The following is a 56,543-nucleotide window of genomic DNA, read 5'->3' on the forward strand; positions in this document are numbered from 1 at the left end:
ACGCGCTGTTCGTCACGAGCCGCGCCGAGGGCATGACGCGCCAGCAGTTCTGGAACATCATCAAGCGGCATGCGGCGGCGGCCACCGTACATGCGCCGTTGTCGCCACACACGTTGCGGCATGCGTTCGCGACGCATCTGCTGAATCACGGCGCCGATTTGCGCGTGGTGCAACTGCTGCTCGGCCACACTGATATTTCGACCACTCAAATCTACACGCACGTGGCGCGCGAGCGGTTGAAGTCGCTGCATGCGCAGCATCATCCCCGAGGGTAATCGCGAGTCACGGGTTGGCCCTTGTCGTTGTTCGTTGTCGTTGTTATTCGCGCAGCTTCATCGGCTTCATAATAATTCGCGTAGCCGCTGCTTGAGAATCTTGCCCGTCGATGCCGCCGGCAGTGCGGCGAGCACCTTTACTTCGGCGGGCCGCTTGTACGGCGCGAGACGCTCGGCGCACCAGCCGATCAGTTCGGCCGGCGTCACCGTCGCGCTTGCCGCCAATTCGACGAACGCGATCACTTCTTCATTGCCCTCGACCGGGCGACCGATCACCGCCGACTGCACGACTTGCGGATGCGCGTTCAGCACATGCTCGACCTCGGCCGGATAGACATTGAAGCCCGAGCGGATGATCAGGTCCTTGCTGCGCCCGACGATATGCAGCGCACCGTCGGCGTCCTGCCGCGCGAGGTCGCCGGTTTTGAGCCAGCCGTCTTCCGTCACGACGGCGCGCGTTTGCTCCGGGCTGCGGTAGTAGCCGAGCATGACGTTCGGACCGCGCACCCATAGCTCGCCGATTTCGCCGGGCGCGGCCTCCACGCCGTCAAGGCCGACGAAGCGCACTTCGACACCTGGAATTGCCTCGCCGACCGAACAGTCGCTGCGCGGCGCATCGAGCATGGTCTGCGAAACCGTGGGACTGCTCTCCGTCATGCCGTAGCCGTTATGCAGCGGCAGACCGTAGACGCTTTCGACATGCGCTTTCAGCGCGGCGTCGAGCGGCGAGCCGCCCGAATAGACGAAGCGCAGATGCGGCGCGGACCACGGATGGCCGTGCGTCTGCACATGTTCGAGCAGTTTGGCGTGCATGGCCGGCACGCCCTGGAAGATCGACACGCGTTCGTCGGCGAGCGCGCGGCGCACGGCTTCTGGCGCGAAGCGCGGGGCGAGGCGCAAAGTCGCGCCGGCGTGCAGGCTGCCTAGACACACGGACGCAAAGCCGTACACATGCGAGATGGGCAGAACGGCATACACGACATCGCCCGGACCAACCTTGCGTAGACGGCTCGACACAGCGGCGATGAACAGCAAATTGCGATGCGACAACATCACGCCTTTGGGCGCGCCGGTTGTACCGGTCGTATAGATTAGCGCCGCGCACTGACGGTCGTTCGCGGCTTCGACCGGTTCGGCTTGCGCGGAAGGGTCTACCGTGTACGACCATGCGCCGATGCCCGGCGCGACGCCTGGCGCTTTGCTCGCTCGATGACGCTGCGCGTGCTGGCCGGCGTCGACCGAGCTTTCGATCACATAGGCTGTCACGCGCGGCTGCGCGTGCGCACGGACCGCGTCGAGTTCCGCAGCCGACAGGCGCGCGTTCGACACGAGCGCCCACGCGTCGAGCCGTGCGGCCGCGAAGAGCAGCACGATCTGAGCGATGCTGTTCTCCGCGACGATCATCACGCGGTCGCCGCCGCGCACACCCCATTCGCTTAGCAAGGCGGCGGCGGCGTCGACGGCCTGTACCAGTTGCGCGTTCGTCAGGTGGCGCGCATCTTCGATCAACGCGATGTGCTGCGGATCGCGCGCGGCGGCCAGCGCGGGAATGTCGGCGATACGCGCGGGCAGGGCAGCCAGCAGCGCGGGAACGTCTATGGTGGAACGGGTGGCTGAAGTGTGGCTCAACGCTGTCTCCTCTGGTCCCATGCAAGCTGCCTGTTAAGGGCGGTTCGGTGCCCGGCGTCCATCGCGCCGGATGATTTTCGAACGATCGTGCCACAGTGCGTCGTGCCGCACAATTGGCCGTTCGGCAAATAGCCGTTGTGCAAACTGGCCATTACAATGCGCCGATGAGTAAATCCAGACATGTCTCCGAAACGCCTGCCACGCAGTTTCTGCGCCGTCACGGCGTCGCGTTCGGTGAGCATCCGTACGATTATGTCGAACACGGCGGCACCGGCGAATCGGCGCGCCAGCTCGGCGTGGACGAACATCATGTGGTGAAGACGCTGGTCATGGAGGACGAGCACGCGAAGCCGCTGATCGTCCTCATGCACGGCGACCGCACTGTCAGCACGAAGAATCTCGCGCGGCAGATCGGCGCGAAGCGCGTCGAGCCGTGCAAGCCCGAGGTGGCGAACCGTCATTCACGTTATCTGATCGGCGGCACGTCGCCGTTTGGCACGCGCAAGCCGATGCCGGTGTACGTGGAGTCCACCATTCTGGAGATGGACAGGATCTGGCTGAACGGCGGCCGGCGCGGCTTTCTCGTCAGTATCGAGCCGAAGGTACTCACGGACTTGCTGGCAGCGAAGGCGGTACAGTGCGCGAGCGTCGATTGACGTTTGTCTGAATGTTGTTGGGGCGCGCGCGTTCGGTAGAATGTGCGCCGCTTTGGTTCGCCACGTTGCGTTGCGTTCCGCTCCGTTCCGATTCCTGTTCCCTGTTGCGGTTGAGGTATGAGTTGCAGACCGCCGATCCTTATAAGAGTCACAGATGCAAAACCTGATCGTTGCCGTCGTTGCCTACCTGATCGGTTCGGTGTCGTTCGCCGTGATCGTGAGCGCCGCGATGGGCCTTGACGACCCGCGCTCATACGGCTCGGGCAATCCCGGCGCGACCAACGTGCTGCGCAGCGGCAGCAAGAAGGCGGCGATTCTTACGCTGATTGGCGACGCCTTCAAGGGCTGGCTGCCGGTGTGGTTCGTCGTGCATTTCGGCGCGCGTTATGGGCTCGACGATACGTCGGTGGCGCTTGCGTGTGTCGCTGTGTTTCTCGGGCACCTGTATCCGGTGTTTTTCCGCTTCAAGGGCGGCAAGGGCGTGGCGACGGCGGCCGGCGTGCTGCTCGCGATCAACCCGATTCTCGGCGTGGCGACCTTGCTGACGTGGCTGATCGTGGCGTTTTTCACGCGCTATTCGTCGCTCGCCGCGTTGGCTGCGGCAGTGTTCGCGCCGATCTTCGACGGCTTCCTGTTCGGGCCGCACATCATCGCGCTGGCCATTGTCGTGATGAGCTCGCTGCTGGTGTGGCGCCATCGCGGCAACATCGCCAAGCTGATGCACGGTGAGGAAAGCCGAATCGGCGATAAGAAGAAGGCGGCCGCGGCTGCGAGTGCGGCGGCCGGCAAGGATCGTTGAGCGGCTGTGGCTGTGGCTGTGGCTGTGGCTGTCGTTGCGTGTTGCGGCTGCTTTAGCGTGCCACGGCTGCGTATTGCGGCTGCGGCCTCGCATTGCCTTTGCAGCTGTTCTATGCGCGCTTGCCGTTGCAGCGCGCCCCAAGGCTTACGCGCTGCGTCGCTGAAATAATGGCTCAGTCGCGGAAGTTGTTGAAGTCGAGCGGCGTGTCGGTCACATCCTTGCGCAGCATCGCAATCACGCTTTGCAGGTCGTCGCGCTTGGTACCGGTGATGCGAACCGCGTCGCCCTGGATGCTCGCCTGGACCTTGATCTTGCTGTCCTTCACGAGGCGCACGATTTTCTTCGACAGATCGCCGGACACGCCTTTCTTGATCTTGATGACCTGCTTGACCTTATCGCCGCCGATCTTCTCGATCTTGCCGTAATCGAGGAAGCGCACGTCCACATTGCGCTTGGCCATTTTTGACAGCAGCACGTCTTTCACCTGACCAAGCTTGAAGTCATCGTCCGCGTAGGCACTGATTTCGTTTTCCTTGTGTTCGACGCGCGCGTCCGACCCCTTGAAGTCGAAACGGGTTGAAATTTCCTTGTTGGACTGCTCGATCGCGTTCTTGACTTCGATCATGTTCGCTTCGCAGACGACGTCAAACGATGGCATTGCTTTCTCCCAATAGTGCTGCGGTGCGCGACGCGGCCGGGCGGCTCGTCACGAGGCACTCGCTATAATCACGGACCGACGTCATTTTACCGACGCGGCTCCGATTTGCCCAAGGCCGGCGCGCAGTCCCGCGCGCGCCAGAGCCCAAAGCCGTTCCTGTCGTCGTCTCATAGTCCTCATTCCGATGTCTCAAACCGATTCCGCCGAGTTCATTGCTGGCTATCCGCTGAAGGCGCACAACACCTTTGGCTTCGATGTCCGCGCGCAGTGGGCATGCCGCATCGAGCGCGAAGCCCAATTGATGACCGCGGTGCGCGATCCGCGCGCGGCCGGCTTGCCGCGCCTTGTGCTCGGCGGCGGCAGCAATGTCGTGCTGACCGGCGACTTCGCGGGACTCGTGCTGCTGGTGGCGCTGCGGGGACGGCGCATCGTGAGCGAGGATGCCGACGCCGTGTATGTCGAAGCCGCCGCTGGCGAGCCTTGGCATGAGTTCGTTGCATGGACTCTGTCGCAAGGGCTCCCGGGCCTCGAGAACCTCGCGCTGATTCCCGGCACGGTGGGCGCGGCGCCGATTCAGAACATCGGCGCGTACGGGCTGGAGATGGGCGAGCGCTTTGCGTCGTTGCGCGCGGTCGAGCTCGCCACGGGCGAGGCAGTCGAATTCGATGCGCGTGCGTGCGCCTTCGGCTACCGCGACAGTTTTTTCAAGCGGGAAGGGCGCGATCGTTTCGTGATCACGTCGGTCACTTTCCGTTTGCCGAAGGCGTGGGAGCCGCGCGCGGGCTATGCAGACCTCGCACGGGAACTTGCCGCGAACGGTTTTGAGGCGAACGGCAAGCAGCCCGACGCGCAGGCGATCTTCGATGCAGTGGTCGCGGTGCGGCGCAAGAAGCTGCCTGATCCGCTCGAACTCGGTAACGCGGGGAGCTTCTTCAAGAATCCGGTGATCGACGCCGGGCAGTTCGAGGCGCTGAAAAGCAGGGAGCCAGACGTAGCGTCCTACGCGCAGCCGGACGGACGGGTGAAACTCGCGGCGGGCTGGCTCATCGATCGATGCGGCTGGAAGGGCCGTGCGATGGGCGCCGCCGCCGTTCACGAGCGCCAGGCGCTGGTGCTGGTGAATCGAGGCGGCGCGAGCGGGGCTGAAGTGCTGGCACTTGCGCAAGCGATTCAGCGCGACGTGCTGGCGAGATTTGGCGTCGAGCTGGAAGCCGAGCCGGTGTGCTTGTGATGGTGTGCCGCGCTTGGCATGGTTGATCGGTCGCGGATGATTGTTTGCCTGATCGCCGAGCCATGAAGCGGCTACCCCGTTGAAGGGAACAAAACAAAGGCGCCGGGCGTTGCCGCCCGGCGCCTTTTCCACGTCCACACTGTGGCTTTGGCCGCGCCTTTGGCGCTTCACGCCACTGTCGTGACATTAGCCTTCGCCGAAATGCTTACTTCAGCCGCGCTGACGGCGCGCATTTTCTGCGATCCGCATACGCAACGCATTCAGCTTGATGAAGCCGCCGGCGTCCGCCTGGTTGTACGCGCCGCCGTCGTCGTCGAACGTTGCGATGGTCTTGTCGAACAGCGTTTCCTTGGAATCGCGAGCGACAACCGACACGCTGCCCTTGTACAGCTTCACCCGCACCCAGCCGTTCACCTTCTCTTGTGTATGGTCGATCAGCACCTGGATCGCGCGACGCTCCGGGCTCCACCAGTAGCCGTTATAAATCAGCGACGCGTAGCGGGCCATCAAGTCGTCTTTCAGGTGCGCGACTTCACGATCGAGCGTGATCGACTCGATGCCGCGGTGTGCCTTCAGCATGATCGTGCCGCCCGGCGTTTCATAGCAGCCGCGCGACTTCATACCGACGTAGCGGTTTTCCACCAGATCGAGACGGCCGATGCCGTGCTTGCCGCCCAGACTGTTCAGCTCGGTCAGCATTTCCGCGGCCGATAGACGCTTGCCGTTGATCGCGACCGGATCGCCGTGCTCGTATTCGATATCGACGTATTCGGCCTGGTCCGGCGCCTGTTCCGGCGACACCGTCCAACGCCACATGTCGGCTTCAGCTTCCGCTTTCGGGTCTTCCAGGTGACGGCCTTCGAACGAAATGTGCAGCAGGTTCGCGTCCATCGAGTACGGCGCGCCGCCTTGCTTGTGCTTCATTTCGATCGGAATGCCAGCTTTTTCCGCGTAAGCGAGCAGCTTTTCGCGCGAGAGCAGATCCCATTCACGCCACGGCGCGATCACCTTGATGCCCGGCTCGAGCGCGTAGTAACCGAGCTCAAAACGAACCTGGTCGTTGCCCTTGCCGGTCGCGCCGTGCGACACCGCTTCCGCGCCCGTGGCGCGGGCGATTTCGATCTGACGCTTGGCGATCAGCGGACGCGCGATCGACGTACCCAGCAGGTACTCGCCTTCATAAATCGTATTGGCGCGGAACATCGGGAACACGAAGTCGCGCACGAATTCCTCGCGCAAGTCTTCGATAAAGATGTTTTCCTGCTTGATGCCAAGTTGCAGGGCCTTCTTGCGCGCAGGTTCCAGCTCTTCGCCCTGGCCGATGTCGGCCGTGAACGTGACGACTTCGGCGTCGTAGTTGTCCTGCAACCACTTCAGGATGACGGAGGTGTCGAGGCCGCCCGAATAGGCGAGCACGACTTTCTTGATATCGCTCATGGTGAACTCGTAGCTGGAGAAAGCGGGAAAACAAGGCGCGCCGGCGGTTCCGGAGCGCGGAAAACAACTATTTTGACACTAAATCGCCGCTCGCCTGCGTTTTTGGGTTTGTGCGACGAAGTTTGCCGGGCTCACTTGCGACGGTGTGCGCCGGCTGGATGCGTGGCGCCGGCGTGGATGCCTCGCCTCGTAATCGAGGCCCCATTGCGCTTCACGCAAGTGCCACGCAATGGCCTGCTTCAGTGATTGAGCTTGCCGAGTAGCAGATATTCCATCAACGCCTTTTGCACATGCAGGCGATTTTCCGCCTCGTCCCACACGACGCTTTGCGGGCCGTCGATCACTTCCGCGCTGACTTCCTCGCCGCGATGGGCCGGCAGGCAGTGCATGAAGAGCACGTCCGGGCGAGCGCGCGCCATCATTTCCGCGTCGACGCACCAGTCGGCGAAGGCTTTCTTGCGGGCTTCGTTTTCGGCTTCGAAACCCATGCTGGTCCAGACGTCGGTGGTGACCAGATCGGCGCCGGCGCAGGCTTCGTTCGGGTCGTCGAATTCTTCGTAGAACGGCGCGCTTTCGGCGGCGACCAGCGCGCGGTCGAGCTTGTAGCCCGGCGGCGTGGACAGGCGCAGCTTGAAGCCGAGAATCTGCGCCGCTTCGATCCATGTGTACAGCATGTTGTTCGCGTCGCCGACCCATGCAACCGTCTTGCCGCGGATCGGACCGCGATGCTCGAAGTACGTGAAGATGTCCGCCAGCACCTGGCACGGGTGATATTCGTTGGTCAGGCCGTTGATCACCGGCACGCGCGAATTTTCGGCGAAGCGCTGAATAATGTCCTGACCGAACGTGCGGATCATGATGATGTCCACCATGCGCGAGATGACCTGCGCCGCGTCTTCAATCGGTTCGCCGCGTCCGAGTTGCGTGTCGCGCGTGCTCATGAAAACGGCGTGGCCGCCCAACTGGAAAATGCCGGCTTCGAACGACAGGCGCGTGCGCGTCGAATTCTTTTCGAAGATCATGGCCAGCGTGCGGTCGTGCAGCGGGTGGTAAGTCTCGTAGTTCTTGAACTTGCGCTTCAGAATTCGCGCGCGTTCCAGCACGTACTCGTAGTCGTCTAGCGAGAAATCCTTGAACTGCAGATAGTGGCGAATTTTCTTGGCGGTCATGAAACAAATACGGCGGACTCACCCGGCAGGATTGCCGGACGGCGCCGCCGTCGTTTTGTGGTAACTCAATGCAGCATAAAGGATTTCGCCTCATTTGACGAGTCGGCGAAAAGGCCGGGAAAGCGCTTTGAAAGCCTTGCACGCAGGTCTCAGGAGGCTTGTGTGCGGTGCGGAAAAAGGTCCGCTGCGCTATAATCTGCGGGTTATTCCAAGGCCCAGCAGACCGGTAGTTCGCTTGGCGACGACACGGCTCGCACGGCTCGCGCCGTTCACAAGGCGAGTTCGCGGTGCGCCGTCATGACGTGCGCGACAGCGGCTCAGCCGGCCTTCACGGTTGCCGGCGGCGCGGCTCTCAGAGTGGCGCACGCGCCGGGCGCAGCGTTTCGAAATCTGTTTTATCGCATGCTGTCGCCGTCATCCGCTGGGCCGTCACACAGGTATTCCTACATGGCCGAAGCAGCTCCAACCGAATATTTCATTCAGGGCATCACGTCGACGGGAAAAAGGTTCCGGCCGAGCGACTGGTCGGAGCGGCTCGCGGGTGTCATGTCATGTTTCGGCCCGGGTGCGAGGAAGGGGCCGAATGCGTATATGCAGTACTCGTTGTATGTCCGGCCAACCATGATTGGCGACCTCAAGTGCGTGATTCTCGATTCGCGCTTGCGCGACATCGAACCCATGGCTTTCGACTTCGTCCTTAATTTCGCGAAAGACAATGACCTCGTCGTGACGGAAGCGTGCGAGTTGCAACTCGAGCACGCCCCCGCGCTGCAAACCAAGCGACACATCATATAAGGCGAGCCGCGCTCGGTCGGCAAAGCAGAAAACCCGCGATCAGCGGGTTTTTTAGCTTGGCGTTGCGTCAATTGGCGAATCTGTTCGCTGCAAACAAAAAAGCCCGCCAAAGCGGGCTTTCATGCGCAGCGGAAACAGGAGGTAGCCCGCCGAAGCGGGCTGACCGGAATTACTGTGCTGCGGACGCCTGCAGACCCTTGATGGCTGCGGCGAGGCGGCTCTTATGGCGAGCTGCCTTGTTCTTGTGAACGATTCTCTTGTCGGCGATGATGTCGATGGTCTTCGACGATGCCTGGAAGATTTCAGCGGCCTTAGCTTTGTCGCCGGCGTCGATCGCCTTGCGCACTGCCTTGATAGCCGTGCGGAACTTCGAGCGCAGTGCCGAGTTGTGCGAGTTTGCCTTGGCGGCCTGGCGGGCGCGCTTGCGTGCTTGTGCGGAGTTAGCCATGACGGTTCCTTATCCTGTTCCTGTTTCCAGTACCTGACCTTCAAGTGGTGAGGCGCTGCTTTTAGATCCGAACTCTTGGAAGCGATTGCCCAAGAGCGCAAAAGTGTCGAAAAAACGATCGAACTACGCGAAGGCGGGCCCGTGTTTCCGGCGTCTGAAGGGCGGTGGCGGGCAATCTGATGCCGACCGCAACCACGTCCGGAAGCCGTCCGAGAACTGAGCGAGCTTCGAAACCGGCGATTATAGCAACAAAATCAGGGACGTGGCAACGGGAATGCGCCGCCACGCTGTCAAGCCTTGGCTCGATGGTCGCGCTCGTAGCCGCAAGCATGAGCGCCGTCCGGCGGAACTCAGACGCTCAGCGGATCCGCGGTCTCCCGCCACGCCGCGCAATAAAAAACGGTCGAATTCACCGCTTTGACCGAACGTCTGCCGAGTAAATCGGTCCGAATCGCTTCCTGGCTCGTCGTCCGCATTTGCGGCACCCGTATAATAAGCGCCCCATGAATCTATTCCGAGCCCTGCTGACGGTCAGCGGCTTCACGCTGCTGTCGCGCGTGACCGGACTGGCCCGCGAAACGCTGATCGCTCGCGCGTTCGGCGCCAGTCAATACACTGACGCGTTCTACGTCGCCTTCCGCATTCCGAATCTGCTGCGCCGCATTTCCGCCGAAGGCGCGTTCTCGCAGGCCTTCGTGCCGATCCTGGCGGAGTTCAAGAATCAGCAAGGTCACGACGCCACCAAAGCGCTCGTCGACGCCACTTCGACCGTGTTGGCCTGGGCGCTGGCGGTGCTGTCGCTGATCGGCGTGATAGGTGCATCGGGCGTGGTGTTCGTGGTCGCGTCGGGCCTGGCTCATGAAGGCCAGGCGTACGCGCTCGCCGTCACTATGACGCGCATCATGTTCCCGTACATCATCTTCATTTCGCTGACGTCTCTCGCGTCGGGCGTGCTGAACACGTACAAGAATTTTTCGCTGCCCGCCTTCGCGCCGGTGCTGCTGAACGTCGCGTTCATCGTCGCGGCCGTGTTCGTCGCACCGCGGCTGCATACGCCGGTTTATGCGCTCGCGTGGGCGGTAATCGCCGGCGGCCTGTTGCAGTTTCTCGTCCAGTTGCCTGGTTTGAAGAAGATCGACATGGTGCCGCGCATCGGCCTGAACCCGGTCCGCGCGCTCGCGCATCGCGGCGTGAAGCGCGTGCTTTCGAAGATGGTGCCGGCCATGTTCGCCGTGTCCGTCGCGCAGATCAGCCTCATCATCAATACGAATATTGCGTCGCGCATTGGGCCGGGCGCGGTGTCGTGGATCAATTACGCCGACCGGTTGATGGAGTTCCCGACCGCGTTGCTGGGCGTCGCGCTCGGCACGATCCTGCTGCCGAGCCTCTCGAAGGCGCATGTCGACGCCGACCCTCACGAATATTCGTCGCTGCTCGACTGGGGGCTGCGCGTCACCTTCCTGCTGGCCGCGCCGAGCGCGGTCGCGCTGTTCTTCTTCGCGCAGCCGTTGACCGCCACGCTGTTTCACTACGGCAAGTTCGACGGCAACGCGGTCGTCATGGTGGCCCGCGCGCTTGCCGCTTACGGCGTCGGCCTGATCGGCCTGATTCTGATCAAGATTCTCGCGCCCGGCTTTTACGCGAAGCAGGACATCAAGACGCCGGTCAAGATCGGTATCGGCGTGCTGGTTCTCACGCAGTTGAGCAATTATGTATTCGTGCCTATCTTTGCTCATGCAGGGTTGACGCTCAGCGTCGGGCTCGGCGCGTGCGGTAACGCGCTGCTGTTGTTTCTCGGATTGCGCAAGCGCGGCATCTATATGCCGTCGAGCGGCTGGCTCAAGTTTTTCGTGCAATTGCTCGGCGCGTGCCTTGTGCTTGCCGGCCTGATGCACTGGCTGGCTCAAAGCTTCGACTGGATTGGCATGCATGACCGGCCGATCGACCGCATCGCGTTGCTGGCCGCCTGCCTCGTACTGTTCGCCGCGCTATATTTCGGTATGCTTTGGCTGATGGGCTTCAAGTACGCGTATTTCAAAAGGCGAGTGAAGTGATTACGATGACGCGGGTTCTCGACTATTTCAGCACGCTCGTCGCCGAAGACGACAGTTTGCCGCTGACAGAGGCGGCACTCTCGCTCGCGCAGGATGCTTACCCCGACCTCGATCTGCAAGGCACGCTGGCCGAGATCGACGAGCTGGTGGTCCGCCTGCAGCGCCGCATGCCGGAAGATGCCGACATTCGTCAGAAGGTCGGCATTCTGAACCGGTTCTTCTTCCGCGAACTCGGTTTCGCGAGCAATCTGAATGACTATTACGACCCGGACAATAGTCACTTGAACGCCGTGCTCAAGCGTCGCCGCGGCATTCCGATTTCGCTCGCGGTCCTGTATCTGGAAATGGCGGAGCAGATCGGCATTCCGGCGCGCGGCGTGTCGTTTCCGGGACATTTCCTGTTGCGCGTGACTACACCCGACGGCGACGTAATGCTCGATCCGACCAGCGGTCATTCGCTGTCCGAGTCGGAGATGGTCGATATGCTGGAGCCGTACGTGGCGTCGGCCGGTGAGTCGGTGAGCAGGGCGTTGCGCGTGCTGCTGCAACCGGCCACGCGACGCGAGATTATCGCGCGGATGTTGCGCAATCTGAAGTCCACGTATCTTCAGACCGAGCGCTGGCAGCGCCTGCTTGCCGTGCAGCAGCGCCTCGTGATTCTGCTGCCGGAAAGTATCGAAGAGGTTCGCGATCGCGGTTTCGCCTACGCCCGACTCGACTATCTGCGTCCCGCGCTCGAAGACCTGGAGCGCTATCTCGGCGAATGTCCGGACGCCGAAGATGCGACGGTGGTGGAGTCGCAGTTGCAGGAATTGCGTCAGCGCACCCAGCACGATGATCGCGATTAGAGAAAACTGCGCTTCCGATTTCGAGCGCTTCAAAACAGAACGCCTGCACATAATTTATGCGCAGGCGTTTCCAGTTATGGTGGCCGAAAAATCACAAGACTGCGGACAAAGCGGCGCGTCCGACGCGTACGCTATTTCGGCTGCATACGAATCCCACCGTCCAGCCGGATTACTTCGCCATTGAGCATCGGGTTGTCGAAAATCTGCTTGGCCAGCATCGCGTATTCCGCTGGCTTTCCGAGGCGCGGCGGGAACGGCACCATCGCGCCGAGTGCGTCCTGCACCTCTTGCGGCATGCCGAGCAGCATCGGCGTTTCGAAGATGCCCGGCGCGATGGTCATCACGCGGATTGCATTGCGCGACAGGTCGCGTGCGATGGGCAGCGTCATGCCGACCACGCCGCCCTTGGACGCCGCGTACGCCGCCTGACCGATCTGGCCGTCATAAGCGGCGACCGACGCCGTGTTGATGATCACGCCGCGCTCGCCGTTCGCATTCGGCTCGTTCTTCGACATGGCCGTGGCCGCGAGGCGAATCATGTTGAACGTGCCGATCAGATTGATGGAAATGGTGCGCGTGAACGAGTCGAGTGGATGCGGGCCGTCTTTGCCGACTGTTTTGGCGGCGGGTGCAACGCCCGCGCAATTGACGAGGCCGCGCAACGTGCCGAGCTTCGTTGCGGCTTCGACTGCTTGCATCGCGTTGTCTTCGCGGCTCACGTCGCATTTCACGAAGACGCCGCCGAGTTCTTTCGCGAGCGCCTCGCCGGCATCCTGACTCAGATCGGCCAGCACCACTTTGCCGCCATTCTCGGCGAGAAGGCGCGCGGTGGCGGCTCCCAGGCCCGATGCACCGCCGGTGATCAGGAATACGTTGTCACGAATCTCCATGTCTTCTCCTTGCTACGGTTTTGATAATGTCCGGATCGAATATGTTTTCGATCATTGATTGTAGCGGCTATGCTGCAGCGCGGAAAGCGCTTGGTCCGCCAGATGGTACGGATGGCTAATTAATCCGGCGCCGCGGCGCGAGAAGATTCCGACAAAAACCTGCGCGCAAGATGCAATAAAAAACCCGCCAGAACAGGCGGGTTTTCATTGAGAGGGAGTGCGCCGGAAGCGGACTACTTCAACGCCTCGAACACGCGGTCGCGGATTTCCTCGACTGTGCCCAAGCCCGAAATGCGGCGGTATTGCGGCGCTTGCAGCGAAGTCGTCGCGTCGCCGTTCTTCGCCCAGCCGTTGTAGTACTCGATCAACGGCTTGGTTTGCGCCTCGTACACTTGCAGACGCTTCTTGACCGTTTCTTCCTTGTCGTCGTCGCGCTGGATCAGCGGTTCACCGGTCACGTCGTCCAGACCTTCGACCTTCGGCGGATTGAATTTGACGTGATACGTGCGGCCCGACGCGGCATGCGAGCGGCGGCCGCTCATGCGCACGATGATCTCGTCGAACGGCACGTCGATCTCCAGCACGTAGTCGATCGGCACGCCAGCCTGCTTCATCGCCTCAGCTTGCGGAATGGTGCGGGGAAAGCCGTCGAACAGATAGCCGTTTGCGCAGTCCGACTGTTGCAGACGTTCTTTCACGAGGTTGATGATCAGTTCGTCCGTGACGAGTTCGCCGGCGTCCATGAAGCGCTTTGCTTCGAGGCCAAGCGGCGTGCCTGCCTTGACGGCCGCGCGCAGCATGTCGCCGGTGGAAATTTGCGGAATCCCAAATTTTTCCTTGATGAAGTTTGCCTGAGTGCCTTTGCCCGCGCCGGGTGCACCCAAAAGGATCAAACGCATGTATATCTCCAGATCTATGTAAATTCTTGGTGGCGCTGCAACCATCCCACGAGAAGCGAGGGACCCGTATCGGCTGCCGTTTCGAATCTCGCGCTGCACGTCGACGACGGCGCTGCAAAGATAAGTACGGCGCGACCGGGCAAACCCTGGCTCTCGCAAATAACGGGAGGCGCGCACAAGCGACTGATTATGCCATGGGTTTTTGCGCTCAAGACCCGAATAAAGCTTGCACGCGCGCGAGATCCGCGGGGGTGTCCACGCCCGGAAGCGGGACCTCATGCGTGACGAGTACTGCAATGCGCTCGCCGTGCCACATTGCGCGTAATTGCTCGAGCGCCTCGACTTGTTCGATGGGCGAGATCCCGAGATCGGGATACGTGCGCAGGAATTTCGCGCGGTACGCATACAGCCCGATATGTCGATGAACCACCGCGGGCGCGGGCGGCGTAGGCATCGACGCGACATCGGGCCAATGCGGCTGGTAGGCGTCGCGCGCCCAGGGAATCGGCGCGCGCGAGAAATAGAGCGCCAGGCTGCGCGCATCCAGCACGACCTTCACCACGTTCGGATTAAAAATTTCCGCCGGGTCGACGATCGGATGCGCAGCGGTCGCAATCGCGCATTCGCTGTTCGCTGCGAGATGCGACGCGACACCGCACACCAGAGCCGGGTCGATCAGCGGTTCGTCGCCTTGCACGTTGACAACGATCGTCTCGTCGCTCCAGCCGAATTGCGCCGCGACTTCCGCGAGACGGTCCGTGCCGGACGGATGGTCGGCGCGGGTCAACACAGCTTCGAAGCCATGCTCGCGGGCCGCGTCCAGCACCGATTGCGCGTCCGACGCGATCAACACCTGTTGTGCGCCCGACTCGCGCGCGCGCTCGGCGACCCGCACCACCATTGGCTTGCCGCCGATGTCGGCGAGCGGCTTGTTGGGCAAACGCGTCGACGCGAGACGCGCCGGTACGACGGCAATGAACGGGAGAGTGGCGGTGTCGTGGGTCATCGGAGAGATGAGCGGAGAGATGAGCGGAAGGATGCGCAGGAAGCTGAGTGCTGAGACGGAATGCGAGCGAGCCGATAGAACAAGGAACCGACAGCAGGCCCGGTGCGAAGCGGCCGCATCTTACGACGCGCTCGCCCGGAAGAAACCGCATATCCCACCCTCGAACGCGGGCCGCGCGGATTGGCGCGATTCCCGCTGACTAGCCCGACTCGCTCAGGCCACAGAGCCTGGATTCAGATCGACCGGCGTGCCTTCAACCGTTTGCCGCGCTTCGTCGACCAGCATGACGGGGATGCCGTCGCGGATCGGATACGCGAGCTTGTCCGCATTGCAGATCAGCTCCTGCGCGGAACGGTCGTAGCTGAGCGGGCCCTTGCAGATCGGGCAGACAAGAATTTCAAGCAGGCGAGCGTCCACGGACTTTCTCCACGACTAATGCAATGAGGCGATGATCGAGCGCGGCTTCGACGGGAACAACCCAGATGCGCGCGTCGCGCCAGGACCCTAATTTTACCGCATCCTTTTCCGTTATCAGGATGGCGTCGGCGTCGGCATCGGTAAAAGGATTGCGCTCGAACGCGTAGTGATCGGGCAGCGCGCGAGTCTCGGGCGTCAGGCCGGCGGCGCGCAGCGTGGCGAAAAAACGCTCCGGCGCGCCGATGCCCGCGGCGGCCAGCACGCGCTCGCCGCTGAACTGGGCAAGCGGGCGGCGCAACGCGGGATTTTCCAGATGCCACGCGTCGGCGGGTGCGAGCAGCAGGGCGAAGGTGTTGGGCCAGGCGGGCAGCGTCCGCGCGTAGGGATCGTTGATCAGCGTGGCGTCGCGATGACGCGAGAGCGGTTCGCGCAGCGGACCGGCCGGCAGAAGAAAACCGTTGCCGCCAAGCCGGTGATCGAACACGACCAGTTCGGCGTCGCGCTGGAGCCGATAGTGCTGAAGCCCGTCGTCGCTGACGATCACGTCGACGTCGCGGTGCGCGGCGCACAGCGCCTCGGCAGCCGCCACTCGGTCGGGGCAAACCCAGACCGGCGCGCCCGTGCGGCGCGAGATCAGCAACGGTTCGTCGCCGCCGACACTCGCCGCCGATGCGGGCGTGACGGGCGTCGGCGCCTTCACGCGCGCGCCGTAGCCCCGCGACACCACGCCGGGGTTGAAGCCGGACGCGCGCAACGCTTCGACCAACGCGATCACGGTCGGCGTCTTGCCGGTGCCGCCGACGGTCACGTTGCCGACCACCACCACGGGCACGCCCACGCGCACCGACTTCAACCAGCCGAGCGAGAACGCGGTGCGGCGCATCGCGGCGATCGCGCCGAACACGCACGCGAGAGGCGTCAACGACCACGCCAGCGGTCCGCGCTGCTGCCACTCGCGTGCAATGCGGGTTTCCAGATGATCGAGGATTCCGCTCATCGACAAGCCAGGCGGACGAGAAGCGCAGCGCTCGTGAGTCGGCGCCGGTGCAGCGACGTGGAGGCGCTAGGCGCATTACGCGGGACAGGCATCAACGCGATTCTCCGGACGGTGAAAATGAAGCACAAGAGGAGGCAGCGGCAGTGCGGCATGCATGCGTCGCTCGCCGCGCACCTAGGCGCGCCGCGGGGCTTTGCCATGCCGCCGAACCCGCCACTCTAGCGCGCACGCGTCCCCGGCCGCAAGTCGGCGGCGCAGTGTCCTACGCCTCGATTTCATCTGGCCGGCCTCGCGCCGTCTGTGGATAACTTTGTGGAGAACCCGCCCGTCGCCGGCCTGGAAGGGCCGTTGCAAGCGCCCGCTGTCGGCGGCGATCCTTCGCCGTCATCTACAAAACTGATATAAAACAAGGCGATGCTTCCAGTTTTCGTAGTTGCGAAGATCTTCTCGCGGGATCTGCATTGCGAGTCCCGACATGTGGACACTTTTGACAATTTGCGTGCCCCGCTGGACGCCGATGGCCGGTCGGTCTATCGTCTGTCCGGCCAGTCACAGACATCCTTCGCATGAATTCCGATAGCCCCTTTACCTCGTCGACGATGCCCGGCGGCGAGATCGTTGTCCCCGTTTCCGCGCTGAATCGCGCGATCGGCACCATGCTCGAACGTTCGTTTCCGCTGGTGTGGGTCGCCGGCGAAGTCTCGAACTTCACGCGCGCCGCGAGCGGTCACTGGTACTTCTCGATCAAGGACGCCCAGGCCCAAATGCGCTGCGTGATGTTCCGCGGCCGTGCGCAGTACGCGGAATTCACGCCGCGTGAAGGCGACCGTATCGAAGTGCGTGCGCTCGTCACCATGTATGAGCCGCGCGGCGAGTTGCAGTTGAACGTCGAAGCGGTGCGGCGGACCGGGCAGGGCCGTCTCTACGAAGCGTTTTTGCGGCTCAAGGCGCAACTCGAAGCCGAGGGGCTCTTTGCTCCGGAACGCAAACGCGCGTTGCCGCCGCATCCGCGTGCCATCGGTATTGTGACGTCGTTGCAGGCCGCGGCGCTGCGCGATGTCCTCACCACGCTGTCACGCCGCGCGCCGCATATTCCGGTGATCGTCTATCCGGCGCCGGTGCAAGGCATGGGTGTGAGCGCGAAGCTGGCGGCCATGGTCGAAGCCGCCAGCGCGCGGCGCGAGGTCGACGTACTAATCGTATGCCGTGGCGGCGGCTCCATCGAAGACTTGTGGGCCTTCAACGAAGAAGTGCTGGCGCGCGCGATTGCTGAGAGCGCGATTCCGGTCGTAAGCGGCGTCGGCCACGAAACCGATTTCACGATTGCCGATTTCGCCGCCGACGTGCGCGCGCCGACACCTACAGGCGCCGCCGAACTGGTCAGCCCGCAACGCGTACTGTTGTTGCGCGAGCTCGATCACCGGCACGCCACACTTGCACGCGGCTTCGGCCGGATGATGGAGCGGCGCGCGCAGCAACTCGACTGGCTCGCACGCCGGCTGGTGTCGCCCGCCGAGCGGCTCGCGCGGCAACGAACCCATTTGCAGCAGTTGAGCGCGCGACTCGCTTCGGCGGGTGCACGGCCCGCGCGCGACGCTCGAGCGCGGTTTTCGCTGCTGCATGTGCGCTGGCAGCGCTGGCGTCCCGACCTCGCCGCACATCAGGCGAAGCTCGGCAATCTCGCGCAACGGCTCGAGGCCGCATTGTTACGTCAACATGAACGTCAGACCGCGCGCGTTGCGACGCTTGCGGCGCGGCTCGAAGTGCTGAGTCCGCAGCGCACGCTCGAGCGTGGCTATGCCGCGGTGCTCGATGCTCAGACCGGTCGCGCGGTGCGTGCGCCGTCGTCATTGAAGCCGGGACGCCGCCTGACGGTGCATCTCGCCGAAGGCGCCGCCGACGTCGCGCTCGCCGATGTGCAGCCGCGTCTTGCCGACGGTTTCTGACATTCCGCCGACATCTTGCGCGTGCGTACTTTTGACTGTCCGATGCAACGCGCAGACGCTGCACGCGAGCAGTAATTACGCGGTTTTTGCGGGCTGTCAGGCGATGCCGGACATAAAGTCCGTTGGTTTGCGGGGTTATTCCAAGTCGCCTACAATCGAGTGCTCTACAGCGTTATCCGCAGACTCCCCACAACAGATACAGACAGAAGGAAAGCACCATGGAACATACGCTCCCGCCGCTGCCGTTCGCGAAAAACGCACTCGCTCCGCACATGTCGGAAGAGACGCTCGAGTTTCACTACGGCAAGCACCACCAGACCTATGTGACCAACCTGAACAATCTGATCAAGGGCACGGAGTTCGAGAACCTGTCGCTCGAAGAAATCGTGAAGAAGTCGTCGGGCGGCGTGTTCAATAACGCAGCTCAAGTGTGGAATCACACGTTTTTCTGGAACAGCCTGTCGCCGCAGGGTGGCGGTGCACCGACCGGCGCGCTGGCCGATGCGATCAACGCCAAGTGGGGCTCGTTCGACAAGTTCAAGGAAGAGTTCGCGAAGACCGCGATCGGCACGTTCGGCTCGGGCTGGGCATGGCTCGTGAAGAAGGCAGACGGTTCGCTCGACCTGGTGTCGACGAGCAACGCTGCCACGCCGCTGACCACCGACGCAAAAGCGCTGGTCACGATCGACGTGTGGGAACACGCGTACTACATCGACTATCGCAACGCACGTCCGAAGTTCGTTGAAGCTTACTGGAACATCGTCAACTGGGAATTCGCGTCGAAGAACTTCGCGTGAGATTCGTGGCGTGAATCTGTGCACGGCGTCTTGCGTTAGTTGAGCAAACCACGGCGCTGTTGTTGCGCCAGTTCTGATGGTCGTACGTAAGCAAAAAGAAGAGCCCTCCACGTGAGGGCTTTTTGCTTTCCGGCGCTTTGCGTCGTTTTGCGTCGTTTAGTCGCTCAGACGCTTACCCCATCTTTGTCACCGTTCGTAACCGCGTGGGAAAGCCCGGCGCGCCGTTCAAAGCATTAGCGCAGCTTCCTGCTTCACTGGAAAACATACGGTAACCATCTGGTAAACATCCTTCACGCGGATTGGCCTAACGTATGTTCTCCAACCCAAGCTACTCGCGCCATCATGATTTCAAGTCTAAAACCGGTTCGCGTCGCGCTGCCTCTCGGGGCCCTTGCGCTGGCGCTGCTTGGCGGCTGCGCTATCGCGCCGCCGAGCGGTCCCTCGGTCGTGGCAATGCCGCGCAGCGGCGAGCCTCTCGGTCAGTTCCAGCAGGACGATTACGCTTGCCGGGATTACGCCTTTCATTCGTCCGATGCTACCGGCGCTTCGCAAGGCGCGACCACCAACAGCGCCAACAGCGCAGCCGTTGGCACCTTGGGTGGCGCGGCCGTCGGCGCGCTTCTCGGTGCGGCGGCGGGCAATGCGGGCGCCGGCGCGGCAATCGGCGCAGGCAGCGGTCTACTGATTGGCGGCGCTGCGGGCGCAAACGGCGCGCAGTACTCGGCGAACAGCCTGCAGGCACGCTACGACGCTGCCTACGCGCAGTGCATGACATCGAAGGGCAACACGATTTCGCAGCCGCAAGTGCCAGTCTATGTGCCGCAGCCGGTGTATGCGCCGCCACCGGTATATGTTGCCCCGCGACCCCGTTATTACGGGCCGCCACCGGTAATCTATGCGCCTTATCCGTACTACTGATGGTGCCTCGCTGAGCGATTAGGCATCGCGTCGCGTGCTTCCTTCGTCAGAAGCGCGACGCGGTCATGCGCGCGTCACGTATGGCGGCGAGAAGCGACAGCATGGCGACATTCGGCTCTGCAAACGGCGTACGTTTGACTTGCCGTAAGAACGATGAATGTCATCGGCCATCAGGGGACGCGCGTGGCGAACCCTGTCTGCGGCGCGCGACGCGATCCACCACGCGCACCGTTCCTTGTGCGAGCTGATCGCCGCATCGTTTGAAAGACGAGGCAGACATGCGGATCTCGCAAGGTGCGGGCGATAAGCCCCGGGCCGGCTCCTGGTTGCGTACGTGCACGGTGGCGGCGTTGCTCGCTATCGCATGGAGTTTCGTTTCATGCGGCGGCGGCGGCTCGAGTGGATCGCCCGAAGCTGCGTCCACATCGTCCGGAGGAGGCGAAAGCGGCGCTGGCGCCGGCGCGGGTTCTGGCGGCTCCGGCTCCGGCGCCGGCAGCGGCAGCACCGGCACGGGCGGCACTCCGTCAACCACGCCCGCATACGCCACTGATGTGCTGATGCATCACAACGATCTCGCGCGCACCGGCCAGATGCTCGCCGAGACCACGCTCACGCCAGCCAACGTCAAGTCCTCCAGCTTCGGCAAAGTCGCGTTTCTTGCAGCGGACGGCAAGGTCGATGCAGAGCCGCTTTTCGTGACGAATTTGTCGATTGGCGGCACGCCGCACGACGTCGTCTATGTCGCGACCGAGCACAACAGCGTCTATGCATACGACGCCACGACATTCGCGCAATTGTGGAAAGTGACGCTGAACGGCAACGGCGAAACTTCCAGCGACAACCGCGGATGCCAGGACATCACGCCGGAAATTGGCATTACGTCGACGCCGGTTATCGACCGCTCGCGCGGCGCGAACGGCGTACTCTATGCGGTGTCGATGACGAAAGACAGCGGCGGCGGATACCATCACCGCCTGCACGCGCTCGACCTCGCGACGGGCGCGGAACTGCTGGGCGGCCCGACGGAGATCGCCGCAACGTATCCGGGCGGCGGCGCGGGAAGCGTCAATGGCGTCATTACCTTCAACGCGTCGCTGCACACCGAACGCGCGGCGCTGACGCTGGTCGGCGGCAACATTTATATGGGCTGGACGGCGCATTGCATGTCGGGTTCCTATACCGGCTGGCTGATGGCGTACAACGCCGCCGCGCTGAGACAGACGAGTGCGCTCAACATCACGCCGAACGGCAGCCAAGGGTCGATCTGGATGGCCGGTTCGGGCATGGCGTCGGACGGCTCGTCACTCTATGTGGTCGACGGCAACGGCACGTTCGGCACGACGCTGAATGCGCAGGGCTTTCCCGTCGATGGCGACTTCGGCAATTCGCTGATGAAACTGTCGCCAGGACAGTTGCAAGTCACCGATTATTTCGCGATGTCCAACGTCGTGGAAGAAGCCAACACCGACAACGATTTCGGTTCGGGAGGCGTAATGCTGCTTCCGGACCAGACGACGACGGGCGGCGTCATCAAGCACCTTGCGGTCGCCGCCGGCAAGGACAACCATATTTACGTGGTCGATCGCGATTCGATGGGCAAATTCAACCCGGGTGCCAACAACATCTGGCAGGAACTTGTCGGCACGCTCGCCGGCGGCATCTGGGGTTCACCGGCTTACTACAATGGCGTGGTGTACTACGGAGGGCTAAACGATAGCCTTAAGGCGCTACCGATCACGGGAGCGTTTCTCGCGACGACCGCTTTGTCCAGAAGCCCGACGACCTTCGGTTATCCGGGCGCAACGCCGGCTGTCTCCGCCAACGGCGCGAGCAACGGCATTGTCTGGGCGGCAGAGAACGGCTCGACCGGCGCATTGCATGCATACGACGCGAGCAATCTTGCCAACGAGCTATACAACAGTAATCAGGCCGGCACACGCGATCAATGGGGCGCGGGCAACAAGTTCATCACGCCGATGATCGCGCGCGGCAAGGTTTATGTGGGCGCGACTAATGGTGTTGCGGTGTTCGGGTTGCGGTGAGGGCGGGCCGCATCGCGCCTGACATTGCATGCACGATGCGGCCATGGGGAATACCTATTCAGCTTCGCTGCCAGCCGCCGTCTTGCGCGGGCGTCGGTTGCGTGACGACGTTGTCTTGCGCGCGGCCTTCTTCCTGGGCGCAGGAGTTTCCTCTGTAGTCACCGAAGGCTCCGCTGCGGGCGGCGCGGTGTCCGCGATGCCTTCCGATGCTCCGGTTGTCGTCTTCCTCGTTTTCTTCGCGGCTGCTTTGCGCGGTTCGCGCTGCTTGCGGCGCTTAGGCTGGCTGCCGTCCGCGTCCGCGTCCGGCGCCTGCCCGCTCGCGGCAGTGTCCGCTTCGGCATGAACGTTGTCCGGTTGTGCCGCAGATGCTTGCGGCCGCACGGACATGGGCTCTGCATTTGCCGGCGCGTGCATGTGCATAGTTTCACCAGTCGCATCGCTTTCAGCAGTCGCGCCGCGCTCGCCTGGTGGTCGCTCGTTTTGCGCGGCCTCATGCGCGGCATCGGGAGTGACTTCCTGGCTCCTGCCTCCTTTCCGATTGCCTCGGCCGCGACGGCGCGAATCGTGTTTGCCGCCCGTTTCGGCAGTCACCGTTTCAGCAATGTGCGCCTCATCGACCTGTTCGGGCACTTCGGCGATATCGACAGCCTCGCCCGCAACTTCGCCGGTCACGCTCGGGGCCGTACTCCGATAGACATACGCCCCTGACTTCTCGTCCCGGCCGAATTCCAGCAGTCCGCGCGCATGTGCCTCCTCGAGCAGATTGCCGAACGCGCGAAATCCATAATATGTCTCGTTAAAATCAGGCTTGCGACGTTTGATCGCGTTCTTCAGTACCGACGCCCAGATTTTTCCGCTGTCGCCGCGCTCGGAAGCGAGCGCGTCGAACGTTTGCACGGCAATCTCGACCGCTTTGGTGCGGCGCTTTTCGAGGTCTTCCTTGTTGCGGTTTTTCTCCTCGTCCTGCGACGGTTTGGCTGTCGGCTGAGCGGCCTTTTGCGGGCGCGACGACTCTCGTTTGGCGACCGCGCGCTGACTCTCCCGCACGAGATCGTCGTAGAAAAAGAACTCGTCGCAATTGGCAATCAGCAGGTCCGACGTGGATTGCTGCACGCCGACCCCGATCACCTGTTTCGCGTTCTCACGCAACTTCGACACCAGCGGCGAAAAATCCGAATCGCCGCTGATGATTACGAACGTATTGACGTGTGATTTCGTGTAGCAGAGGTCGAGCGCGTCGACCACGAGCCGGATATCCGCCGAGTTCTTGCCCGATTGCCGCACATGTGGAATCTCGATCAACTCGAAGTTGGCCTCGTGCATCGCCCCTTTGAAACTCTTGTAGCGATCCCAGTCGCAATACGCTTTCTTCACGACAATGCTGCCTTTGAGCAGCAGGCGTTCGAGCACCAGCTTGATATCGAACTTGTCGTACTTCGCGTCGCGCACGCCCAGCGCGACATTTTCGAAGTCGCAAAATAGCGCCATGCTGACGGTTTCGTTGGATGACGCCATATATATCTCCATTGAAGCGATCGTCGAAGTCGACGGATCGCGACCATGATAGCGATTCCAGCGAAGGTGATCAGCTTTTGTCTCGACGACGCACCGCAACGGGCGCCGCAACAGACGCCGCAACACACGCCGCAACACACGCTGCAACGCACGCCGCGACTTGACGGCGCCGCGTGCTCGTGGCCACGGTTTGCAATGTTGTCGGCGAGACGCGAAGGCGGAGTGCAGGCGGCCGCCGACGTTTCAGTCGCGGCTTTCAGCGATTCTCCCAGCCATGATCGGCTCAACCGCGCGTGCGGCACATTACACGTCATAGCGCCTGTCTGATGCGGTCGGAGACGAACTTAGCGCCGCCCGCGTTTCCAATACTTCGTCCACGAGGCCGTATGTTTTTGCCGCGAGCGCGGACATGAAATTGTCGCGGTCGGTGTCGCGCGCGATTTCCTCGATGCCGCGGCCGGTACGGTCGGCCATGATTGCATTCAGGCGCTCGCGCAGATAGAGCACTTCCTTCGCCTGAATGTCGATGTCCGCCGCGGTGCCCTGACTGCCGCCCGAAGGCTGATGGATCATGATGCGCGCATTAGGCAATGCATACCGCTTGCCGGGTTGGCCCGCGCACAGCAGGAATGTGCCCATGCTCGCGGCAAAGCCGGTGCATAAGGTGGACACCTCCGGCTCGATGAACTGCATGGTGTCGTAAATTGCGAAGCCGTCGTAGACAGAGCCGCCCGGCGAATTGATGTAAAAGGAAATATCCTTGTCGGGATTTTCGGATTCGAGAAACAGCAGTTGCGCGACAATGAGACTGGCGGACTGCTCGTTCACGGGCCCGACCAGAAACACGATGCGTTCGCGCAGAAGACGTGAATAGATGTCGTAAGCGCGCTCGCCGCGGCCGGATTGCTCGATCACGGTTGGCACGAGACCGAGACCGGTGACGGGTGGATAGCAGGAATGCATGTTTGCCTCGTGGAAGTAGGCTGTTGTCCGTATGACGATCCCGCTGGCGGCGGCGTGACATAAATATTTTTTTGCGAGCGTGTCACGCGGCGCGGCGCTCAATCGTCAAGCAGCAATGGATGCCTTTTGCGGCGCGCCGAAGAATTCCAAAGGCAGCGCACGCGCTTTTCACTACGCACGATCTGGAGGTCCACGCATGAAACAACAGGAAATCGACAAGGCATCCAGCTTCGGGGCGGTGCGCGCCCGTCTGCTCGCGCTGGCGTACCGCATGCTCGGCAGCCGCGCGGAAGCGGAAGACATCGTGCAGGACGTCTGGCTGAAATGGCATTTCGCCGATACCCGCGAGGTGCAGACGCCGGCCGCCTGGCTCACCACGCTTACCACGCGCACGGCCATCGACCGTTTACGCAATGTGCAGCGCGAACGGGCGTCCCAGGCCACGGGCTGGCTACCGGAGCCGTGGCTTGACGAAGTCGCGCCATCGGCGGAAGAGCTTGCCTTGCGCGCGGCGGAAATGTCGTATGGCGTGATGCTGTTGCTCGAGCGTCTAAAACCTGACGAACGTGCCGCCTTCGTGCTGCACGAGGCTTTCGATTGCGACTATGCGGAGATCGCCAAAATTCTCGAGCGAACGCTGGCGAGTTGCCGGCAGATCGTCCATCGGGCAAGAACGCGTTTGCAGCGCGCGGGCGCGCCGTTGCAACGGCCCGACCCCGCGGAGCATGCGCGAATCGTCGAGCGCTTGCGCACAGCGCTCGAGGCGCAGGACCGGGCGAGCTTGCTACACCTCTTTAGCGACACGCCGGAAGTCGTTAGCGACGAGCCGGTGTGCGGGCCTGTGAATATGCCGGTCCGTTCGCCTTCGCTTGCAAGGGTAGATGCGGCAGCAACTGCGCCGGCAACGGCACGGACAGCGGCGACGGCAAACGCAATGGCTCACGCGTCAACGCACGCGCCGGTATACGGGCACGAACATGCGTCGAGCGACTGGATGGAGAAGGTGACGTCGCTTGCGCGACAGGCGAGTCATGCGGAGCTGGTGTCGGTGGACGGGGCGCTGTCTATCGCTTTGCTTGCGGAGGGCGAGGTTGTCGCGCTGATCGACGTGTCCACGGAAGGCTCGCTGAACGGTCTGACGAGCGGCGACATACAGAGCGGCATCCGGGGCGAATTGGGCGGGCACATGCCAAGCCAGATGCCCGGCCCGGTTTGCGCCTCAACCAACGGCCCTCAAAAGATCGTTTCATTGCGCGCGGTCACGAGCGCCTCGCGATTGGAGGCCGCTAACCGCGTGCTGGGTCGCACGGCGGTCGCCGAGCTGCTGACGCAAATCAGGCAGCGCTCGCTGAATTCAATTCCGATGGGCCGCGACTTCCCAGTTGATGTCTACGCATAGCACCTGCGTGCCGCCGGGCGTGTGCGCGGCAATCGAGGCGGTCACGCACAAATGCGCTTCGTTGATCGATAGATAAGGAGGAGTCAGATGCACCTGGCCGGGCACGCGCATGGCCTGAATGAAGTACGGCCGGCGCTCCCAGCTTGCGCCTTCCGAATGCAACAGCGGACGGAAGCGTTTGGCGCGTTGCGAGGCGCGCCCCGGCGGCAGCATGTTGTCGCCGAGCTGCCGGCCCGAACCATCGAGAATGAAGCAGCGTGCCGTCTCGCCGAGTTTGAGCAGAGGGGCAGTCGCCTGGGCGGCAGACTGTCCGGCAACCAACTGCGCGGCAGCAGTTTCGAGGGCGGTCACGTACGGCGCGAGCCGTGTTGACTGTGCGCGTTCACGGGCTGCAACACGTTCGCGCAGCGCTGCGGAGAGCGAGTCCATCAAGCCGGCAGCCGTTTGCGGCTTGACCGGTTCGACACTCGGGCCCGCAAAGAACGCGCCCTGCACGAAGTCAACGTTGCATTCGAGAGCGATCAGCGCATCGCGTTCGGTCGTCAGGCCACCCATCAGGACCAATTGGCCGGATTCATGCAACAGCGAGACGAGGCCCGGCAGCACCCGTTCAATATGCGAATGCTCGCTGGCTTGTGCGAGGATGCAGCGATCGAGCGTGACAATGTCGGGCCGCAGGTTCCACACGCGGTCAATGTTCGAATGCTTCGCGCCGAAGCCATCGAGCGCGATCAGGAAGCCGGATTTGCGCAGCGCGTCGATGATGTCAGCGAAGCGCGTGGTCTCGCCGCCCGCCTGTTCTGACACCTCGAGCACCACGCGCTGTGGCGGCAAACCCAACGCCTTCAGACCGGCCAGGAGCGCGTCGCCGTAACTGGTGTCCATCAGCGCGGCGGGATGCAGGCTCAGAAAGAGCCATTCGTCGTGACTGTCGAATGCGTTGAAGTTGCCAAGGTGAAGCGACTCCGCGAGCCGGCCGAGTTCGAGCAGGTCGCCACGGCGTGCGGCCTGGGTGAACACTTCGTGCGATGGAACCTGGAGCGCATCTTCGTCGTGGGCGCGCAGCGATGCGTGATAGCCGATCGCGCGCCGGTGCGACACCGAAAAAACAGGCTGAAATACGCTGAAAACGGTGTAGCCGCCGTATAGAACGGTGCGCCGGGAGCCCTCGTCGCCTGCCATCGGGCGGGGAGGCTGGAAGCCGGGAGGATCGAGTTCGATCATGCTCATCATGTCAGTCGTGTGGGTGGCGGCGCCATTGCATGCTCCGTGGAGGAATTCGCATGCGCGATACGCAAGTTTACAGGATAGGCGAGCAAGATTTATGCGCGTGCAGCAACACCGTACGCGAGCACCATTGCTACACGTGCGTATGACACGCGTGCGTCAAGGCGGGGGCTCACACCGTTATTCGCACTTTGCTGGTGCGGACTGCGCCCTCTTGCGGGTCGCGTCGGCGCCAGGCAGCACGAACAGTCTAGGTGCGTTCGGAAGGATCCGTCTTCCTGGCCGGCGTGCGAATGTCCGGCGACAGTTGGGCGAAGATCCACGCCGAGCCGGCGGTAATGATGCCGACGCAAAGAAACGTCGCATGGAATGCGGGCAGCGAGTTGGCTGCCGTCACGCGCGGTAAAAGGCCGGTGAAGGTGGCGAGCAGCGCGCCGGCTACGGTCACGCCGAGACTCATCGAGAGCATCTGGACCAGCGAGAACAAACTGTTGCCGCTGCTCGCGCCGCCGGTGCCGAGATCCTTCAGCGTCAACGTGTTCATCGCGGTGAATTGCATCGAATTCACACCGCCGAAGAAGGCCAGTTGCACGACCCTCAGCCACAGCGGCTGACCTGCGCTGGTGAGAGAGAAGCTTGCCATCGTCAAGCCGACGAGAATGGTGTTGACCATCAACACGCGTCGATAGCTGTACTTGAGGATCAGCTTCGTCACCAGGCGTTTTGATGCCATGCCCGCGGCCGCGACCGGCAGCATCATCATGCCGGCTTCGAATGCGCTGTAGCCGAGACTCACCTGCAATAGCAGAGGGATCAGATAAGGCATCGCGCCGCTGCCTATCCGCGCGAACAGATTGCCGAGCAGTCCGACGCTGAACGTGTGGATCTTGAACAGATCGAGCGGGAAAATGGGCGCAGGTTCACGCACGGCGTGTAAACCGTAAGCGACAAAACAGGCAAGGCTCAGAATCAGCAGCACGAGCACGGTGGCGTGTTGAATGCCGAACTCCGTGCGGCCGTCGAGCGCGAACGAGATCGCCACCATGCCGACGATCAGCAGCAGATAGCCTTTCATATCGAATCTGCCGACCTGTTCATTACGGCTATCCGGCATGAAGATAAACGTGGCGATGCATCCGGCGATGCCCACGGGCACGTTGATCAGGAAGATCCAGTGCCACGATGCGATCTTTACGAGCCAGCCGCCAAGCGTGGGGCCGATCAACGGACCGATCAGCCCGGGGATGGCAACGAACGACAGCGCCGGCAAATAGCGTTCCGCCGGAAAGGTGCGCAGCACCGCGAGGCGCCCGACCGGCAGAAGCATTGCGCCCCCCACGCCCTGCACGATGCGGAACACCACCAGTTGGTTCAGCGTATGGGCGTTCGCGCACAGCAACGAGCCGATGGCAAACACGAGGATCGCGCTGAAGAACACGCGCCGCGTCCCGAGTTTGTCCGCGAGCCAGCCGGACACGGGGATCATCACGGCCATCGTCAGCGAATAGGCGATCACGACTGACTGCATGCGCAGCGGCAATTCGCCGAGGCTCGTCGCCATCGCGGGGAGCGCCGTGTTGACGATGGTCGAATCGAGCGTCTGCATGAAAAAGCCGGTGGCGACGAGCCACAGCATCACCGTTAGCGAGCCGGCGGAAGGCCCGCTGGGTGCGACAGTTGCGGAGGCTGATGGAGTCGGCGGCGTGGACATGAAGTAGCGGCTAGGCGCCGGGGGACGTGCAAGGACTCGCTATTCTAGGGAAAAGCAGCGGACGACGCAGGGAGGGCCAACGCTTTCCTCCAACCGAGCCGCCGATCCAAAGCCCTTACCGCTACGGCTTCAACGCCGCCGCCGCCCGGAAAAACGCCTGCGCCCTCGGCTCGTTGCCGAACGCCGCGTGAATCCTGATCCACGGGCTTACCTCCATGCTCGGCCGGAAGTAGTTGCCCGGCACGACGGTCACGCCCAATGGCACGCCGCATTCCACGAGCCGTTCGGCGTTGTCTATATGCGGCACGCGGGCCCACAGGAATTTGCCGCCCACCGGCTTCTCGAATACCTCCCAGCCGCAATCTTCGAGCGTCTGGATTGTCGAGCCAAGTGCGTCGCGCATGCGGCGGCGCAGTCGTTCGAGGTATTTGCGATACGCGCCGCGCTCGAGCAGCGAAGCCGTCACCGTTTCCGCGAAGAGCGAGCCGCCGATGCTCGTCAGCATCTTGATGTCCACGAGATCCTTGATGGTCGCGTGGCTCGCCACCACGTAGCCGATCCGCAACGACGACGACAGCGTCTTCGACAGACCGCCGATATAAATCACGTGTTCCAGTTGATCGAGCGTAGCGAGGCGGTCGGTGACGTCGGTTTGAAAGTCGGCGTAGATGTCATCTTCGATGATCGTAAAGCCGTGCTCTCGCGCCAGTTGCAGCAGCCGGAACGCCACCGGCGGCGCAACCGTGGTTCCCGTGGGATTGTGGAATACGGTGTTGATGAAAATCAGCTTCGGCCGGTGCAGCTTCAACTGCGCCTGCATGACGTCGAGATCGGGGCCGCTGCGCGTGCGTGGAATGCCGATCAGCCTGACGCCGTGCAGCTTCAGCAGGCCGTACAGATTGTAGTAGCCGGGATCTTCGACAAAAATCGTGTCGCCTGCCTTCAGCATGTAGCGCATCAGCAGATCAAACGCCTGGCTCGCGCCGTTGGTGATCACAATCTGCGACGCGTCCGCGCGAATTCCCAATTGCGCGATACGGGCTTGCAGATGTTCGCGCAAGCTAAGGTTGCCGAGCGGCGTCGCGTAATCGACCATGCAGGACGGGTCGGTGCGCAATACATGCCGGATCGCCTGGGCGATGCTGTCGGTGTCTCGCCACGCTTCGGGAATGAAGCCGCTGCCCAGCTTCAGCGTTTCGCCGGGATGGTTGAACTGCTGGAGCAGATGGCCGGACTCGTCCTCGGCGCGGCGCGGGTCTGATGTGCCGTCGCATGGGGTGCCGCCCGGGGGGCGGTCGGCCACATAGAAGCCGGAGCCGTGGCGCGAGTCGACGTAACCCAGCGACACCAGCCGGTCGTAAGCCTCGATGACGGGAAAGCGGCTCACGCCATAGTCGGCTGCAAACTGGCGGATCGACGGCAACTTGGAGCCCGGATGCGCGGTGCGAGACCGGATCCACGTGGTGACGCCCGCGACAATCTGCTCGGTCAGCGGTACGCCGTTGTCTCTATCAAGCTGAATCTGGAGTCTCATACGGTCCTTCCTTCTCCGGACCACGGCCGCTTCGGGCAGCAGCAATCGCCCCGCGAGCAAGCAGCTGAACATACGCGCGCCAACTGTCCGGTTTTTCGACTGAACAGTTCCGATGAAAGTGTTCGGAACTGTGCATGGGTATCCGATCATCGCACGTCAATAATCGGTACAACAGAAAAGTTCTTTGAAGGAGAACGGCAATGCGTGAAGTCAGAATTTTCGAATTGGAACATGACGAGCCGGCGGCGGCCTGGCGTGTCGCGCGCCCGTCCACCTTCAAGGTGATTTCGGGTGAGATCTGGCTGACCGTCGAAGGCGATAGCGAGGATTACTGGCTCGCCACGGGCGAATCGGTCCAGTTGCCGCGACGGGCGGTGGCGTGGATCAGCGCAGGGCAGGCCGGCGCACGCTTCGCGCTCGCAAGCGGTTCGGAGCGCGCGACGGCGAGACCGGTGCCGACCTGGCTGCCGCGCTGGCTCGGCGCGGCTTGACGGCCGGAGTTGACCCGCTTGGGACGGACCTTTGCACGTGAGCATCGCGCTTTTCGGCAAAATGTTTCACGACCCAGGTTCCCCGATATAACGCGCCCGCGGACGAATCAACCTGCCATCGCGCGTCTGCTCCATGGCATGCGCAATCCAGCCGACCACGCGCCCCACCGCGAACAGCGTGAACGCGGCGCCTGCTGGCAAGCCGAGCACACGCTCGATGGCCGTGAGCGCGAAGTCGACGGTCGGCTCTGCGCCGGTCGTGTCGCGAACCGCGCGCGCCAGCGCCTGCACCTGGCCAAGGGGCGAACGCGCTGGCGCACAATCCTCCAGCAGTTCCAGCAACAACCGCGCTCGCGGGTCGCCCTCCGGATAAAGCGGAGGTCCGAAGCCCGACAGCACCGGCCCCTGCGCGCCTTGCTCATGGCGCGAGAGACGCGTAGCCAGATAGCGGTCCAGATCGGCTGCGCGCGAGGCTTCGTCCAATAGCGCAGCAATGCGCACCGTCTCGCCGCCATGTCGTGGGCCGGCCAGCGCGGCGAGGCCGCCCGCGACTGCACCGAACAGATGAGTTCCCGTCGACGTGATGCAACGAACCGTGAAAGTCGAGGCGTTCAGCTCATGGTCCGCACAGGCCACGAGCGCGGCGCGCAGCAGCCCGGCTTGCTGCCGGTTGCGCACCTGCCAGGCCGCCCCCAGTTGCCGATGCAGCGGCGCATTCGACGGCACCGACGAAATCATCGCAGCCGCCAGCAGCCGCATCACGGTGCAGGCGGTGTCGAGTTGGGCATCGCGGCCCAGCGCCCAAACCCGCGGCATTTGCGCGGCGGCCGCCGGCAACAGCACGAGCGCGCGGTCGAGCGGCGAACTGTCACCCCACAGCTTCAGCCAGGCGGCCCATTGAGCGGTCGCGATCGGAATAGACGGCGCTTCCGCAATGCGCGTCGCACTGCATTCCCATAGCAACGCAGCAATGTCTTCGAGCGTTTCGTTGCGCGCGAGCTCGATCGCATCGTGTCCGCGATACAGCAGACGTCCGTCCGCGACCAGCGTGATCGACGATTCGAGCACCGGCACGCCCCAGTCCAGCACTTTTTGCGCGACTTTGCCGGCGCGCTTGCCGTCCTGCTTGCGCCGCGCGAGCCGCCGCACTTCGCGTGCGTCATAGCGACGGTGCTTGCCTTGTGCATCCGCATCCGGCGACGAACTCAGCAACCCGCGGCTCACGTACGCATAGAGCGTAGGCAAACTGATGCCGAGTTCGGTGGCGGCTTCAATGGCGGTCAGCGAGTCGGATGAAGGCATGGAAATGCGCGGCCGCAGAAGAAATTAATATATATTGATTATCATAATCAAGATTGATTGTTGCAAGGCATAAACCTAGACTCGGATCACATTCCCACTGCCTAAGTGTGGCCATCATGACGCCCGACCTTGCGCTCGATCACATCTGGAGCGTCGCCCGCTGCCATCCGGCCGCGCTCCGCTCCGTCTCGTTCACCGGCTCGGAGCCGGGATTGCCGTCGGTCTTCCGCGTTGGGGCGCTAGCGTCGGCAACCATTGCGGCGACGGGACTGGCGGCGGCTGAATATCATCGGTTGCGCACCGGACGCGGGCAACGGGTTACGGTCGACATGCGACGCGCGATGGCTTCGTTTCGCAGCGAACGCTACCTGCGCATCGACGATGGTCCGCCCCCCGCGCTGCGCGATCCTGTAACGGGTTTCTATGAGACGCGAGACGGCCGCTGGATTCAACTGCATACGAATTTCGCGCATCACCTGCAAGGCGTATTGAAGGTACTCGGCTGCGAGAACGACCGCGCCGCGGTGGCAGCGGCGATTCGCGGCTGGGACGGCGCGACGCTCGACCAGACGCTCGCCGATGCCGGCCTATGCGCGGCGCTGATCCGCACGCCCGGCGAGTGGGCCGCGCTCGATCAGGCGAAGGCAATCGCAGCTTTGCCGCTGTTTGAAATCGAGCGAATCGGCGACGCGCCGCCCGAACCGCCCTCGAGCAACGGCACGAACCGCCCGCTATCTGGCGTGCGGGTCCTGGACCTGTCCCGCATCATCGCGGGGCCGGTGGCGGGGCGGGCGCTCGCGCAGCACGGCGCTCAGGTGCTCATGATCAATGGGCCGCATCTGCCGAACATCGCGCCGCTCGTGATCGACAACGGTCGCGGCAAGCGCTCGGCCGTGGTCGATCTGCGCGATTCGGCGGGACGCGAAACTCTGCGCGAATTGACTCGCGATGCCGATGTCTTTCTGCAGGCGTATCGTCCCGGAGCGCTCGCGGCGCGCGGATTCGGTCCCGAGGATGTCGCGCGGATCCGGCCGGGCATCGTCTATGTGTCGGTGTGCGCGTATGGCTACGAAGGACCGTGGGCCTCGCGGCGCGGCTTCGACAGCCTGGTGCAGTCCGCGAGCGGCATCGCGTTGACGGAGCAACAGGCAGCGGGGCCGCGGGAGCCGCGGCATCTGCCGTGTCAGGCGCTGGATCACGCAACCGGCTATCTCGCCGCCTTCGGCGCGATGGCCGCGTTGACGCGACGAGCCACCGAAGGCGGAAGCTGGCATGTGAAGGTTTCGCTCGCGCAGACAGGCCGGTGGCTGCAATCGTTCGGACAGATTCCCGAAGGCTGGAGAGCGCCCGATGTCTCGCCCGACGACGTCCGCGATTTGCTCGATACCGTGCAGTCCGAGTTTGGTCGTGTGCAGGCCGTGCAACCGGCTGAACAACTCGCACACACGCCGGCTTTCTTCGCGTTGCCGCCGTCGCGGATCGGTGCCCATGACGCGAAGTGGGTGTGACGGCTTCGGCCTTCGCGGCTCGGGACTGCAGCGATATGGCCACATCAAACGCTGCGACTTCCGCATGCCAATGCGGCCATGCGCGATCCATCGACACCGGCCGCCGCAGAAAGAGCCGTCTACTTCCGCAATTCCGCTACGAAGTCGTAGTAATCGTTGCGGCAATAGGTATCGGTTAACTCGATAGCACGCTGATCGGCCGTATAACCCACGCGGGTAATCAACAGCAGCGCTTCGTTCGGCGCGATGCTCATCTGCTGCGCGATTTCTTCGCTCGCGTTCACCGCTCGAAAATGCTGCAGCGCTCGGACAATCGTCAGTCCACGACTTTCCAGGTAGGTATACAGCGAATCGCCGATGGCTTGCGGATCGGGAATCATCGCGGCGGGAAACGTGGAATTTTCGACCGCCATCACGATGCCGTCGGCGAGGCGCAAGCGCCGCAACCGTGTCACGGCTGCAGCCGGCGAGAGTCCGAGTTGAATCACTTCATCGCGATTGGCCGGCAGGATTTCGCGGGAGAGCCACTTCGAACTCGGCGTAAAACCCCGCCGCCGCAGCATTTCGCTGAAGCTCGACAGACGCGACAGCGGATCTTCATAGCGCGGCGTGATGAAACTGCCGGCGCCTTGTGTGCGTCGAATCAATCCTTGTTCGACGAGCAACGCGATGGCCTTGCGTGAAGTGATCCGCGAGACGCCGAGTGCCTCGGAGAGCACGCGCTCCGAGGGCAGCGCTTCGCCGGCATTCCAGCGGTTTTCGTGGATGGCCGTGCCGAGCTTGCGAGCAAGTTGCAGATAGAGCGGCGTGTCGTTTTCCGGGTCCGGGCGCAGATCGCGCCAGCGGTCTTCCGAGGCAGAGGTCATGGGGCTTACGCAAGAGGGGCGAGGAGCAATTCTAAGACATTGGCGCGCCACGTTATAGCGGGCTTTTGCCTGGTGACCGGTGGAATGCCGCCGCAACCGCTAAACTCGTCGATACGATTTTCGCAGCGTCGCCGTGCATTTGTTTGACGTCGGCGCATGGTCACACACTCAGTCACATTCAGCCACTTTCAGGAGTCAGCATGACGAGCGACATCGCAAGCGTGAGCCTGCCCGACGGCGAGCGCATTCCAAAACTGGGGCAGGGTACGTGGGAAATGGGTGAACAGCCGGCGCGCCGCGCGGCCGAAGTCGACGCGCTGCGATGCGGCGTCGAACTCGGCATGACGCTGATCGATACGGCGGAAATGTACGGCGACGGCGCGACCGAGTCGCTGCTCGGCGAAGCGCTCGCGGGACTGCGCGATCAGGTGTTTCTCGTCAGCAAGGTGTATCCGCACAACGCGAGCCGGCGCGGCGTGATAGCGGCGTGCGAGCAGAGCCTCAAGCGTCTGAAGACGGATCGGCTCGATCTGTATCTGCTGCATTGGCGCGGCTCAGTGCCGCTCGCGGAGACGGTCGCGGGCTTCGAAGCGCTGCGCGAGGCCGGCAAAATCCGCCACTGGGGCGTCAGCAACTTCGATACCGACGACATGGAAGAACTGGTCGCAACGCCTGGCGGCGCTGCATGCGCGACCAACCAGATTCTCTACAACGTCGCGCGCCGCGGATCGGAGTTCGATCTGCTGCCCTGGCTCGCTGCGCGCAACATGCCGGCGATGGCGTACAGCCCCGTCGATCATGCGCGTCTGCCGAAGCGCTCGCCGCTCGATGACATCGCTGGCGCGCGCGGCGTCTCGGTGTTTCAGGTGGCGCTCGCATGGGTGCTGCGCAAGCCCGGCGTGTTCGCGATTCCGAAAGCGGGCCGCGTTGAACATGTGCGCGACAACTATCGTGCGTTGCAACTGCGGCTCGACGCGGAAGAAGTGGCCGCCATCGACGCTTACTTCAAGCCGCCGCGCGGCAAGCGTTCGCTCGAAATGCTGTGAGCGTGGCGGTCGCTGCAGACGTATCGCGCGGCATGTGCCAAGCGGCCGCGTGCGGAGCATGGGCATGGCATGTGCGCCACCTGCCACGGACGCCCGCCTGACACATGAAACCGTGCGCCGCATGCATGGCGGCGCGACTCAGCCGCCGCGCCTGCTCAATTGCAACTGTGATGCATGTGCACCGAGCCCAGCACGGCGACTTCGGCCGGCGTGTGCTTGAGGGAATCGTCGTTGACCTGGCCCGCGTCTGCGACGAATTCGTCGACGATCGACGAGACCTGTGTGCTGCGCAGACAGAGCGACACGCGCTGTGTTTCGTTGGCTGGCAAGGCCGCGCGCTGACCGAGGAACAGCACGCCATACTGATAACCGTGGATGATGCCGCGGATCGCGCCCACGCATTGCCCTTGCGCGACGTTATCGTTCTTCTGCTTGCAAGTCTGCGCAAGCGAGTAGGCGGAGAAGCTGGGATCGACGGGCGGTGCGGCTTGCGACAACGTGGGCGATAGCGGCTGCGCGGTGGGTGCCGCATTCGCCGCATTTGCAGAAGGTGCCGGCTTTTGGGCGCCGGTTTGCGCATCAGCAAGCGATGCGAGGCTGAGCGCTGCGGCCATCACGAGGCCACTGACGGCGCGTGGCGCGGAGCAGGGGACGTTTCGTTGCATGTCGTGGTGCCCTCATATCGAACGTTGAACCTGATATGAGGCAATTGCCGCGCTTTGGTTCCAGTCCGGGCGCGCCATGATGGTTTGTGGCGGTTGCCGCTTATGTCCGCGTTTAGTGCTTGCCGCGCGCTGCGCCGCGCAAGTATGGCGCGGCAACCTGCCATTGGCCGCGAAGCGTTGCGGCGGCAGCGCCTGATGGAGCGCTACCTGATAGAGCACTACCTGAGGGAGCACCGCAAATGCGCGAGATGAAAAAACGCGCAACCGCCAGGCCGCAACTATCGCTTCACACAGCTAGGAGTCGCGCCCAATCTTCTTCGCCGAGCCCGCTGGCTCGTCACTTGAAACCTGGCTCGCGTCATCGCGCGACGCGGCTTGCAATGCGCGCAGTTCATTGGCGGGAATATGGCAGCGGATCCGATGCGCGGCGTGCTCCGCGCCGCTGCCCGCATCGAGAAACGGCGGGTCTTGCTGCTCGCAGATCGCGCCCAGCTTGCGCGGGCAGCGCGTGTGAAATACGCAGCCGGACGGCGGCGACGCGGCGCTCGGCAGATCGCCTGAGAGGCGAATGCGAGCTTTGCCTGCATGACCATCGAGTGTCGGCACTGAAGACAACAGCGCTTCCGTATAAGGATGTTGTGGCCCGTCGAACACAGCCGCTGCCGGTCCGATCTCGAGCAGCCTGCCGAGATACAGCACCGCGATACGATCCGACAGATAACGCACCACATGCAGATCGTGCGAGATGAACACGTAGCTGACGCCGCGCTCGCGTTGCAGATCGGCGAGCAGGTTCAGGATCGCGGCCTGCACGGAGACATCGAGTGCGGAAGTCGGCTCGTCGCAGACCACCACGCGCGGCTCGCCGGCGAATGCCCGCGCAATCGCCACGCGCTGCTTGAGTCCGCCGGAAAGCTGCCGTGTGCGCGAGCCGAGATAACGCTCCGGCAAACGCACGGCGGCCGTCAACGTAGTGAGCCGTTCGTCGATGGCGGCGCCGCGCAGCGCAGCCAGACGCGACAACGCGCGGCCGATCAGCCGCTTCACCGAATGCGCGCGGTTGAGCGCCGAGTCGGGATTCTGAAACACGATCTGCAAGGACTTGACCTGCTCGTCGTTGCGTCGCGTGACGCGCGCGGCGAGCGGCGCGCCGTCGAGTTCGAGCACGCTACCCGCGTCGGGCGTGAGCAGGCCGAGCATCAGCTTCGCGAGCGTCGTCTTGCCACTGCCCGATTCGCCGACGAGGCCGAGCGTTTCGCCGGCCGCGAGGTCGAGCGAGACGTTGTCGACCGCGCGCAGCGCCGTGCCCGAAACGTGGAATGTTTTCGATAACGTCTCGGCGCGCAGGACGAGCGTACGCGGCTTCTCGCCGTCGCCCGTGCCGCCGCGCGCAGGCAACGCTTCCGCGCTCGCGCGCGGCAATTCGATGGCGCGCTCGTGATAGTGACAGCGCGACATCTGATCGCCATGCGCAGCACTCACGCGATACGGCGGCGGCGCTTCACGGCGGCAACGGTCGTCGGCGAGACGGCAACGCTCCGCATAGATGCAGCCTTGCGTTACCGAACCCGGCGACGGCAGGCCGCCTGCAATCGTATCGAGCCGCTCGGTGTCCTTGCTGCGGCCCGCCGTGGGCAGACAGCGCAACAGCCCGACCGTGTACGGATGACGCGGCCGTGTGAAAACGTCTTGCGTCGCGCCTTCCTCGACCAGCTTGCCCGCGTAAAGCACGCCGACGCGTTCGCACATTCGCCCGATCACCGCGAGATTGTGGCTGATGAACAGCACGGCGGTGCCGAGTTCCGCGCGCAATTGCGCGACGAGGTCGAGCACTTCGGCTTCGACGGTTGCATCGAGCCCTGTGGTGGGCTCGTCGAGAATCAGCAGAGCCGGGTTCGACGCGAGCGCCATCGCGATCACCACGCGCTGCTGCATGCCGCCCGACAATTGATGAGGATAGCTGTTCATCACCCGTTCGGGCGATGCAATGCGCACACGTTGCAGCATCTCGCGCGAGCGGCGCAACGCTTCGTCTGGCGCGAGGCCGGCGGCTTCGAACGCTTCGGACACTTGCCGCGCAATCGTCAACGATGGATTCAACGCGCGCCCCGGGTCCTGATAGACCATCGAGATCGTGTTCGCGCGCATCGTGCGCAACGCGTCGGCGCCGAGCTTGTTGACATCCGCGCCGGCGATGACGATTTTGCCCGCCTTCACCTTGCCGTTGCGCGGCAGATAGCGCAGCGCCGCCATCGCGACCGTCGATTTGCCGCAGCCCGATTCGCCGACAAGGCCGTATGCCTCGCCGCGCCGCACGCGAAACGAGACGTCCTGAAGCACTTCGCGGTCGCGTCCGCGCATCCGGTACGTGACCGTCAGGCCGACGACGGTCAGCGCATCCGTGCGGTCGCTCTTCGACACGTCGAAGGCGGGAAACGAGGAGGGCGGCGGTCCGTTCATCGGTCGAGCACGCCTTGTACGCCGTCGGCGATCAGATTCACGCCCACGACTAGCGTGGCAATCGCTCCAGCCGCGAACACCACGGTCCACCACGCGCCGCCTGCCATCAGCGTGTACGACTCGGACAACGCGAGGCCCCAGTCGGCGGAAGGCGGTTGAATGCCGAAGCCGAGAAACGACAGCGTCGCCACCGCGAAGATTGCATAACCGAGCCGCACGGTCGCTTCCACGATGATCGGCGGCAGCACGTTCGGCAGAATCTCCGCGAACATGATGTACGGCGCGCGTTCGCCACGCAGTTGCGCGGCGGCGACGTAGTCGAGATGCCGTTCCGCAAACACGGCGGCGCGCACGGTGCGTGCGGTAATCGGCGTGAACGTGATGCCGATCACGAGAATCACGGTGAAGTTCGACGCACCTACCGCGGCCAGCGCGAGCAGCGCGACAATCACGAGCGGCAGCGCGAGCACGGCGTCGATCGCACGGCCCACTACGTTGTCGACCCAACCGTCGAAGTAGCCGACGACGAGCCCCAACGCCGTGCCCGCGACCGTGCCCAGCAGCGTGGCGAGCGGCGCGATGGTGAGAATGTCGCGCGCGCCGACGATCACGCGCGAGAACACGTCGCGGCCGAGCTGATCGGTGCCGAACCAATGGGCGTGGTCGGGCGGCGTGAGCGAGTTCAGCGGATCGGATGCATAGGGATCGACGGGCACGAACCATTGCCCGCCGATCGCGCAGACAATCCACCATACGACAATGACCACGCCCACCACGAAAGTCGGCGAGCGCAGCAGCACGCGCAACTGGTCGAAGCGTGGCTCGCTTGGGGCTCGGGGCGCGGCCGGCGGAACGATCGTGCTCATTCGGCGCTCCTTACGCGCAGGCGCGGATTGAGCAGCACATGCAATGCATCCGCGATCAGATTGGCGACCGTGTAGACCACGCCGATGGTCAGCACGCCGGCTTCCAGCATCGGAAAGTCTTTGGCTTTTGCGGCGTTGTAGATCAGCGAGCCGATGCCCGGATAGCGGAACAGGGTCTCGACCACCACGAGGCCGCCGATCATGTAGCCGAGCTGCGTCGCGGCCACGGTGATGGTCGGGAGCAGCGCGTTGCGCAACACGTGCCGCCAGATCACGGTGTGACGCGGCAAGCCTTTGAGGATCGCGGTGCGCGTGTAGTCGGCATCGAGCGCTTCGACGGTGCCGGCGCGCGCCATCCGCGCGATGTAGCCGAAGAACACCAGCACGAGCGGCAGCACCGGCAGAATCAGATGACGTAGTTGTTCGAGCGCCCCGGCTTCGGGCGGATAGGAAGCTTCGATCGGCAGCCACCGCAGCCACACGCCGAACACGAGAATCAGCACGATCGACGACACGAATTCCGGCACCACAGTCGCGGACAAACCCGCGATGCTGATCGTGCGATCGAGCCAACGTCCCGCATGCATTGCGGACCACACGCCGCCCGCGATGCCGAGCGGCACGACTACGATGAACGCGAGCAGGCCAAGCTTTGCGGAGTGCGCGAGGGCGTCGGCGATAAACGGTCCCACCGGCTCGCGATACGCGTACGAGAGCCCCATGTCGCCGCGCACGAAATGCGAAATCCACTCGACGTATTGCGTCATCAGCGGACGGTCGGCGCCGAGTTGATGATTGAGCGCGGCGACTGCGCGCGCGTCGGCGAGCGGTCCGAGCACTGCGCGGCCGATGTCGCCCGGCAACAGTTGCCCGCCCGCGAATACGATCACCGACAACAGCCACAGCGTGATCAACGAAAGGCCGACGCGCGTCGCGAGAAAACGCACGACGCGGCCGGCGTTGCCGTTCGGAGCGGAGACGGAAGGATTCACCGTGGTCGACATCGTGAACGCCTGTCGAAGAGTGGCGGCGCTGAAGTGAGACGCTTACGCGCTCAGGACCGCGCGGTCGAAATAGAGCTGCGCGAGCGCGGTGAAGCGCACGCCGTTCACGCCCTTGCGCATCGCGATCAGTTGATCGTAGAAGAACGGAATGATGATCGGCGTTTCATCGAGCAGCAGCGTCTGAATCTGCCCGGAGATTTTCTTCTGCGATGCGACGTCGATGGCCGCGACGAATTGCGCGACCAGTTGATCGTATTGCGGGTTCTTGAAGTGCGCGGCGTTCCACGTGCCGGTGCTCGTGAGCGGCGCATTCAGAAACACATTGGGCACGCCGCGATGGCCGTAGTCCGTGATGCCGAGTGGCGAATCGAGCCAGTCCGATTTGCCCGGCGTGCCAGCGCCGTAGTACAGCGACTGGCTCTCAACCTTCAAATTGATGCGCACGCCGATCGCCTTCGCCGCGTTCTGCACGACGACCGCGAGATCGGGAATCTCCATGTACTTTTCGGTGGTGAGCGTGACGTCGAAACCGTTTGGCACGCCAGCTTGCGCGAGTAGTTGCTTCGCCTTTGCGACGTCGATCCTGCGTTGCGCAACGCCCGCATCCGATGACGGAAACACCGGCGCAAACGGGCTGTCGTTGCCGAGTTGCGCGCGGCCCTTGAAGAGCCCGCGCACCAGCACGTCGCGATCGAGCGATAACGCGAGCGCCTGGCGCACGCGCTTGTCCTTGAACAGCGGATTGTCGTTGCGCATGTGGATCTGCCGATGCGCGCTCGACTTTACGCCGATTGCCTTGTACTCCGGATTGTTCAGAATGGCCGCGCCGCCCTGCACGGTGAACGTGCCCATCACGTCGGCCTGATGGCCTTGCAGTGCGAGCAGTTGCGCCTGCTGATCGGCATAAAAGGAGAACTGTACGCGTTGCGGTAACGCTTTTTCGCCCCAGTAATCGGGGTTGCGCACGAACGATGCGCCAACCTTCGGCTGATACTTCTCGAACTTGAACGGACCCGTGCCGATGAAGCTCTTCTCATAACCGCCCGCATAGTTCGCGGGCAGGATCACGGCGTTGTAATTGTCCGAGGAAACATAGTAGGGAAAATTGCCGTTGGGTGCATCGAGATGAAACGCGACCGTATGCTCGTCGACCACTTTCACGCCGCCTTTGGATAGCACGCCCTTCAGCACCGAGAGCGCCGCCGAGCCGCTGGCGGGATCGGCGAGACGGTCGAAGGTGGCGGCCACGTCTTTCGCCGTAAAGGGCTGGCCGTCGTGGAATTTGACGTTCTCGCGCAGCTTGAAGGTCCACACGTCGCCCTTGTCGTTCGGCTTCCAGGACAGCGCGAGGGCCGGGCTCAGCACGAGCTTTTCGCCGTCGTCGTCGATCAGGAATTCGCCCGTCTGGTTCAGCAGCGCAAGGCTCGCGGCATCGGTCACCGTCAGAGGATCGACGGCGCCGGCGGGCGTCAGATGCGCAACGCGAATCGTCTGATTCGAAGGAACACCCGGACTCGCGTTGCCCTGCGCAAACGCTCGCGGGGCATTCAGCGCGCCGCCGCCGACCAGCGACAAACCGATCACGCTCGCATAGCGCAGCAGATCGCGCCGCGTGATGCGGCCGGCGACGAATTCGTCGATCGCATGGTTGCCGTAGGGGTCTGCGGTGCGGCGGGCGAGGTCGAGAGCGGGGAATCGGTCAGCGGGAGTCTTCATCGAGGGAATGTCCAGTCCGTTCGGTTGCCGGTTCTGAGAAGCCGCGCCGGATGCGCGACAGGCTGACTGCGAGGAGACGATAATGCGGCGACGCAAAGCGGCTTCAGTTTAAGCGATTGCTCGCAGATTGGAGCGCTTGCGGCGGAGTCGCGTTAGCGATCGGCGGATAAAAGGGCCGGTGTGTGTCGTCATCGCAACGGTCGGGGCGGCGTCTCGCAAATGCGTGAGGCGTCTTGCGCGCGACGCACACGACAAGCACGTGGTCCGCCTGGTCGCGCCCGACGCTATAGCGAAACAACCGACAAGACGGCAGTGGAAGGCTTACCGGTCGTATTGCACTGCGCGTGCTCGACGCGGTTGCATTTACCGCGTCAAGACGCCCGGACGTCGCCAGCGATGAAACAGCACGGAGCCGATCCAGCACGCCATGAACACAGCGACGATGCCGTAGCCCAGCACGCCGAACTGCTCGTTCGCGCTAGCCACCGCGTCCCACATGCCGCCGTTCAGGCCGAGCTTGTCCGACAGCAGTCCCAGCGCCTCGACGCCGCCGATCACGATCGCCACCACCGCCGAAACGAACGTGATGCTCGCGTTGTAGTAGAGCTTGCGCTTGGGGTCGTCCATGGCCCAGCTATATGCGTGGACCATCAACACGTTGTCGGTCGAATCGACCAGCGTCATACCCGCTGTGAAGAGCGCGGGGAAGACGAGGATCGAATACAAGGGCAGACCTTTGCCCGCTTCCGATGCGGCAATCGCGAGCAAACCGATTTCGGTCGCAGTGTCGAAGCCGAGACCGAACAGCACGCCGACAGGGTACATGTGCCAGCTTTTCGTCACGAGCCGGAAAAGCGGACGCAATGCGCGGGAAAGAAGGCCGGCCGGGCCGGTCGAGTCCGGCGCGGCAGCAGGCAATTCGCCATGATGCTGGACGTGGCGATAGCGGCGCCATACGTCGCGCAGAATCACGAGGTTCATAGCGGCGAGCACCAGCAGGAACGTCGCCGACACCAGCGTGCCGATGGTGCCTCCCACTGCCTTGAAGGTCTCGAAGCGACCATGCAGCGAGTGCGCGGTCCACGCTATGCCGAGCGTCGCGAGAATCACGATGGTCGAATGCCCGAGCGAAAACGACAGCCCCACGCCGAGCGGCCGCTTGCCGGTTTGCATCAGCTTGCGCGTGACGGCGTCGATGGCAGCGATGTGGTCGGCGTCGACCGCATGGCGCAGACCGAAACCGTACGCGAGCAATGCCGTGCCGAGCAGCAGCGGATAGTGGCGAAACGCGATCAACGCCCATGCCCATGCTGCCAGATTGGCGGCGATCAGCACGGCGTACAACATGAAAAGGCGAGGGCGCAGCGATGCGGTCGGCGTCATGGAGTCGCGTGAAAATGAATTATTGATCGTGCGGATGTTTATGAATCGGATCGACCCAGTACACCGCTTCGGGTTCTTCAACGGCGTCGATGTTCAGATTGACTACGACCGCTTCGTTGTCGCTGCGCACGAGCACGCATTCGAGCGGATCGTCGGTGCTGGCGTTGATTTCCTGATGCGGCACATACGGCGGCACGAAGATGAAGTCGCCGGGACCGGCCTTCGCGGTGAACTCGAGATGCTCGCCCCAGCGCATGCGCGCCTGGCCGCGCACCACGTAGATCACGCTTTCGAGCGCGCCATGATGATGAGCGCCGGTCTTCGCATTCGGATGGATCGTCACCGTGCCGGCCCAGATTTTCTGCGCGCCGACGCGTGTTGCATTGATCGCGGCAGCGCGACTCATGCCCGGCGTCTGCGCGGTGTTGGTGTCGAGTTGATCGCCTCGAATGACCTTAACGCCATGCTCACGCCAATCGACAGGCGCCGCTTCGCGCTCGTCCTTCTCGTCTTTGTAATGCGGATGTTCGTGATCCTGGCTCATGACATGTCTCCTTGTGAGCTTGAGTCTGCCATTGGTCCTGGCGACGATCGCGGCGCCGTCCGGCATTTTTACACGTTAAAAAATGTGCGTGGGTCAGCGCCGCCTAGGTCCTTCGTTGATGAAAAAAGCCCGTCCATGAAGGACGGGCTTCGAGTGGTGAGTCTGAGTAGCCCGGTTGGGGCACACACGCCGGTTTCAATCAGCGCAAGCGCCTACTTGTGCTTCGCGTTGATCACGGCTTCGGCCACGTTGTTGGGCGTTTCAGCGTAGTGCTTGAACTCCATCGTGTAGGTCGCGCGGCCTTGAGTGGCCGAGCGCAGCGACGTGGAATAGCCAAACATTTCCGCAAGCGGCACTTCCGCGCGCACGAGCTTGCCGCCGCCGCCCGCGATGTCTTCCATGCCTTGCACGAGCCCGCGGCGGCTCGAGAGGTCGCCCATCACGTTGCCCATGAAGTCTTCGGGCGTTTCCACTTCGACGGCCATCATCGGTTCGAGCAGCACGGGCTTCGCTTTGCGCATCGCTTCCTTGAAGGCGATCGAACCGGCCATGCGGAACGCGTTTTCGTTCGAGTCGACGTCGTGGTACGAGCCGAAGGTCAGCGTCACCTTGACGTCGACCACCGGATAGCCCGCCAGCACGCCGGCCTTCAGCGTTTCCTGGATACCCTTGTCGACGGCCGGAATGTATTCGCGCGGAATCACGCCGCCCTTGATCGCGTCGACGAACTCGTAGCCCTTGCCTTGCGGCGCCGGTTCGAGCGTAATCACCGCGTGGCCGTACTGACCGCGGCCGCCCGATTGCTTGACGAACTTGCCTTCAACATCGTCGATCTTGTTGCGCACCGTTTCGCGGTACGCAACCTGCGGTTTGCCGACGGTCGCCTCTACGCCGAACTCGCGCTTCATGCGATCGACGAGAATTTCGAGGTGCAGCTCGCCCATGCCCGAAATGATCGTCTGACCGGATTCCTCGTCCGTTTGCACGCGGAACGACGGGTCTTCCTGCGCGAGACGATTGAGCGCGATGCCCATCTTCTCCTGGTCGACCTTGGTCTTCGGCTCCACGGCCTGCGAGATCACCGGCTCGGGGAAGATCATCTTTTCGAGGATGATCACGTGGTTCGGATCACATAGCGTGTCGCCGGTAGTCGCTTCCTTCAGGCCGACTGCCGCGGCGATGTCGCCCGCGTACACCTCCTTGATTTCCTTGCGCTCGTTCGCGTGCATCTGCAGGATCCGGCCGAGGCGCTCTTTCTTTTCCTTGATCGCGTTGTAGACGGTGTCGCCCGAATTCACCACGCCCGAATACACGCGGAAGAAAATCAGCTGGCCCACGAACGGGTCGGTCATGATCTTGAAGGCAAGCGCCGAGAACGGATCGGTGTCGTTCGGATGACGCTCGATTTCCTTGTCGTGTTCGTCGTGACCGGTAATCGCCGGCACGTCGACCGGCGACGGCAGATAGTCGATCACCGCGTCGAGCATCGCCTGCACGCCCTTGTTCTTGAACGCGCTGCCGCACAGCATCGGCACGATTTCATTGGCGATGGTGCGCGCACGAATGCCGTGCTTGATTTCCTCTTCTGTCAGCGTTTCGCCGCCCAGATATTTGTCGAGCAGTTGTTCGTTCGCTTCGGCCGCGGCCTCGACCATCTTGTCGTGCCATTCGTTCGCGGTGGCCGCGAGTTCCGGCGGGATGTCGCGGTATTCGAACTTGATGCCCTGGTTCTCTTCGTCCCAGAAGATCGCTTTCATCTTGACGAGATCGACCACGCCCTGGAAATGATCTTCCGCGCCGACCGGAATCTGGATCGGCACCGCGACGCCCTTCAGACGGTCGCCGATTTGCCGCTGCACGCGGAAAAAGTCTGCGCCGACGCGGTCCATTTTGTTGACGAACGCGATGCGCGGCACCTTGTACTTGTTTGCCTGGCGCCACACGGTTTCCGATTGCGGCTGCACGCCGCCGACCGAGTCGTAGACCATGCAAGCGCCGTCGAGCACGCGCATGGAGCGCTCGACTTCGATCGTGAAGTCGACGTGTCCCGGCGTGTCGATGATGTTGATCCGATGCTCGGGATAGTTGCCGGCCATGCCTTTCCAGAAGGCGGTAGTGGCCGCCGACGTGATCGTGATGCCGCGCTCCTGCTCCTGTTCCATCCAGTCCATCGTCGCCGCACCGTCGTGAACCTCGCCGATCTTGTGGGTCACGCCGGTGTAGAACAGGATGCGTTCAGTGGTGGTGGTTTTGCCGGCATCGATGTGAGCGCTGATGCCGATATTCCGGTAGCGCTCGATGGGAGTCTTGCGGGGCACGTGAACCTCCTTGGAATAGCGCGCCTGAAACGCTTGGCCGGGCGGCAGTCTGTGCTGCCCGTACCGCGGGATGCTGCCTTGCTAAGAATACTAGGATAGCGCGTCGGCCCGTCTTTTGCAGGAATCTTGCCAGGCGGCGGTGGGCGCGCCGGGGCGGCGGTTGGTGGGGTTGCAAGGAGCGGTGACGCTGCAATGCAGCGCGGTGTGTGTGTCACCAATGAAAAAAGCCGGCGCCTTGGGAAAGGCACCGGCTTTTGCGGTAAGCAGTGCGATGGTGCGGCATTTTCGCGGCGCAGCCGAGGTTGGAGTGAGGCCGCTTGTTATGCCGCTTGTTACGCCGCTTTCTTGCGCTGTTAATTGCGCGACCTACTGTGCACCTTCGGTATGCGACTTATTGCGCTGCCGGCAAGCCCTGAATCTTCATCCCCGGCTTGATGCCCTTCGATGTGAACCACCCCTTGCTCATTTCCAGCGCATAGACGCCGTTGTTCTTCGGGCAGTGATTGCTGGTGGTCTCGGCCTGCATCTCGTCGATGTCGGTCACGGTGCCGTCTGCCCTGATGAACGCAATCGACAACGGGATCAGCGTGTTCTTCATCCAGAAGCAATGCACTGCGTTTTCATTGAAGACGAACAGCATGCCTTCGTTCGGCGCGAGGCTCGTGCGGTACATCAGACCCTGCTCGCGATCCGCGTCGTTGGCGGCAACGGCCGCGTCGATCACGAACATGCCCGCGGTCAGCTTCGCGCGCGGAAATTCGCTTGGCTGCTTTGCGCCGGCCGGCATCTGTTGCGCCTGAGCGGGGACCGTGTTCAGTGCGGCGAACGACATCGCTGCGAACGGCAGGATTGCGGCAACGGCGAAACGCGCCATCAACGAGCGCATGGGAAATCGCACGGCATGACTCCTTGCTGAGATTAACCGGGGAATGTTACGCGAGCGCGTCAAAAACAAAAAGGCAGATCGCCTTGCGGTGATCTGCCTTTGAACGCCGTAAGAACGGCAATGAAGCTAGTTCTTGACTGCGTCTTTACAACAAACTTACTCCGAAGCAGCCGAAGCTGCAGCAGCAGCTGCTGCCTTCTTGTGCGACTTCTTGTGAGCGTGCTTCGTGGTCTTCTTTGCCGACGAAGCTGCTGCCATCGGAGCTGCCGAAGCTGCTGCCGGAGCTGCCGGTGCCGAAGCTTGTGCGAATGCTGCCGTTGCGAAAAGGCCAGCGACCAGAGCGGCGATCAGTTTGTTCATTTTGAAAATCCTCAGCATTAGTTAATTAACCAAATGACCCGGTTATATATGAGTCATGTCGGTAAACGTGCCATCCACCTTTCGGTTGACAGCCGCATCGAACAAATTTTCAACGCGTCTGCCTAGCGCTCAGACTGCCTGCACTGACCGCGAGCGGTTCGTGCAAAGGCCCTTAAGGCTGAATGCCGGATAGCTTCGGGCGGCATCTGCGTCGAATAACGCGTGAGCTCGCGCACCGGTTGACGTAAATTTTCTGGAAAATTTCAACGTGAGGCATTGAGGTGAACAAGGCGTTGAGTGAGGTATGTCAGCATCACTGTTTCACGCCTTTTCATCCGGCCGTTTCACGCTCGGTTTTGTTCGTGCATACAACGGGTTAGTGAAGTTATGCGGGACCAGAGCGGAACTTAAGCGGAATTCAAGCGACGCCTTCCCACGGCGCTGCGGGCGGCAAGTCGACGCTTTCCCCTGGTTGCAGTCCGAGTGAAAAAATATCGAGCGCGCCGATGCCCACGCGCACGAGTCGCAGCGTCGGGAAACCGACAGCGGCCGTCATGCGGCGCACCTGCCGGTTCTTGCCTTCGGTAATCGACAACTCGGTCCATGTGGTCGGAATCGCGGCGCGATAGCGAATCGGCGGCGTGCGAGTCCACAGTGCGTCGGTCGGCTCCACGTATTCGGCGCGGCACGGCTGCGTCACGTAGTCGCCCAGATCGACTCCGCGCGCGAGCTTCTTCAACGCGGCGGGATCGACCGCGCCTTCCACCTGAGCCCAATAGCGTTTCACCAGCTTATGGCGCGGTTCGGCAATACGCGCTTGCAGCGCCCCGTCGTCGGTGAGAAGCAGCAGGCCTTCGCTGTCCGAATCGAGGCGGCCGGCCGGATACACGCCGGGTACCTTGACCCAGTCGGCTAGCGAGGCGCGCGTCTCGTGCGCGGAAAACTGGCAGATGGTGCCGAACGGCTTGTTAAGGGCGAGAAGGCGCATAAAGAGATGATGAGAGTCGTGTGGCGCCCGTCGCGGCGGCAGGCGCCGACGCTAAACTGGGCGGCGCCAATGCCCGTAGTCAGTGGCGGGATAATAAAGCATAATGCGTCGCATAGAGCGCTAGGTCTTATATAAGATATAAGACATTGCCGCCCAGGCTCACGATCGCTTCATGTTGGAAAACCCCGAGCCGCGGCCGCCTCGTTGCAGCGGCCGTGTGGGCTAGAATAACGGCCAGGCCGCTTGCGGGCGTCCGGCATTGCGCGCGGCGAGGAGCGCCCATTTTCGCAGTCTCCCATCAGCTTTCAGCACAGCCTTCACTGGAGTCCGATCATGCCGTATCAGCACATCAAGGTTCCGACCGGTGGTGACAAGATCACCGTCAATGCGGATTTCTCGCTCAACGTTTCCGATCAGCCGATCATCCCGTTTATCGAAGGCGACGGCACCGGTCTCGATATCACGCCGGTCATGATCAAGGTCGTGGACGCCGCGGTGGAAAAAGCCTACGCGGGCAAGAAGAAAATCCACTGGATGGAAATCTACGCGGGCGAGAAGTCGACCAAGGTCTACGGTCCGGACGTGTGGCTGCCGGAAGAAACGCTGCAGGTGCTGAAGGAATACGTGGTGTCCATCAAGGGTCCGCTCACCACGCCCGTGGGCGGCGGCATCCGTTCGCTGAACGTCGCGCTGCGCCAGGAACTGGACTTGTATGTCTGCTTGCGTCCGGTGCAGTACTTCAAGGGCGTGCCGTCGCCGGTGCGCGAGCCGGAGAAAACCCACATGGTGATCTTCCGCGAGAATTCGGAAGACATCTACGCGGGTATCGAATGGGCGGCCGAATCGGAAGAGGCGAAGAAGGTCATCAAATTCCTGAAGGAAGAGATGGGTGTGAAGAAGATCCGCTTCCCGGAAACGTCGGGAATCGGCATCAAGCCGGTGTCGCGCGAAGGTACGGAGCGTCTGGTGCGCAAGGCGATCCAGTACGCGATCGACAACGATCGCCGCTCGGTCACGCTCGTGCACAAGGGCAACATCATGAAGTACACGGAAGGCGCGTTCCGTGACTACGGTTATGCGCTGGCGCAAAAGGAATTCAACGCAGAACTGATCGACGGCGGTCCGTGGATGAAGGTCAAGAATCCGAAGACGGGCGGCGACATCGTGGTGAAGGACGTCATCGCCGACGCGTTCCTGCAGCAGATCCTGTTGCGCCCGGCTGAATACGACGTGATCGCCACGCTCAATCTGAACGGCGACTACGTGTCGGATGCACTGGCTGCGCAAGTGGGCGGCATCGGCATCGCGCCGGGCGCGAACATGTCCGATTCAGTGGCGATGTTCGAAGCCACACATGGCACGGCGCCGAAATACGCGGGCAAGGACTACGTGAACCCGGGCTCGGAAATCCTCTCCGCGGAAATGATGCTGCGCCACCTCGGCTGGCTCGAAGCGGCGGATCTGATCATCAAGTCGATGGAAACCTCGATCTTGCAAAAGCGCGTCACGTACGACTTCGCCCGTCTGATGGAAGGCGCGACGCAGGTTTCATGCTCGGGCTTTGGGCAGGTGATGATCGAAAACATGTAAGCGGCATGTGCCGGGATTGAACCGGCTCTTATCGTCGAAAGCCCTGGTTGCCGTCAGGTAGCCGGGGTTTTTTTCTGCATGCTTATCGTTATCAGGATGCCGCTATTGAGATGCATGGCGCGGTGGCCCGGTTAAGTTACGCCGCGGCGAAATCAAGCCCGTCAGCTTCCTCTATGCATTTTTCGACACGGCATTGATCCGCACACGCGTGCCCATCTATCGGAGGGGGACTACTGGTTTTGCAATCTGGTCGAAAATATCGGCATCAAGCCAGTCACCGACACGCGCTCGAACCTGACCCGCCAGGAATCACGGTCTACAAAGGCAATCTAGCCCGCAGCCTCGCGGTGCAACGGGCGATGACACGCGGCGCGGCGCAGTTGCCGGCGCGGTCATCTGCCCGATATGTGGGATGTTGGTGTATTAGCAACGGACTACGAATCGACTACCAATCGACTACGAATCGACGCCCAAAAAGAAACCCGGCACGAAGCCGGGTTTCAAAGGACGAGTACCGAACCGGTGTCAGGCAGGTGCCTGAATGTTCGATGCCTGTTTGCCTTTCGGGCCTTGCACGACCTCGAAGGTCACCTTTTGGCCTTCCTTGAGGGTTTTGAACCCATTCATCTGGATGGCCGAGAAGTGTGCAAACAGATCCTCACCACCTTCATCAGGCGTGATGAATCCGAAACCTTTTGCGTCATTGAACCATTTGACCGTACCAGTTGCCATTCCAACATCCCCTGTAACTCATGTCACTACCACGAGCCCTCGAAAAGCTCGACGACCGCGCGATGCAGCCGCTCCCTCCTCATAAGCTCACCATCGGCATTTTTTCGAAGTTTGGCGCAGTGAAAAAAGTGCCAGCTTGATTGTTGAGGCTCTTTATTCGAGTGTCAAGAAAATTTTGAGACGCCGTCGCGCACGTTGCAAACAGGCCGTTTCCAGGGTTTTTCCCGCTTTCGTTATGTGCGGTTGCGCAAGCGTGCCGTCTTGAAAAGTCGCATAATCGTCTCACATGCTGTTCTGCGGGTCGCTCGCCGCCAGTTGCGCGGACGAGTGCCGGTCAGCCAGCTCCGGCAGGTTGTGCGATACTCGATCCGACTGCGGCGCAGCACGGCCGCGACGCATTATCTGGATAGGGGCCGGCTCCGCAATCGGCTCGTCGAATGGCGCACGCGGGCGGTGAATTCCGCCGGGCGGCAGCGAACAGGCTCACCGGCCGGATGGCCGGGTTTTGACAGGATTGCGGGCCTGTCCTAGTTGTTTAGAATGGGTGTATGGCGATTATCCCGGACAAGCAGGACGGCACCGTACTGGAGCGGCAGGAGAAAAAGCTCAAGCCGCCGTCCATGTACAAGGTGGTGCTGCTGAATGACGACTTCACGCCAATGGAATTTGTCGTGATGATCGTGCAGGAATATTTCAATAAAGATCGTGAAACCGCAACACAGGTCATGTTGAAGGTGCATCGCGAGGGCAGGGGAGTTTGTGGGGTCTATACGCGGGACATCGCGTCGACCAAAGTCGAGCAAGTCGTTACCCACGCACGGCAGGCCGGGCATCCGCTGCAGTGTGTGATGGAGGAAGCATGATTGCCCAGGAACTGGAAGTCAGCCTGCACATGGCGTTCATGGAAGCACGCCAGGCGCGGCACGAGTTCATAACGGTCGAACATCTTTTGCTGGCACTGTTGGACAATCCGACAGCGGCGGAGGTGTTGCGTGCATGCGCGGCCAATATCGAGGATCTGCGCCAGAACCTGCGCAACTTCATTCATGACAACACGCCTACCGTGCCCGGCACGGATGACGTCGACACGCAGCCCACGCTGGGTTTCCAGCGTGTAATCCAGCGCGCGATCATGCATGTTCAGTCCACCTCGAATGGCAAGAAGGAAGTGACTGGCGCGAATGTGCTGGTTGCGATCTTCGGCGAGAAGGACTCGCATGCGGTCTACTACCTGCAACAGCAGGGCGTGACGCGTCTGGACGTGGTGAATTTCATCTCGCACGGCATCGCCAAGACGAGCAGCACCGACGCCGCGAAAGCGAGCGACGCGAATGCCGAGTCCGACGAAGCCGCCGCGCAGAAAGAAACACCGCTGGCCCAGTTCACGCAGAACCTGAACCAGATGGCGAAAGACGGCCGAATCGATCCGCTGATCGGACGCGAGTCGGAAGTCGAGCGCGTGGTGCAGGTGCTATGCCGCCGCCGCAAGAACAATCCGCTGCTAGTGGGTGAAGCGGGCGTCGGCAAGACGGCGATCGCCGAAGGGCTTGCATGGCGAATAACGCGCGGCGAAGTGCCGGATATCCTGGCCGACGCCCAGGTGTATTCGCTCGACATGGGCGCTCTGCTCGCCGGCACCAAGTATCGCGGTGACTTCGAACAGCGCCTTAAGACAGTCCTCAAGGAATTGAAGGAACGCCCGCACGCCATTCTGTTTATCGACGAAATTCATACGCTGATCGGCGCGGGCGCCGCGTCGGGCGGCACGCTGGACGCGTCGAATCTGCTGAAACCGGCGTTGTCGTCGGGCACGCTCAAGTGCATCGGCGCGACCACGTTCACCGAATATCGCGGCATCTTCGAAAAAGACGCGGCACTGTCGCGCCGTTTCCAGAAGGTTGACGTGACGGAACCGTCCGTCGAACAGACGGTGGCGATTCTGCGCGGCCTGAAGTCGCGTTTCGAAGAACATCACGGCGTGAAGTATTCGTCGGGTGCGCTGTCGGCGGCGGCTGAGTTGTCGGCACGCTTCATCACGGATCGTCATCTGCCGGATAAAGCCATTGACGTGATCGACGAAGCCGGTGCGGCGCAACGCATCCTGCCCAAGTCGAAGCAGAAGAAGACCATCGGCAAAAACGAGATCGAGGAAATCATCTCGAAGATCGCTCGCGTCCCGCCGCAAAGCGTGTCGCAAGACGATCGCAGCAAGCTGCAAACGCTCGATCGCGATCTGAAGAGCGTGGTGTTCGGGCAAGACCCGGCTATCGACGCGCTGTCGGCCGCGATCAAGATGGCGCGTGCGGGTCTCGGCAAGCTGGACAAGCCGATTGGCGCGTTCCTGTTCTCCGGCCCCACAGGCGTCGGCAAGACGGAAGTGGCGAAGCAACTGGCGTTCACGCTAGGCATCGAGCTAATCCGCTTCGACATGTCCGAGTACATGGAACGTCATGCGGTCAGCCGTTTGATCGGCGCGCCGCCGGGCTATGTCGGTTTCGACCAGGGCGGTTTGCTGACCGAAGCCGTTACGAAGAAGCCGCACTGCGTGCTGCTGCTCGACGAAATCGAGAAGGCGCATCCGGACATCTACAACGTGCTGCTGCAGGTCATGGACCACGGCACGCTGACGGACAACAACGGCCGCAAGGCGGATTTCCGCAACGTCATCATCATCATGACGACGAATGCGGGCGCCGAGGCAATGGGCAAGTCGGTGATCGGCTTCACGAATCGTCGGGAAACCGGCGACGAAATGGTCGACATCAAGCGCATGTTCACGCCGGAGTTCCGTAACCGGCTGGACGCGACGATCAGCTTCCGTTCGCTCGATGAAGAAATCATCATGCGCGTGGTCGACAAGTTCCTGATGCAGCTGGAAGATCAGCTGCACGAGAAGAAGGTCGATGCGCTCTTCACCGACACGCTGCGCAAGCACCTCGCGAAGCACGGTTTCGATCCGTTGATGGGCGCGCGGCCAATGCAGCGTCTGATTCAGGACACGATCCGTCGTGCGCTGGCCGACGAGCTGCTGTTCGGCAAGCTGATGAACGGCGGCCGCGTGTCGGTCGACGTGGATGCGGAAGACAAGGTGCAGTTGACCTTCGACGAGCATCCGGCGCCGCGCAATCCGAATCCGGAAGCGGTCGAAGTGGAGTAAGCGTCAAGCGTACTCAGCACAGAAAAAACGGCGTGGACTCCCGAGTCCACGCCGTTTTTATTTGAGCTGCTTCAGTCTGCTCGAGTTCAGTGCTTGCCGGTACTGCCGAAGCCACCGGCGCCGCGCTCGCTTTGCTCGAACTCGTCGACAATATTGAACTTCGCCTGCACGACCGGCACGATCACGAGTTGCGCGAGACGTTCCATCGGATTGAGTACGAACGTCGTGTCGCCGCGGTTCCACGTCGAAATCATCAGTTCCCCTTGATAATCCGAATCGATCAGCCCGACCAGATTGCCGAGCACGATTCCGTGCTTATGCCCGAGGCCTGAACGCGGCAGGATCAGCGCGGCATGGCCGGGATCGCCGACGTGAATCGCGAGCCCGGTCGGCACCAGCGCGGTCTCGCCGGGTTTGAGCGTCAACGGTTCCTTGAGACACGCGCGCAGGTCGAGCCCCGCGCTGCCGGTGGTCGCATAGGCGGGAAGCTGGTCGCGCATGCGCGCATCGAGAATCTTCAGGTCGAGTTTCATGCAGGTTCGAAGGTTTAAGGAGTGGAAGCCGGGCGCCCGAGTTCGAACGCTTCGGCAAGGAGTTCATAAGAGCGCAAACGCGCGCGATAGCTGCCCGCGACGGTCAGCACGATCAGTTCGTCGGCCTGGAATTGTTCCTGCAATGCATGGAGCCGCTCGGTCACGACTTGCGGCGTGCCGATGATGCTGCGCGGTTTTTCGCGGTCGATCACCAGTTGCTCGCGCTCGCCGTACTCCTGCGCGATGCCCTGTTCGATGGTCGGAATCGGCTCGTTCAGGCCATAAGCCATTTGCACGCGACGCAGATCGACGGCTTTTGCCAGATCGGCGGCTTCCTGTTCGGTGTCCGCGCAAATCACGAACACGGCTGCGGCCAGATACGATTGCTGCACTTCGGGACCCGGCTTGAAACGCTCGCGATACGCATGCGCCACCTGATGACCGAAATGCGCGTTGATGAAATGCGCGAACGCGAAGCGAATGCCGAGCTGCGCGGCGAGCAACCCGCCAAATTCGCTTGAGCCGAGCATCCACAGTTGCGGACGCGTGGCGACTTGCGGTTGCAGCAGCACGCCTTGCGCGATGTGGTCCGCGGGCAGCGTGCCGTGCATCAGGCCAAGAAGATCGGCCACTTGCTGCGGGAAAATCTCGCCCCGGTTGTAGTCGCCGGCAGCGACCGCCAGGGCCGTGCGCATGTCGCCGCCCGGCGCGCGTCCCACGCCGAGATCGATGCGGTTCGGGAACAGCGCCTCCAGCATCATGAATTGCTCGGCGACCTTGAACGGGCTGTAGTACGGCAGCATGATGCCGCCCGAGCCCAGCCGGATGCGTCGCGTGACGCTGCCAAGGCGCGCGAGCATCACTTCCGGGCACGGGTTCGACACGCCGCGCAAGCCGTGATGTTCGGCGCACCAGTAGCGCGTGTAGCCGAGGTCGTCGGCGAGTTGCGCGAGTTCGACGGTGGCGGCAATTGCATCCGCCGCCGAATGCCCTGAAATGACGGGCGTTTGATCGAGCACGGAAAGTCGCGTCATGTCAGTGTGCTCCAGATGATTCGGTTCGCTTCGCCAGGGCGGCGCGCGGTGAGCGCATGTCTACGCCGCGGGACAAGCTTAGCGAATCAGACTTGTGTCGGGCAGACGCTTCGCGATTTCCGCGATCAGCGCGCGCGCGAGCGTCTGCTTGTCGGCGCGCGGCAGCCGGGTCGAACCACTGGCTTCGAACAGGACGACCTCGTTGTCGTCCATGCCGAATGTGAGCGGGCCCAGATTGCCGATCAGAAGCGGCACGTTTTTGCGCACACGTTTTTGCTCACCGTGCATTTCCAGGTCAACGCTTTCCGCAGCGAAGCCGACCGTGAACGGCGGATGCGGCAACTTCGCGACCGAGGCGAGAATATCCGGGTTTTCGACGAACGAAAAAGTGGGCAGCGCCCGGTCCGCGGTCTTCTTGATCTTGTGTTCGCTCGCATGATCGACGCGCCAGTCAGCGACTGCGGCGACGCCGATGAAGATGTCCGCCTCCGCGACCGAGCGCATCACAGCGTCGTGCATTTGCTGAGCGGTCTGCACGTCTTCGCGCAACACGCCCCACGGCGTTTCAAGCGCGACAGGGCCGGCGACGAGGTGCACTTCGGCGCCCGCCTGTTGCGCGGCGCGGGCCAGCGCGAAACCCATCTTGCCGCTCGAGCGATTGGTGATGCCGCGTACCGGATCGAGCGGCTCGAACGTCGGCCCGGCGGTCAGCAATACGCGCCGGCCGGACAGAATCTTCGGCGCGAAGAACGATGCAATTGCCTCATACGTTGCGCCGGCTTCGAGCATGCGGCCGTCGCCGATTTCGCCGCAGGCCTGCGGGCCGGAGTCGGG

Annotated in this window: 50 protein-coding genes (2 of these 50 cut by a window edge); 18 read left to right on the forward strand and 32 right to left on the reverse strand. The window is 62.6% G+C overall.

Annotated features, from left to right (window positions below):
* On the forward strand, nt 1-275 hold the 3' portion of the coding sequence (gene xerD, locus C0Z16_RS09685) for a site-specific tyrosine recombinase XerD (protein ID WP_102631928.1). Its footprint begins 685 nt before the window's first position; the window shows 275 of its 960 coding nt (coding positions 686-960); its start codon lies off the left edge, out of view; the stop codon is at nt 273-275.
* A 66-nt stretch (nt 276-341) separates the two neighbouring features.
* Here the strand turns inward: xerD and C0Z16_RS09690 are convergent, their stop codons facing one another.
* The gene (locus C0Z16_RS09690; protein ID WP_407070661.1) at nt 342-1,925 is read right to left on the reverse strand and encodes a class I adenylate-forming enzyme family protein; all 1,584 of its coding nucleotides are present in this window, start codon (nt 1,923-1,925) and stop codon (nt 342-344) included.
* 143 nt (nt 1,926-2,068) lie between these two features.
* On the opposite strand from C0Z16_RS09690, the gene C0Z16_RS09695 reads away from it, so the two are divergent.
* Nucleotides 2,069-2,560, forward strand: a complete 492-nt coding sequence (locus C0Z16_RS09695; RefSeq protein ID WP_102631930.1) for an aminoacyl-tRNA deacylase — start codon at nt 2,069-2,071, stop codon at nt 2,558-2,560.
* Between the two features lie 154 nt (nt 2,561-2,714).
* Complete coding sequence (gene plsY / locus C0Z16_RS09700) at nt 2,715-3,359, forward strand: glycerol-3-phosphate 1-O-acyltransferase PlsY (RefSeq protein WP_102631931.1); 645 nt, start codon at nt 2,715-2,717, stop codon at nt 3,357-3,359.
* A gap of 172 nt (nt 3,360-3,531) precedes the next feature.
* Here the strand turns inward: plsY and C0Z16_RS09705 are convergent, their stop codons facing one another.
* Nucleotides 3,532-4,017, reverse strand: a complete 486-nt coding sequence (locus C0Z16_RS09705) for a YajQ family cyclic di-GMP-binding protein (RefSeq protein ID WP_102631932.1) — start codon at nt 4,015-4,017, stop codon at nt 3,532-3,534.
* 184 nt (nt 4,018-4,201) lie between these two features.
* Between C0Z16_RS09705 and murB the strand changes: the two genes are divergently transcribed.
* Nucleotides 4,202-5,248 (forward strand): UDP-N-acetylmuramate dehydrogenase, encoded by a 1,047-nt coding sequence (murB, locus tag C0Z16_RS09710; RefSeq protein WP_102631933.1) that lies wholly within the window; start codon nt 4,202-4,204, stop codon nt 5,246-5,248.
* 210 nt (nt 5,249-5,458) lie between these two features.
* Here murB and C0Z16_RS09715 read toward each other — a convergent pair whose 3' ends face one another.
* Together C0Z16_RS09715 and argF are read right to left on the reverse strand one after the other, a co-directional pair.
* Nucleotides 5,459-6,685: an argininosuccinate synthase gene (locus tag C0Z16_RS09715; RefSeq protein WP_102631934.1), complete on the reverse strand. Its 1,227-nt coding sequence runs from the start codon at nt 6,683-6,685 to the stop codon at nt 5,459-5,461.
* Nucleotides 6,686-6,924: 239 nt separating this feature from the next.
* A complete protein-coding gene (argF, locus tag C0Z16_RS09720) occupies nt 6,925-7,854 on the reverse strand; it encodes an ornithine carbamoyltransferase (protein WP_102631935.1) in 930 nt (309 codons plus the stop codon).
* Between the two features lie 447 nt (nt 7,855-8,301).
* Between argF and C0Z16_RS09725 the strand changes: the two genes are divergently transcribed.
* Nucleotides 8,302-8,649 carry a DUF3579 domain-containing protein gene (locus C0Z16_RS09725; RefSeq protein ID WP_102632007.1) on the forward strand — a complete coding sequence of 116 codons (348 nt, stop codon included), beginning with the start codon at nt 8,302-8,304 and terminating at the stop codon, nt 8,647-8,649.
* 169 nt (nt 8,650-8,818) lie between these two features.
* Here C0Z16_RS09725 and rpsT read toward each other — a convergent pair whose 3' ends face one another.
* Nucleotides 8,819-9,097, reverse strand: coding sequence for a 30S ribosomal protein S20 (gene rpsT / locus C0Z16_RS09730; RefSeq protein ID WP_102631936.1), 279 nt, complete (start codon nt 9,095-9,097; stop codon nt 8,819-8,821).
* Nucleotides 9,098-9,600: 503 nt separating this feature from the next.
* Here rpsT and murJ point away from each other — a divergent pair.
* A complete protein-coding gene (gene murJ / locus C0Z16_RS09735) occupies nt 9,601-11,151 on the forward strand; it encodes a murein biosynthesis integral membrane protein MurJ (protein WP_102631937.1) in 1,551 nt (516 codons plus the stop codon).
* A gap of 5 nt (nt 11,152-11,156) precedes the next feature.
* Nucleotides 11,157-11,999, forward strand: coding sequence for a SirB1 family protein (locus C0Z16_RS09740; RefSeq protein WP_102632008.1), 843 nt, complete (start codon nt 11,157-11,159; stop codon nt 11,997-11,999).
* Between the two features lie 131 nt (nt 12,000-12,130).
* Here the strand turns inward: C0Z16_RS09740 and C0Z16_RS09745 are convergent, their stop codons facing one another.
* The 5 genes from C0Z16_RS09745 to lpxK form a co-directional block, all read right to left on the reverse strand.
* Nucleotides 12,131-12,889, reverse strand: a complete 759-nt coding sequence (locus tag C0Z16_RS09745; protein WP_102631938.1) for a 3-hydroxyacyl-CoA dehydrogenase — start codon at nt 12,887-12,889, stop codon at nt 12,131-12,133.
* 233 nt (nt 12,890-13,122) lie between these two features.
* Nucleotides 13,123-13,788, reverse strand: a complete 666-nt coding sequence (adk, locus tag C0Z16_RS09750) for an adenylate kinase (protein ID WP_102631939.1) — start codon at nt 13,786-13,788, stop codon at nt 13,123-13,125.
* Nucleotides 13,789-13,996: 208 nt separating this feature from the next.
* Nucleotides 13,997-14,794: a 3-deoxy-manno-octulosonate cytidylyltransferase gene (gene kdsB / locus C0Z16_RS09755; RefSeq protein ID WP_102631940.1), complete on the reverse strand. Its 798-nt coding sequence runs from the start codon at nt 14,792-14,794 to the stop codon at nt 13,997-13,999.
* Nucleotides 14,795-15,007: 213 nt separating this feature from the next.
* Nucleotides 15,008-15,211: a Trm112 family protein gene (locus tag C0Z16_RS09760; protein ID WP_006050060.1), complete on the reverse strand. Its 204-nt coding sequence runs from the start codon at nt 15,209-15,211 to the stop codon at nt 15,008-15,010.
* Entirely contained in the window at nt 15,192-16,208 is a 1,017-nt protein-coding gene (gene lpxK, locus C0Z16_RS09765; protein WP_102631941.1) for a tetraacyldisaccharide 4'-kinase, read from the reverse strand. Before lpxK ends, C0Z16_RS09760 begins: the two co-directional genes overlap by 20 nt.
* 566 nt (nt 16,209-16,774) lie before the next feature.
* On the opposite strand from lpxK, the gene xseA reads away from it, so the two are divergent.
* From xseA to C0Z16_RS09785, 4 genes are all read left to right on the forward strand, one after another.
* Complete coding sequence (gene xseA / locus C0Z16_RS09770; protein WP_102631942.1) at nt 16,775-18,154, forward strand: exodeoxyribonuclease VII large subunit; 1,380 nt, start codon at nt 16,775-16,777, stop codon at nt 18,152-18,154.
* A gap of 218 nt (nt 18,155-18,372) precedes the next feature.
* Nucleotides 18,373-18,951, forward strand: coding sequence for a superoxide dismutase [Fe] (gene sodB / locus C0Z16_RS09775; RefSeq protein ID WP_102631943.1), 579 nt, complete (start codon nt 18,373-18,375; stop codon nt 18,949-18,951).
* A 342-nt stretch (nt 18,952-19,293) separates the two neighbouring features.
* Nucleotides 19,294-19,869 (forward strand): glycine zipper family protein, encoded by a 576-nt coding sequence (locus C0Z16_RS09780; protein WP_102631944.1) that lies wholly within the window; start codon nt 19,294-19,296, stop codon nt 19,867-19,869.
* A 278-nt stretch (nt 19,870-20,147) separates the two neighbouring features.
* Nucleotides 20,148-21,911: a PQQ-binding-like beta-propeller repeat protein gene (locus tag C0Z16_RS09785; RefSeq protein WP_102631945.1), complete on the forward strand. Its 1,764-nt coding sequence runs from the start codon at nt 20,148-20,150 to the stop codon at nt 21,909-21,911.
* Nucleotides 21,912-21,965: 54 nt separating this feature from the next.
* Here the strand turns inward: C0Z16_RS09785 and C0Z16_RS09790 are convergent, their stop codons facing one another.
* A complete protein-coding gene (locus tag C0Z16_RS09790; protein WP_102631946.1) occupies nt 21,966-23,426 on the reverse strand; it encodes an NYN domain-containing protein in 1,461 nt (486 codons plus the stop codon).
* A gap of 303 nt (nt 23,427-23,729) precedes the next feature.
* Nucleotides 23,730-24,389, reverse strand: coding sequence for an ATP-dependent Clp endopeptidase proteolytic subunit ClpP (gene clpP, locus C0Z16_RS09800; protein ID WP_102631948.1), 660 nt, complete (start codon nt 24,387-24,389; stop codon nt 23,730-23,732).
* A gap of 196 nt (nt 24,390-24,585) precedes the next feature.
* Between clpP and C0Z16_RS09805 the strand changes: the two genes are divergently transcribed.
* Nucleotides 24,586-25,788, forward strand: coding sequence for a sigma-70 family RNA polymerase sigma factor (locus C0Z16_RS09805; RefSeq protein ID WP_102631949.1), 1,203 nt, complete (start codon nt 24,586-24,588; stop codon nt 25,786-25,788).
* On the opposite strand, the gene C0Z16_RS09810 is transcribed toward C0Z16_RS09805, so the two are convergent.
* The 3 genes from C0Z16_RS09810 to C0Z16_RS09820 form a co-directional block, all read right to left on the reverse strand.
* Complete coding sequence (locus C0Z16_RS09810) at nt 25,744-27,018, reverse strand: EAL domain-containing protein (protein ID WP_102632009.1); 1,275 nt, start codon at nt 27,016-27,018, stop codon at nt 25,744-25,746. The genes C0Z16_RS09805 and C0Z16_RS09810 overlap by 45 nt on opposite strands.
* A gap of 247 nt (nt 27,019-27,265) precedes the next feature.
* Nucleotides 27,266-28,726 carry a multidrug transporter subunit MdtD gene (gene mdtD / locus C0Z16_RS09815; protein ID WP_407070662.1) on the reverse strand — a complete coding sequence of 487 codons (1,461 nt, stop codon included), beginning with the start codon at nt 28,724-28,726 and terminating at the stop codon, nt 27,266-27,268.
* A gap of 121 nt (nt 28,727-28,847) precedes the next feature.
* Nucleotides 28,848-30,260 carry an aminotransferase-like domain-containing protein gene (locus C0Z16_RS09820; protein WP_102631951.1) on the reverse strand — a complete coding sequence of 471 codons (1,413 nt, stop codon included), beginning with the start codon at nt 30,258-30,260 and terminating at the stop codon, nt 28,848-28,850.
* A gap of 200 nt (nt 30,261-30,460) precedes the next feature.
* Between C0Z16_RS09820 and C0Z16_RS09825 the strand changes: the two genes are divergently transcribed.
* A complete protein-coding gene (locus C0Z16_RS09825) occupies nt 30,461-30,751 on the forward strand; it encodes a DUF2917 domain-containing protein (RefSeq protein ID WP_102631952.1) in 291 nt (96 codons plus the stop codon).
* 66 nt (nt 30,752-30,817) lie between these two features.
* Here the strand turns inward: C0Z16_RS09825 and C0Z16_RS09830 are convergent, their stop codons facing one another.
* Nucleotides 30,818-32,053, reverse strand: coding sequence for a citrate/2-methylcitrate synthase (locus tag C0Z16_RS09830; protein ID WP_102631953.1), 1,236 nt, complete (start codon nt 32,051-32,053; stop codon nt 30,818-30,820).
* 116 nt (nt 32,054-32,169) lie between these two features.
* Between C0Z16_RS09830 and C0Z16_RS09835 the strand changes: the two genes are divergently transcribed.
* A complete protein-coding gene (locus C0Z16_RS09835; protein ID WP_102631954.1) occupies nt 32,170-33,561 on the forward strand; it encodes a CoA transferase in 1,392 nt (463 codons plus the stop codon).
* Nucleotides 33,562-33,680: 119 nt separating this feature from the next.
* Here C0Z16_RS09835 and C0Z16_RS09840 read toward each other — a convergent pair whose 3' ends face one another.
* The gene (locus C0Z16_RS09840) at nt 33,681-34,427 is read right to left on the reverse strand and encodes a GntR family transcriptional regulator (RefSeq protein ID WP_102631955.1); all 747 of its coding nucleotides are present in this window, start codon (nt 34,425-34,427) and stop codon (nt 33,681-33,683) included.
* Nucleotides 34,428-34,627: 200 nt separating this feature from the next.
* Between C0Z16_RS09840 and C0Z16_RS09845 the strand changes: the two genes are divergently transcribed.
* Nucleotides 34,628-35,473, forward strand: a complete 846-nt coding sequence (locus tag C0Z16_RS09845; RefSeq protein WP_102631956.1) for an aldo/keto reductase — start codon at nt 34,628-34,630, stop codon at nt 35,471-35,473.
* A 155-nt stretch (nt 35,474-35,628) separates the two neighbouring features.
* Here C0Z16_RS09845 and C0Z16_RS09850 read toward each other — a convergent pair whose 3' ends face one another.
* From C0Z16_RS09850 to C0Z16_RS09900, 11 genes are all read right to left on the reverse strand, one after another.
* On the reverse strand, nt 35,629-36,138 hold the full coding sequence (locus C0Z16_RS09850) for a hypothetical protein (protein WP_102631957.1): 510 nt from the start codon (nt 36,136-36,138) through the stop codon (nt 35,629-35,631).
* 294 nt (nt 36,139-36,432) lie between these two features.
* Nucleotides 36,433-38,598 carry an ABC transporter ATP-binding protein gene (locus C0Z16_RS09855; protein WP_102631958.1) on the reverse strand — a complete coding sequence of 722 codons (2,166 nt, stop codon included), beginning with the start codon at nt 38,596-38,598 and terminating at the stop codon, nt 36,433-36,435.
* Nucleotides 38,595-39,464 (reverse strand): ABC transporter permease, encoded by an 870-nt coding sequence (locus C0Z16_RS09860; RefSeq protein ID WP_102631959.1) that lies wholly within the window; start codon nt 39,462-39,464, stop codon nt 38,595-38,597. The genes C0Z16_RS09855 and C0Z16_RS09860 overlap by 4 nt, the downstream gene beginning before the upstream one ends.
* On the reverse strand, nt 39,461-40,468 hold the full coding sequence (locus C0Z16_RS09865; protein ID WP_102631960.1) for an ABC transporter permease: 1,008 nt from the start codon (nt 40,466-40,468) through the stop codon (nt 39,461-39,463). Before C0Z16_RS09865 ends, C0Z16_RS09860 begins: the two co-directional genes overlap by 4 nt.
* Nucleotides 40,469-40,510: 42 nt before the next feature.
* The gene (locus C0Z16_RS09870) at nt 40,511-42,184 is read right to left on the reverse strand and encodes an ABC transporter substrate-binding protein (RefSeq protein ID WP_102631961.1); all 1,674 of its coding nucleotides are present in this window, start codon (nt 42,182-42,184) and stop codon (nt 40,511-40,513) included.
* A gap of 363 nt (nt 42,185-42,547) precedes the next feature.
* On the reverse strand, nt 42,548-43,567 hold the full coding sequence (locus tag C0Z16_RS09875) for a HoxN/HupN/NixA family nickel/cobalt transporter (RefSeq protein WP_102631962.1): 1,020 nt from the start codon (nt 43,565-43,567) through the stop codon (nt 42,548-42,550).
* 19 nt (nt 43,568-43,586) lie between these two features.
* Entirely contained in the window at nt 43,587-44,111 is a 525-nt protein-coding gene (locus tag C0Z16_RS09880) for a cupin domain-containing protein (RefSeq protein WP_102631963.1), read from the reverse strand.
* A 212-nt stretch (nt 44,112-44,323) separates the two neighbouring features.
* Nucleotides 44,324-46,429 (reverse strand): elongation factor G, encoded by a 2,106-nt coding sequence (gene fusA, locus C0Z16_RS09885; protein ID WP_102631964.1) that lies wholly within the window; start codon nt 46,427-46,429, stop codon nt 44,324-44,326.
* A 391-nt stretch (nt 46,430-46,820) separates the two neighbouring features.
* Complete coding sequence (locus C0Z16_RS09890) at nt 46,821-47,327, reverse strand: DUF192 domain-containing protein (protein ID WP_102631965.1); 507 nt, start codon at nt 47,325-47,327, stop codon at nt 46,821-46,823.
* A gap of 144 nt (nt 47,328-47,471) precedes the next feature.
* The gene (locus C0Z16_RS09895) at nt 47,472-47,675 is read right to left on the reverse strand and encodes a hypothetical protein (protein ID WP_102631966.1); all 204 of its coding nucleotides are present in this window, start codon (nt 47,673-47,675) and stop codon (nt 47,472-47,474) included.
* 418 nt (nt 47,676-48,093) lie between these two features.
* Complete coding sequence (locus C0Z16_RS09900) at nt 48,094-48,663, reverse strand: pseudouridine synthase (protein ID WP_102631967.1); 570 nt, start codon at nt 48,661-48,663, stop codon at nt 48,094-48,096.
* A 333-nt stretch (nt 48,664-48,996) separates the two neighbouring features.
* Between C0Z16_RS09900 and icd the strand changes: the two genes are divergently transcribed.
* Nucleotides 48,997-50,253 carry an NADP-dependent isocitrate dehydrogenase gene (gene icd / locus C0Z16_RS09905; RefSeq protein ID WP_102631968.1) on the forward strand — a complete coding sequence of 419 codons (1,257 nt, stop codon included), beginning with the start codon at nt 48,997-48,999 and terminating at the stop codon, nt 50,251-50,253.
* A gap of 525 nt (nt 50,254-50,778) precedes the next feature.
* On the opposite strand, the gene C0Z16_RS09910 is transcribed toward icd, so the two are convergent.
* Complete coding sequence (locus tag C0Z16_RS09910; protein ID WP_007180614.1) at nt 50,779-50,985, reverse strand: cold-shock protein; 207 nt, start codon at nt 50,983-50,985, stop codon at nt 50,779-50,781.
* 548 nt (nt 50,986-51,533) lie between these two features.
* On the opposite strand from C0Z16_RS09910, the gene clpS reads away from it, so the two are divergent.
* Nucleotides 51,534-51,848: an ATP-dependent Clp protease adapter ClpS gene (gene clpS, locus C0Z16_RS09915; RefSeq protein ID WP_006050100.1), complete on the forward strand. Its 315-nt coding sequence runs from the start codon at nt 51,534-51,536 to the stop codon at nt 51,846-51,848.
* Nucleotides 51,845-54,142 carry an ATP-dependent Clp protease ATP-binding subunit ClpA gene (gene clpA / locus C0Z16_RS09920; protein WP_102631969.1) on the forward strand — a complete coding sequence of 766 codons (2,298 nt, stop codon included), beginning with the start codon at nt 51,845-51,847 and terminating at the stop codon, nt 54,140-54,142. The genes clpS and clpA overlap by 4 nt, the downstream gene beginning before the upstream one ends.
* 86 nt (nt 54,143-54,228) lie before the next feature.
* Here clpA and dut read toward each other — a convergent pair whose 3' ends face one another.
* From dut to coaBC, 3 genes are all read right to left on the reverse strand, one after another.
* Entirely contained in the window at nt 54,229-54,675 is a 447-nt protein-coding gene (gene dut / locus C0Z16_RS09925; protein WP_102631970.1) for a dUTP diphosphatase, read from the reverse strand.
* Nucleotides 54,676-54,689: 14 nt separating this feature from the next.
* The gene (locus C0Z16_RS09930) at nt 54,690-55,709 is read right to left on the reverse strand and encodes an LLM class flavin-dependent oxidoreductase (RefSeq protein WP_102631971.1); all 1,020 of its coding nucleotides are present in this window, start codon (nt 55,707-55,709) and stop codon (nt 54,690-54,692) included.
* Between the two features lie 78 nt (nt 55,710-55,787).
* Nucleotides 55,788-56,543: the 3' portion of a bifunctional phosphopantothenoylcysteine decarboxylase/phosphopantothenate--cysteine ligase CoaBC gene (gene coaBC, locus C0Z16_RS09935; protein WP_102631972.1), read on the reverse strand. It continues 459 nt past the right edge of the window; only the last 756 of its 1,215 coding nucleotides appear in the window; the start codon falls outside the window, past its right edge; its stop codon occupies nt 55,788-55,790.

The sequence above is a fragment of the Paraburkholderia rhynchosiae genome (genome assembly GCF_002879865.1).
In the GTDB taxonomy this organism is placed as follows: domain Bacteria; phylum Pseudomonadota; class Gammaproteobacteria; order Burkholderiales; family Burkholderiaceae; genus Paraburkholderia; species Paraburkholderia rhynchosiae.

Excerpts from the sequence above, each read along its gene's own strand:
- C0Z16_RS09870 (WP_102631961.1), bottom strand. The coding sequence starts at position 42,184 with ATGAAGACTCCCGCTGACCGATTCCCCGCTCTCGACCTCGCCCGCCGC.
- icd (WP_102631968.1), top strand. The coding sequence starts at position 48,997 with ATGCCGTATCAGCACATCAAGGTTCCGACCGGTGGTGACAAGATCACC.
- clpS (WP_006050100.1), top strand. The coding sequence starts at position 51,534 with ATGGCGATTATCCCGGACAAGCAGGACGGCACCGTACTGGAGCGGCAG.
- plsY (WP_102631931.1), top strand. The coding sequence starts at position 2,715 with ATGCAAAACCTGATCGTTGCCGTCGTTGCCTACCTGATCGGTTCGGTG.
- C0Z16_RS09860 (WP_102631959.1), bottom strand. The coding sequence starts at position 39,464 with ATGAGCACGATCGTTCCGCCGGCCGCGCCCCGAGCCCCAAGCGAGCCA.
- clpP (WP_102631948.1), bottom strand. The coding sequence starts at position 24,389 with ATGCATTCCTGCTATCCACCCGTCACCGGTCTCGGTCTCGTGCCAACC.
- C0Z16_RS09825 (WP_102631952.1), top strand. The coding sequence starts at position 30,461 with ATGCGTGAAGTCAGAATTTTCGAATTGGAACATGACGAGCCGGCGGCG.
- C0Z16_RS09790 (WP_102631946.1), bottom strand. The coding sequence starts at position 23,426 with ATGGCGTCATCCAACGAAACCGTCAGCATGGCGCTATTTTGCGACTTC.
- lpxK (WP_102631941.1), bottom strand. The coding sequence starts at position 16,208 with ATGAGCGGAATCCTCGATCATCTGGAAACCCGCATTGCACGCGAGTGG.
- C0Z16_RS09900 (WP_102631967.1), bottom strand. The coding sequence starts at position 48,663 with ATGCGCCTTCTCGCCCTTAACAAGCCGTTCGGCACCATCTGCCAGTTT.
- rpsT (WP_102631936.1), bottom strand. The coding sequence starts at position 9,097 with ATGGCTAACTCCGCACAAGCACGCAAGCGCGCCCGCCAGGCCGCCAAG.
- C0Z16_RS09850 (WP_102631957.1), bottom strand. The coding sequence starts at position 36,138 with ATGCAACGAAACGTCCCCTGCTCCGCGCCACGCGCCGTCAGTGGCCTC.
- C0Z16_RS09705 (WP_102631932.1), bottom strand. The coding sequence starts at position 4,017 with ATGCCATCGTTTGACGTCGTCTGCGAAGCGAACATGATCGAAGTCAAG.
- sodB (WP_102631943.1), top strand. The coding sequence starts at position 18,373 with ATGGAACATACGCTCCCGCCGCTGCCGTTCGCGAAAAACGCACTCGCT.
- C0Z16_RS09740 (WP_102632008.1), top strand. The coding sequence starts at position 11,157 with ATGACGCGGGTTCTCGACTATTTCAGCACGCTCGTCGCCGAAGACGAC.
- C0Z16_RS09810 (WP_102632009.1), bottom strand. The coding sequence starts at position 27,018 with ATGAGCATGATCGAACTCGATCCTCCCGGCTTCCAGCCTCCCCGCCCG.
- C0Z16_RS09875 (WP_102631962.1), bottom strand. The coding sequence starts at position 43,567 with ATGACGCCGACCGCATCGCTGCGCCCTCGCCTTTTCATGTTGTACGCC.
- murJ (WP_102631937.1), top strand. The coding sequence starts at position 9,601 with ATGAATCTATTCCGAGCCCTGCTGACGGTCAGCGGCTTCACGCTGCTG.
- C0Z16_RS09865 (WP_102631960.1), bottom strand. The coding sequence starts at position 40,468 with ATGTCGACCACGGTGAATCCTTCCGTCTCCGCTCCGAACGGCAACGCC.
- dut (WP_102631970.1), bottom strand. The coding sequence starts at position 54,675 with ATGAAACTCGACCTGAAGATTCTCGATGCGCGCATGCGCGACCAGCTT.
- C0Z16_RS09785 (WP_102631945.1), top strand. The coding sequence starts at position 20,148 with ATGCGGATCTCGCAAGGTGCGGGCGATAAGCCCCGGGCCGGCTCCTGG.
- C0Z16_RS09690 (WP_407070661.1), bottom strand. The coding sequence starts at position 1,925 with ATGGGACCAGAGGAGACAGCGTTGAGCCACACTTCAGCCACCCGTTCC.
- C0Z16_RS09820 (WP_102631951.1), bottom strand. The coding sequence starts at position 30,260 with ATGAGACTCCAGATTCAGCTTGATAGAGACAACGGCGTACCGCTGACC.
- C0Z16_RS09805 (WP_102631949.1), top strand. The coding sequence starts at position 24,586 with ATGAAACAACAGGAAATCGACAAGGCATCCAGCTTCGGGGCGGTGCGC.
- xseA (WP_102631942.1), top strand. The coding sequence starts at position 16,775 with ATGAATTCCGATAGCCCCTTTACCTCGTCGACGATGCCCGGCGGCGAG.
- clpA (WP_102631969.1), top strand. The coding sequence starts at position 51,845 with ATGATTGCCCAGGAACTGGAAGTCAGCCTGCACATGGCGTTCATGGAA.
- C0Z16_RS09880 (WP_102631963.1), bottom strand. The coding sequence starts at position 44,111 with ATGAGCCAGGATCACGAACATCCGCATTACAAAGACGAGAAGGACGAG.
- C0Z16_RS09855 (WP_102631958.1), bottom strand. The coding sequence starts at position 38,598 with ATGAACGGACCGCCGCCCTCCTCGTTTCCCGCCTTCGACGTGTCGAAG.
- C0Z16_RS09930 (WP_102631971.1), bottom strand. The coding sequence starts at position 55,709 with ATGACGCGACTTTCCGTGCTCGATCAAACGCCCGTCATTTCAGGGCAT.
- C0Z16_RS09725 (WP_102632007.1), top strand. The coding sequence starts at position 8,302 with ATGGCCGAAGCAGCTCCAACCGAATATTTCATTCAGGGCATCACGTCG.
- C0Z16_RS09895 (WP_102631966.1), bottom strand. The coding sequence starts at position 47,675 with ATGAACAAACTGATCGCCGCTCTGGTCGCTGGCCTTTTCGCAACGGCA.
- C0Z16_RS09845 (WP_102631956.1), top strand. The coding sequence starts at position 34,628 with ATGACGAGCGACATCGCAAGCGTGAGCCTGCCCGACGGCGAGCGCATT.
- argF (WP_102631935.1), bottom strand. The coding sequence starts at position 7,854 with ATGACCGCCAAGAAAATTCGCCACTATCTGCAGTTCAAGGATTTCTCG.
- mdtD (WP_407070662.1), bottom strand. The coding sequence starts at position 28,726 with ATGTCCACGCCGCCGACTCCATCAGCCTCCGCAACTGTCGCACCCAGC.
- kdsB (WP_102631940.1), bottom strand. The coding sequence starts at position 14,794 with ATGACCCACGACACCGCCACTCTCCCGTTCATTGCCGTCGTACCGGCG.
- murB (WP_102631933.1), top strand. The coding sequence starts at position 4,202 with ATGTCTCAAACCGATTCCGCCGAGTTCATTGCTGGCTATCCGCTGAAG.
- C0Z16_RS09910 (WP_007180614.1), bottom strand. The coding sequence starts at position 50,985 with ATGGCAACTGGTACGGTCAAATGGTTCAATGACGCAAAAGGTTTCGGA.
- C0Z16_RS09695 (WP_102631930.1), top strand. The coding sequence starts at position 2,069 with ATGAGTAAATCCAGACATGTCTCCGAAACGCCTGCCACGCAGTTTCTG.
- C0Z16_RS09780 (WP_102631944.1), top strand. The coding sequence starts at position 19,294 with ATGATTTCAAGTCTAAAACCGGTTCGCGTCGCGCTGCCTCTCGGGGCC.
- C0Z16_RS09830 (WP_102631953.1), bottom strand. The coding sequence starts at position 32,053 with ATGCCTTCATCCGACTCGCTGACCGCCATTGAAGCCGCCACCGAACTC.
- adk (WP_102631939.1), bottom strand. The coding sequence starts at position 13,788 with ATGCGTTTGATCCTTTTGGGTGCACCCGGCGCGGGCAAAGGCACTCAG.
- C0Z16_RS09835 (WP_102631954.1), top strand. The coding sequence starts at position 32,170 with ATGACGCCCGACCTTGCGCTCGATCACATCTGGAGCGTCGCCCGCTGC.
- C0Z16_RS09745 (WP_102631938.1), bottom strand. The coding sequence starts at position 12,889 with ATGGAGATTCGTGACAACGTATTCCTGATCACCGGCGGTGCATCGGGC.
- C0Z16_RS09715 (WP_102631934.1), bottom strand. The coding sequence starts at position 6,685 with ATGAGCGATATCAAGAAAGTCGTGCTCGCCTATTCGGGCGGCCTCGAC.
- C0Z16_RS09840 (WP_102631955.1), bottom strand. The coding sequence starts at position 34,427 with ATGACCTCTGCCTCGGAAGACCGCTGGCGCGATCTGCGCCCGGACCCG.